35 protein-coding genes and 1 riboswitch are annotated in these 44,557 nt (G+C 72.1%); of the genes, 16 read left to right on the forward strand and 19 right to left on the reverse strand.

What is annotated here, in order from left to right; genetic code table 11:
- The 3 genes from ACSBPG_RS29835 to ACSBPG_RS29845 all read left to right on the forward strand — a co-directional run.
- Positions 1-229 (forward strand): NAD(P)(+) transhydrogenase (Re/Si-specific) subunit beta (locus tag ACSBPG_RS29835; protein ID WP_435540896.1); only part of this gene is annotated, 229 nt, incomplete at its 5' end.
- A 252-nt stretch (positions 230-481) separates the two neighbouring features.
- Positions 482-883 (forward strand): hypothetical protein, encoded by a 402-nt coding sequence (locus ACSBPG_RS29840; protein ID WP_435540897.1) that lies wholly within the window; start codon positions 482-484, stop codon positions 881-883.
- A 103-nt stretch (positions 884-986) separates the two neighbouring features.
- The gene (locus tag ACSBPG_RS29845) at positions 987-2,339 is read left to right on the forward strand and encodes a PepSY-associated TM helix domain-containing protein (protein WP_435540898.1); all 1,353 of its coding nucleotides are present in this window, start codon (positions 987-989) and stop codon (positions 2,337-2,339) included.
- A 47-nt stretch (positions 2,340-2,386) separates the two neighbouring features.
- On the opposite strand, the gene oxlT is transcribed toward ACSBPG_RS29845, so the two are convergent.
- The gene (gene oxlT / locus ACSBPG_RS29850) at positions 2,387-3,691 is read right to left on the reverse strand and encodes an oxalate/formate MFS antiporter (protein ID WP_435540899.1); all 1,305 of its coding nucleotides are present in this window, start codon (positions 3,689-3,691) and stop codon (positions 2,387-2,389) included.
- Positions 3,692-3,993: 302 nt separating this feature from the next.
- On the opposite strand from oxlT, the gene ACSBPG_RS29855 reads away from it, so the two are divergent.
- Entirely contained in the window at positions 3,994-4,680 is a 687-nt protein-coding gene (locus ACSBPG_RS29855; RefSeq protein WP_435540900.1) for a GntR family transcriptional regulator, read from the forward strand.
- A 33-nt stretch (positions 4,681-4,713) separates the two neighbouring features.
- Here ACSBPG_RS29855 and pyk read toward each other — a convergent pair whose 3' ends face one another.
- Positions 4,714-6,180 (reverse strand): pyruvate kinase, encoded by a 1,467-nt coding sequence (gene pyk, locus ACSBPG_RS29860; RefSeq protein ID WP_435540901.1) that lies wholly within the window; start codon positions 6,178-6,180, stop codon positions 4,714-4,716.
- Positions 6,181-6,389: 209 nt separating this feature from the next.
- Here pyk and ACSBPG_RS29865 point away from each other — a divergent pair, with 209 nt between their 5' ends.
- Positions 6,390-6,530, forward strand: coding sequence for a hypothetical protein (locus ACSBPG_RS29865; protein ID WP_435540902.1), 141 nt, complete (start codon positions 6,390-6,392; stop codon positions 6,528-6,530).
- 128 nt (positions 6,531-6,658) lie between these two features.
- On the opposite strand, the gene treY is transcribed toward ACSBPG_RS29865, so the two are convergent.
- The gene (gene treY, locus ACSBPG_RS29870; protein WP_435540903.1) at positions 6,659-9,457 is read right to left on the reverse strand and encodes a malto-oligosyltrehalose synthase; all 2,799 of its coding nucleotides are present in this window, start codon (positions 9,455-9,457) and stop codon (positions 6,659-6,661) included.
- Positions 9,458-9,697: 240 nt separating this feature from the next.
- Here treY and glgX point away from each other — a divergent pair, with 240 nt between their 5' ends.
- Positions 9,698-11,965: a glycogen debranching protein GlgX gene (gene glgX / locus ACSBPG_RS29875; protein WP_435540904.1), complete on the forward strand. Its 2,268-nt coding sequence runs from the start codon at positions 9,698-9,700 to the stop codon at positions 11,963-11,965.
- A complete protein-coding gene (locus tag ACSBPG_RS29880; RefSeq protein ID WP_435540905.1) occupies positions 11,962-12,645 on the forward strand; it encodes an HAD family hydrolase in 684 nt (227 codons plus the stop codon). Before glgX ends, ACSBPG_RS29880 begins: the two co-directional genes overlap by 4 nt.
- A gap of 21 nt (positions 12,646-12,666) precedes the next feature.
- Here ACSBPG_RS29880 and malQ read toward each other — a convergent pair whose 3' ends face one another.
- Positions 12,667-16,392, reverse strand: coding sequence for a 4-alpha-glucanotransferase (gene malQ, locus ACSBPG_RS29885; RefSeq protein WP_435540906.1), 3,726 nt, complete (start codon positions 16,390-16,392; stop codon positions 12,667-12,669).
- Between the two features lie 104 nt (positions 16,393-16,496).
- Entirely contained in the window at positions 16,497-17,159 is a 663-nt protein-coding gene (locus tag ACSBPG_RS29890; RefSeq protein ID WP_435540907.1) for a thiamine phosphate synthase, read from the reverse strand.
- Between the two features lie 250 nt (positions 17,160-17,409).
- On the opposite strand from ACSBPG_RS29890, the gene ACSBPG_RS29895 reads away from it, so the two are divergent.
- Together ACSBPG_RS29895 and ACSBPG_RS29900 are read left to right on the forward strand one after the other, a co-directional pair.
- Positions 17,410-17,877: a bacteriohemerythrin gene (locus ACSBPG_RS29895; protein WP_435540908.1), complete on the forward strand. Its 468-nt coding sequence runs from the start codon at positions 17,410-17,412 to the stop codon at positions 17,875-17,877.
- Positions 17,878-18,009: 132 nt separating this feature from the next.
- Entirely contained in the window at positions 18,010-18,207 is a 198-nt protein-coding gene (locus ACSBPG_RS29900; protein WP_435540909.1) for a hypothetical protein, read from the forward strand.
- 39 nt (positions 18,208-18,246) lie between these two features.
- Here ACSBPG_RS29900 and ACSBPG_RS29905 read toward each other — a convergent pair whose 3' ends face one another.
- The 6 genes from ACSBPG_RS29905 to ACSBPG_RS29930 all read right to left on the reverse strand — a co-directional run bounded on the left by ACSBPG_RS29905 (position 18,247) and on the right by ACSBPG_RS29930 (position 24,725).
- Positions 18,247-19,017 (reverse strand): thiazole synthase, encoded by a 771-nt coding sequence (locus tag ACSBPG_RS29905; protein ID WP_435540910.1) that lies wholly within the window; start codon positions 19,015-19,017, stop codon positions 18,247-18,249.
- Between the two features lie 10 nt (positions 19,018-19,027).
- Positions 19,028-19,237, reverse strand: coding sequence for a sulfur carrier protein ThiS (gene thiS, locus ACSBPG_RS29910; protein ID WP_435540911.1), 210 nt, complete (start codon positions 19,235-19,237; stop codon positions 19,028-19,030).
- Positions 19,234-20,406, reverse strand: coding sequence for a glycine oxidase ThiO (gene thiO / locus ACSBPG_RS29915; protein WP_435540912.1), 1,173 nt, complete (start codon positions 20,404-20,406; stop codon positions 19,234-19,236). Before thiO ends, thiS begins: the two co-directional genes overlap by 4 nt.
- The gene (gene thiC / locus ACSBPG_RS29920) at positions 20,403-22,229 is read right to left on the reverse strand and encodes a phosphomethylpyrimidine synthase ThiC (protein WP_435540913.1); all 1,827 of its coding nucleotides are present in this window, start codon (positions 22,227-22,229) and stop codon (positions 20,403-20,405) included. Before thiC ends, thiO begins: the two co-directional genes overlap by 4 nt.
- Before the next feature lie 101 nt (positions 22,230-22,330).
- Positions 22,331-22,443: riboswitch (TPP riboswitch) on the reverse strand.
- Between the two features lie 27 nt (positions 22,444-22,470).
- Positions 22,471-23,088 carry a DedA family protein gene (locus ACSBPG_RS29925; protein WP_435540914.1) on the reverse strand — a complete coding sequence of 206 codons (618 nt, stop codon included), beginning with the start codon at positions 23,086-23,088 and terminating at the stop codon, positions 22,471-22,473.
- Positions 23,089-23,201: 113 nt separating this feature from the next.
- The gene (locus ACSBPG_RS29930; protein ID WP_435540915.1) at positions 23,202-24,725 is read right to left on the reverse strand and encodes a methyl-accepting chemotaxis protein; all 1,524 of its coding nucleotides are present in this window, start codon (positions 24,723-24,725) and stop codon (positions 23,202-23,204) included.
- 478 nt (positions 24,726-25,203) lie between these two features.
- On the opposite strand from ACSBPG_RS29930, the gene ACSBPG_RS29935 reads away from it, so the two are divergent.
- Positions 25,204-27,456: a S8 family peptidase gene (locus ACSBPG_RS29935; protein ID WP_435540916.1), complete on the forward strand. Its 2,253-nt coding sequence runs from the start codon at positions 25,204-25,206 to the stop codon at positions 27,454-27,456.
- A gap of 155 nt (positions 27,457-27,611) precedes the next feature.
- Here ACSBPG_RS29935 and ACSBPG_RS29940 read toward each other — a convergent pair whose 3' ends face one another.
- From ACSBPG_RS29940 to ACSBPG_RS29955, 4 genes are all read right to left on the reverse strand, one after another.
- Entirely contained in the window at positions 27,612-28,382 is a 771-nt protein-coding gene (locus tag ACSBPG_RS29940) for a hypothetical protein (protein WP_435540917.1), read from the reverse strand.
- A 30-nt stretch (positions 28,383-28,412) separates the two neighbouring features.
- Positions 28,413-28,838: a DUF350 domain-containing protein gene (locus ACSBPG_RS29945; RefSeq protein WP_435540918.1), complete on the reverse strand. Its 426-nt coding sequence runs from the start codon at positions 28,836-28,838 to the stop codon at positions 28,413-28,415.
- A 20-nt stretch (positions 28,839-28,858) separates the two neighbouring features.
- A complete protein-coding gene (locus ACSBPG_RS29950; protein ID WP_435540919.1) occupies positions 28,859-30,490 on the reverse strand; it encodes a DUF2491 family protein in 1,632 nt (543 codons plus the stop codon).
- A gap of 412 nt (positions 30,491-30,902) precedes the next feature.
- Positions 30,903-31,283 carry a rhodanese-like domain-containing protein gene (locus tag ACSBPG_RS29955; RefSeq protein WP_435540930.1) on the reverse strand — a complete coding sequence of 127 codons (381 nt, stop codon included), beginning with the start codon at positions 31,281-31,283 and terminating at the stop codon, positions 30,903-30,905.
- 270 nt (positions 31,284-31,553) lie between these two features.
- Here ACSBPG_RS29955 and ACSBPG_RS29960 point away from each other — a divergent pair, with 270 nt between their 5' ends.
- From ACSBPG_RS29960 to ACSBPG_RS29985, 6 genes are all read left to right on the forward strand, one after another.
- Positions 31,554-32,483, forward strand: a complete 930-nt coding sequence (locus tag ACSBPG_RS29960) for a LysR family transcriptional regulator (protein WP_435540920.1) — start codon at positions 31,554-31,556, stop codon at positions 32,481-32,483.
- Positions 32,484-32,801: 318 nt separating this feature from the next.
- Positions 32,802-33,953 carry an ABC transporter substrate-binding protein gene (locus tag ACSBPG_RS29965; protein ID WP_435540921.1) on the forward strand — a complete coding sequence of 384 codons (1,152 nt, stop codon included), beginning with the start codon at positions 32,802-32,804 and terminating at the stop codon, positions 33,951-33,953.
- A 26-nt stretch (positions 33,954-33,979) separates the two neighbouring features.
- Positions 33,980-34,990: an ABC transporter ATP-binding protein gene (locus ACSBPG_RS29970; RefSeq protein ID WP_435540922.1), complete on the forward strand. Its 1,011-nt coding sequence runs from the start codon at positions 33,980-33,982 to the stop codon at positions 34,988-34,990.
- A complete protein-coding gene (locus tag ACSBPG_RS29975; protein ID WP_435540923.1) occupies positions 34,987-35,958 on the forward strand; it encodes an ABC transporter permease in 972 nt (323 codons plus the stop codon). The genes ACSBPG_RS29970 and ACSBPG_RS29975 overlap by 4 nt, the downstream gene beginning before the upstream one ends.
- Complete coding sequence (locus ACSBPG_RS29980) at positions 35,948-36,760, forward strand: ABC transporter permease (protein ID WP_435540924.1); 813 nt, start codon at positions 35,948-35,950, stop codon at positions 36,758-36,760. The genes ACSBPG_RS29975 and ACSBPG_RS29980 overlap by 11 nt, the downstream gene beginning before the upstream one ends.
- Positions 36,761-36,787: 27 nt before the next feature.
- Complete coding sequence (locus ACSBPG_RS29985) at positions 36,788-38,248, forward strand: gamma-aminobutyraldehyde dehydrogenase (RefSeq protein WP_435540925.1); 1,461 nt, start codon at positions 36,788-36,790, stop codon at positions 38,246-38,248.
- A 127-nt stretch (positions 38,249-38,375) separates the two neighbouring features.
- Here the strand turns inward: ACSBPG_RS29985 and coaD are convergent, their stop codons facing one another.
- The 4 genes from coaD to ACSBPG_RS30005 form a co-directional block, all read right to left on the reverse strand.
- Entirely contained in the window at positions 38,376-38,873 is a 498-nt protein-coding gene (gene coaD, locus ACSBPG_RS29990) for a pantetheine-phosphate adenylyltransferase (RefSeq protein WP_435540926.1), read from the reverse strand.
- Positions 38,870-39,709 (reverse strand): IclR family transcriptional regulator, encoded by an 840-nt coding sequence (locus tag ACSBPG_RS29995; protein WP_435540927.1) that lies wholly within the window; start codon positions 39,707-39,709, stop codon positions 38,870-38,872. Before ACSBPG_RS29995 ends, coaD begins: the two co-directional genes overlap by 4 nt.
- Positions 39,710-39,784: 75 nt before the next feature.
- A complete protein-coding gene (gene fdhF / locus ACSBPG_RS30000; protein WP_435540928.1) occupies positions 39,785-42,532 on the reverse strand; it encodes a formate dehydrogenase subunit alpha in 2,748 nt (915 codons plus the stop codon).
- On the reverse strand, positions 42,532-44,262 hold the full coding sequence (locus ACSBPG_RS30005) for an NADH-ubiquinone oxidoreductase-F iron-sulfur binding region domain-containing protein (RefSeq protein ID WP_435540929.1): 1,731 nt from the start codon (positions 44,260-44,262) through the stop codon (positions 42,532-42,534). The genes fdhF and ACSBPG_RS30005 overlap by 1 nt, the downstream gene beginning before the upstream one ends.
- Between the last annotated feature and the right edge of the window lie 295 nt (positions 44,263-44,557).

Below are 44,557 nucleotides of genomic sequence, written 5' to 3' on the forward strand. Positions count from 1 at the left end.
CAACGACGTCACCAACCCGGCGGCCAAGACCGACCCGGCGAGCCCGATCTACGGCATGCCGATCCTCGACGTGGAGAGGGCCAAGACGGTGTTCTTCATCAAGCGGTCCATGGGGTCGGGCTACGCCGGCGTGGAGAACGAGCTGTTCTTCCGCCCCAACACCATGATGCTCTTCGGCGACGCCAAGAAGATCACCGAGGAGGTCGTCAAGGCGACCGAGGCGGCCTGACGCGGCGTTCGCCTTCGTCCACCCTCTCCCCCTGGGCTTGCGGATCCACACATTTTGATGAATTCCGCTCAAGCCGCTGATCGAGCGAGGAAAAAAGCTCCCCTCCCCGCACGGGAGAGGGGAAAGCGACCGTCCCGTCGGCAAGATCGTCCTGAACGCCGGCGATCAGGCCGGGCGCATCCCGAGCGGATTCCCTTCGCCGCGCCGTTCCGCTAGCATCGCCGCCGGAACGCGCCTTCGCTGGGGAGCGGCATGGCACTGGAACGGTCGGGGCGGACGGCGCGGCGGCGGTGGATCACCGCCCTGTCCGCCTATGCGCTGGTCCTCCAGAGCCTGCTGTTCGGCGTGGCCGGGCCGAGCGTCGCCGTCGGCCACGCCGGTCTGACCGACCTCCTCCTCGCCGACCACGGCTCCATCTGCCACGCCGGCACCACCGGCGCACCCGAGGCGCCGGCGCCCGATCCGGCCGCCGACGCCCTGTGCAAGCTCGTCTGCGCCTTGCGCAGCATCGCCTCGCCGCCGGCGGTGCTGCCCGCCGTGGCGGCCGTTCCCGCGCCGTCTTGGAGCCCCGACCCTTCCGCAGCGCCGGCCGCTCCCTTCGTCGCACCGGCCGGCTCGCCGTTGCCGGTCGGCGCCCGCGGCCCCCCGGCCTGACCAGGACGACCCTTCCAGACCGATCGTCTTCCTTTCAGGCCGTGGCGGCCCCGCACCCGCTGGACCCGCGGCGTGCGGGGTGCGCCCGCACGGGATTCCGCCGATGACCGACATCGCCTCCCGGTCCGCCGCCGCAGCGGCCGACCGCTCCTCCGACCTCTACCGGGCCGTCTGGCGCTGGCACTTCTACGCCGGCCTGTTCACCCTGCCCTTCCTCGTCCTGCTCGCCGTGACCGGCGCCCTCTACCTGTTCCGCGACGAGATCGACGGGTTCGTGCACCGCGACGTCAAGGTGGTGGAGGCGCGCGACGCGGCGCGCCTGCCGCCGAGCGCGCTGGTCGGCGCCGCCCTCGCCGCCCATCCCGGCACGCTCGCCAAGTACCTGCCGCCCGCCGGGCCGGCGGTGTCGGCCGAGGTCGGCGTCCGCACGTCCGCCGGCGACCGGCTGTCGGTGTTCGTCGATCCCTACGACGGCCGGGTGCTCGGCACCATCGCCGACCGCGGCACCGTCATGTGGATCGTCCGGCAGGTGCACAGCCTCGCCTACTTCGGGCCGATCGCCAACGGCGTCATCGAGATCGTCGGCGGCTGGACCATCCTGCTCGTCGCCTCCGGACTCTATCTCTGGTGGCCGCGCGGGCGTGACGGCGGCGTGGTGACGGTGCGCGGCCGGCCGCGCCAACGGCGGTTCTGGCGCGACCTCCACGCGGTCACCGGCCTGTTCGCCGGCGCCTTCGTCCTGTTCCTGGCGGTCACCGGCATGCCGTGGTCCGTCTTCTGGGGAAGCTACGTGAACCAGTGGGCCAACGGCAGCAACTTCGGCTATCCCGCCGGCGTGCGGGTGAGCGTGCCGATGTCCGACGAGCACCTGGGCCACGGCGGGCCGACCACCTGGTCCCTGGAGCAGGCGCGGGTGCCGCAGTCGGTGGGCGGCGGCGGGCCGATCGGCCTCGACGAGGCGGTCGCCGTCTTCGACCGGCTCGGGCTCGCGGCGGGCTATGCGGTCACGCCGCCGGCCGGGCCCACCGGCGTCTACACCGGGCAGGTCTACCCCGACGACCTGTCGCGCCAGCGGGTCGTCCATCTCGACCAGTATTCCGGCGCGCCGCTCATCGACATGAGCTACGCCGACTATGGGCCGCTCGGCAAGGCGCTGGAATGGGGCATCAACGTACACATGGGTCAGGAGTTCGGCCTGGCGAACCAGCTGCTCATGCTGGCCGTGTGCCTGGCGATCGTGCTGCTGAGCATGTCCGCCGCCGTCATGTGGTGGAAGCGGCGGCCGCGCGGCAGCCTCGGCATGCCGCCGCTTCCCCGCGACCGGCGGACCATGCGCGGCGTGCTCGCCCTGCTCGCCGTCGGCGGCCTCGTCTTCCCCCTGGTCGGCGCCTCGCTGGTCGTGATGGCCGTCCTCGACCGCGCCCTCGCCCGCCGGCGTCCGCTCCGGGCCGCCTGACGAGCCGTCCCCCCTCCCCCGGCCGGGCCGGGGGAGGGGGGACGCCCTCAGTCCGCGGCGTACACCGGCGCCAGCGCCGGCGGCGGCGCGGCGGCGCCCGCGGCGTGGCGGGCCCGCAGCGGCTTGAGCACGAGCAGCGCCAGCAGCGCCGCGGCGAGGTTCACGGCGGCGGCGACGTAGAACACGCCCTGCCAGCTCCCCGTCTCCAGGACGATCAGGTTGGCGAACGGCACCAGCAGGGCCGCCGTCCCCTTGGCGGTGTAGAGCAGCCCGGCGTTGGTCGCCGCGAAGCGCGAGCCGAAGCTGTCGCCGCAGCAGGCCGGGAACAGGCTGTAGATCTCGCCCCAGGCGAAGAACACGAGGCCGGTGAGGACGACGAACAGCACGGGGTCGCGGCCGTAGAGCGCCAGCGCGACGATGCCCAGCGCCTCCAGCGCGAAGGCGACGAACATGGTGTTCTCGCGGCCGATGCGGTCGGACACCCAGCCGAAGAAGGGCCGCGTCACCCCGTTGAGGACGCGGTCGATGGACAGCGCGAAGGTCAGCGCCGGCAGGGTCAGGCCGAACAGGCTGACCGGGGTGTCCGTCAGCCCGTAGTCACCGGCGATCGGGCCGAGCTGGGCGGTGACCATCAGCCCGCCGGCGCCGACCATGACGAACATGGCGTACATCACCCAGAACACGGGCGTACGCACCATCTCCGCCGGGGCGTACTGGCGCCGTGCCGGTTCGGCCCCACCGGCGGCCCCACCGGCGGCCTCATGGGTCGGCGGCGTGACCAGCAGCCAGGCCAGCGCGAACACCACCAGCCCCTGCCCCAGCCCGAAGGCCAGGAAGGTCGCCTCGTACCCCGACTCGGCGATCATCGCCGCGATCGGCACCACGGTGAGCGCCGAGCCCGCGCCGAATCCGGCGGCCGTCAGCCCGGCCGCCAGGCCGCGGCGGTCGGGAAACCATTTCAGCGCGTTGCCGACGCAGGTGCCGTAGACGCCGCCGGCGCCGATGCCGCCGATCGCCGCGGCGAGGTACAGCAGCGGCAGCGAATCGGCGACGGCGTTGAGCGCCCAGGACAGCGCGCAGAGGACGCCGCCCACCAGGACGACGATCCGCGGCCCGTAGCGGTCGACGAACCAGCCCTCCACCGGCACCAGCCAGGTCTCGGTCACGACGAAGATGGTGAAGGCGACCTGGATCGCCGCGCGACCCCAGTCGTGCTTGTCGTCGATGGGTTCGACGAACAAGGTCCAGCCGTACTGAAGGTTGGCGATCATCGACATGCAGACGATGCCGACGGCCAGCTGCATCCAGCGCCCGCCGAACGGCGCCGGTCGATGGGTCTCTTCTTGGAACATTGTCTCCCCGAGGCGGTTTTCTTCAGTTTCTTCTTTTGCCCACGGGGCCGGAACACGCGGCGGCCGGCTCCCGGCCCGGCGGGCAGGCACACCGTTTGGTATACCAAACTTTGTACCTGCCGTTACGAAACACCGGCGCCGGCATCCGCTGCAAGTCAAAACAATCCGCTGAGCCAGCATCGGACGCCGCCGCGGCCGCCGGGAAAACTTCCCTGGACTTTCTGGCCCGGAATGTGCATCTGGTGTATGGAATTCAAGATTCGCCGGACCACGACCCGGCCGCATTAGGGAAATGGACGCCGATGAACGCGCCGTCGCTGAAAGTCCAGCCGCTCGATACCGGGACCACGTTCCGCAGTCAGGTCTACCACGCCTTGAAGCAGGCGATCACGGAGATGGACATCTACGACCATCCCGAGGAGATCCGGCTGGAAGAGCGCCAGCTCAGCGACCTGCTCGGCGTCAGCCGCACGCCGATCCGCGAGGCGCTGACCCTCCTGGAGCAGGAGGGCTTCATCCGCCTGCTGCCGCGGCGCGGCGTCTTCGTGGTGCGCAAGACCAAGACCGAGATCGTCGAGATGATCCAGGCCTGGGCGGCGCTGGAGAGCATGGCGGCGCGCCTCGCCGCCCAGCGGGCCTCCGACGCGGACATCCACGCGCTGTGGGAGCTGTTCCGCGACTTCGAGGGCAGCAGCCCGATGGAGCACGTCACCGAGTACTCCGACGCCAACATCGCCTTCCACAAGAGCATCATCCGCCTCAGCGGGTCGGAGCTCCTGACGGAGATGACGGACAACCTGTTCATCCACGTCCGCGCCATCCGCAAGCTGACCATCGGCCAGGAGAACCGCGCCGAACGCTCGATCCAGGAGCACCGGGCCATCATCAAGGCCCTGGAGAGCCGCAACGCCGAGGAGGCGGAACGGCTGGTCCGCGAGCACACCCTCGGCCTCGCCGCCCACGTCGAGAAGCACTGCGACTTCCTCTGACCGCCCGGCCCCGCCGCCCCGGGGCCGGGGCTGTCAGGCCCGCGCCAGCACGGCCCCCGACGCGTCCGCCCCGGTCACGCCGGGCTCGCGGATGGTGACCACGCGCATGCTGTTGGTGGTGCCCGGCGTGGCGAAGGGATAGCCGGCGGTCACCACCACCGACTCGCCGGGGATGCCGATGCGCTCGGCGAAGGCGACGTCGCTGGCCCGCTCCACCATCTCGCCGAAATCGTGGACCTCGTCGGTCCACACGGCGTGGACGCCCCAGGCGAGGGCCAGGCGCCGCGCCGTCTCGCGGTTGGCCGACAGCCCGAGGATCGGCACCGTCGGCCGCTCGCGCGCCGCCCGCAGTGCGGTCGAGCCGGTGCTGGTGAAGGTGACGATGGCCGCGGCCGAGATCGTCTCCGCCACCTGCCGGGCCGCCGCCGACATGGCGTCGGCGGTGGTCGGCTCGGGCCGCGGGTGCTCGGCGTCCATGATGGTGCGGTAGAGCGGGTCGCGCTCGACGCGGGAGACGATGCGGTTCATCATCGCCACCGTCTCGATGGGGTACTGGCCCGACGCGCTCTCCGCCGACAGCATCACCGCGTCGGCTCCGTCATAGACGGCGGTCGCCACGTCGGACGCCTCGGCGCGGGTCGGTGTCGGCTCCGAGATCATCGATTCCAGCATCTGCGTGGCGACGATCACCGGCCGGCCGAGCGAGCGGCTGATGCGGATCATGCGCTTCTGCAGGCCCGGCACGTCCTCCGGCGGCAGCTCGACGCCGAGGTCGCCGCGCGCCACCATGACGGCGTCGGACAGGCGGATGATCTCGGCCAGGTGCGGCAGCGCCGCCGGCTTCTCGATCTTGGTGATGATCTGGGCGCGGTCGCCGATCAGCTCGCGCGCCTCCAGGATGTCGTCGGGGCGCTGCACGAAGCTGAGGCCGATCCAGTCGACCCCCAGCTTCAGGCCGAAGGCCAGGTCGCTGCGGTCCTTCTCCGACAGGGCGCTGAGGCCGAGCGCCACGCCCGGCACGTTGACGCCCTTGCGGTCGGACAGCACGCCGCCGACCAGCACCTCGGTCTCGGCGAAGTCGGGCCCGAAGCGTTCCACCCGCAGGCGGATTCGGCCGTCGTTGAGCAGCAGGTCGACGCCCGCGGCGAGTGCGGCGAAGATCTCCGGGTGCGGCAGGCAGACGCGGCCGCCGTCGCCGGGCGTCGGGTCCAGGTCGAGCCGGAAGCGGTGGCCCTTCACCAGCTCCACCGGCCCGCCGGCGAAGGTGCCGACGCGCAGCTTCGGCCCCTGCAGGTCGAGCAGCACGCCGATCGGCCGCTTCACCACCTCCTCGACGTCGCGGATCGTGCGGTAGCGCTGCGCGTGCTCGGCCTGGGTGCCGTGGCTGGCGTTCAGGCGGAAGACGTCGACGCCGGCCTCGGCCAGCGCCAGGATGCGGTCGTGGGTCGAACTGGCCGGCCCGAGCGTCGCGACGATCTTGGTGCTGCGTCCACGCGGCATGGCCTGATCTCCATCGGTTCCGTCCGCCTCAAGGTGACGGGATCGTGGACGGCCGGCGACGCGCCGCCAAGTCAAGGCGGTTGAATTTCCGCAGGCCGGAATATCGGCCACGCCGCGTTGACCGCCGCCCCCTCCCGGCGCCCCATGGCGGGGTGCCCACCGCGCGGTGGTCGACCATGGGGCACACCATGGGGTACGGAGGAATTGCGATGCGTTCGGCGGGAACCACGCGGATCGTCGTCCGCATGCTGGTCTACGGCGGCCTCGCCGCGGCCGGCCAGATCCTCCTGGCGCTCAGCGGGCTGATCGACGCGGCGCCGCTGTGGCACGACTTCTGGTACACGTTCTAAGCAGGTTTTCCCGGATCGGGCCACACATGGCCCGGCCTGGGCAAACCTGCGGACTCTCTGGTTTTGCAGGTTTTCCGAGCCCGCCCAGAGGTCGGCGGAGTTCGGAAAACCTGCTTAGACGGCACCGGTCAGCCGTCCTCCGGCACGAGGACGGATACGGGCAGGCAGCCGAACAGCGCCTCGGCCCGAAGGCGGCCGTCCGACGCCTCCAGCACCCGTCCGGTGAAGAGGTCCCGCCACCGCGGCGCCGCCGGATCGTCGGGCATCGGCACGCCCGTCCGCAGCCAGCCCGGACCGCCTTCGCCGCGGGCGGGAAAGCGCGCCACGGCGACCACGACGGCCTGCCGGTCCCGCCGCCGGGCGAAGGCGCAGATCCGCTCGGCCTGCTCGCCCTCGGCGGGCAGCGGCTCATAGGTGCCCTCGGCGTACAGATCGGCCTGCCGGCGGCGATCGCGCAACACCGTCGCGATGACGGCGAGCTTGACGGCGCCGTCGCGCCAGCGCTCCAGCATCCCCGCCAGGGCGCCCGGCCGGTCGGCCGCGAGGCGGTCCTCCACCGCATCGAGCAGGCGGGCGCGGGCCTCGTAGTCCACGGGCCGGCGGTTGTCCGGATCGACCAGGCTGAGATCCCACAGTTCGGCCCCCTGGTAGATGTCCGGCACGCCCGGCACCGTCAGCTTCAGGACCGTCTGGACCAGGCTGTTGCGCACGCCGTGCCCGGCCACCCGCTCCTGGAACGGCAGGAACGCCTCCAGGAAGGCGTTGGGCCGGGTCACGTCGAGGGCGTCGCGCAGGAAGCCGAGGAACGCCTCCTCGTACTCCTGGTCCGGCGCCGCCCAGGTCGAGTGCACCTTCGCCTCGCGCAGCGACTTGATGAGGGCGCCTTCCATCCGGACCGTGAAGTCCTTCATGGGCACCGGCTCCGGCAGGCCGATGCCGGTCAGCTCGGCCGGCCACGCTCCGACCAGGAGCTGGTAGAGGAGGTACTCGTCGTTGCGGTCGGGCGCCGCCGTCCCCTCGACGTCGCCCCGGCGGGCGCGCAGGATGCGGCTCCACGTCCGCACCTGCCTCTCCCACTCCTCGGGCATCTCCGACAGGACGTTCAGGCGTGCCCGCGTGTCCTCGCCGCGCTTGGTGTCGTGGGTGGAGGTGCCGAGCATGGCGTTCGGCCAGCGGCGGGCCCGCTCGGCGTTGGCGTGGTGGAACGCGGCGAGGCTCACCCCGAAATGGTCGGGATGGCCGCCGACCTCGTTGAGCGACACCAGCCGGTTGTAGCGGTAGAACGCCGTGTCCTCCAGCCCCTTGGCCATCACCGGGCCGCTGTACTGCTGCACCTTCATGGCGAGCCGGACCACCGCCTGCCGGCTGAAGCCGCTGCGCGGCCGGCCGACCAGATCGGTCGTCAGCAGCGCGTGCAGGAAATCGAAGACGCTGGCGTCCGGGGCGTTCGGCGCCCGGCGGGCCTGCGCGACGGCCCAGTCGACGTCGCGGCGGTCGGCGGTGTCGGGCTCGCTGCCGTCGATGTAGGTCCGGTAGACGGGAAAGCTGGCCACGACCTCCTTCAGCCCCTGGTGCAGGATGTTCTTGGTGAAGTCGCGGGTCAGCGCGTTCGAGCGGGCGATGCGGGCGGCCTCGCGGGCGAGCACGTTGAGCTCGCTCGCCATCTCCTGCTCCATGATGCCGATCTTGCAATCGTGGACGATGTCGGCGAAGGGCCGGTCCTGCCCGGTCAGGTCGGCGTAGAGACGGGAGAACGCCTCCTCCCCGGCCGGATCGACCAGCAGCCCGCCGACGAGGTTGGCGAACTCGTAGCCGCTCGTGCCGTCGACCGCCCAGTCCTCGCGCAGCCGCTCGTGCCGGGCCAGGATCTTCTCGACGACGAGGTAGAAGGGGCGCGGCGCCTTCTCCCGCAGGCGCCGGAAATAGCCCTTGGGATCGAGCAGCCCGTCGACGTGGTCGAGCCGCAGGCCGTCGAGCGTCCCGTCGCCGAGCAGGTCGAACACCAGCCGGTGGGCATGGTCGAACAGCTCGGGCTGCTCCATGCGCAACCCGGCGAGGTCGTTGATGTTGAAGAACCGGCGGTAGTTGATGTCGTCCGCCGCCACCCGGAAGTAGGCGGCGCGCCAGTGCTGCCGCTCGATGAGGTCGTGCAACCGCCGGAAGCTCTCCGGCTGGCCGGGCCGGCCGTTGAGGGCCGCCACGGCGTCCTCGACCGCCCGGGCGACGGCGGGCTGCGCGCGCACCGCCTCCGCCAGCTCCGCCTTGAGGTCGGCGGCGCGGCGCGCGACGTTCGGACGGTGCGCGGGAAGATTGGCAAAGTCGTCCCCGAACCGTTCCAGCACGGGATCGCCGTCGCCGAGGATGCGGCCGTAGTCGAGCGGGCACACCGGCAGCTTGTGGCTGTCGTAGGCCCACACGGCGAAGCCGCCGGCCTCGGCGTCGAACCTGAGGAGGAGCTGGCCGGCGTGCAGAACCGCGCCGTACTGATCGCCCAGGAACGGCACCAGCACCTTGTCCTGCAGGTCCGGCCGGTCGGGCGCCCAGTCGATGTCGAAGTAGCCGGCGTACTCGGAATCCGGCCCCCATTCCAGGACGTCCAGCCAGAAGCGGTTGTCGGCCCCGCCCACGCCCATGTGGTTGGGCACGAAGTCGAGCACCTGCCCCAACCCTTCCCGCCGGAAGGCCCGGACCATGCCGTCGAAGGCGGTGCGGTCGCCGATCTCCGGGTTCAGGGCGTTGTGGTCGACGATGTCGTAGCCGTGGGTGCTGCCGGGCCTGGCGGCCAGATAGGGAGACGCGTAGACGTGGCTGACCCCGAGCCGGGCGAGGTACGGCGCCAGGCCCGCGGCCGCCGGGAAGCCGAAGTCCTTGTTGAACTGCAACCGGTAGGTCGCGCGCGGAACCGGTCCTTCGACGCCTTGGGACATGGTGGGCTCCTCGGTTCGGGGGTGCGCGGACGTGCGGCGCGGCCGGTCCGCCGGATGCGGAACCGCTGAACAACCCGCGCCGGCCCTCCGGGTTCCTCTCCCTTCGGATCACTGCCGAAACGAATGATGAAGCGTGCGGAACCGGAGGGCGGCGGTGCGGGTTGAACGCCCGCCGTGGGTGCGTCCGCGCCCCCGGTACCCTTGGCGCGTCACGACGACCGAAAAACCGGAGAGCGGAGCATGGCCTTCATCAACACGACGACGTCACGGATCAGCGAGGGCTCGCCGTTCCCTCTCGGCGCCACCTGGGACGGGTTGGGCGTGAACTTCGCCCTGTTCTCCGCCAACGCGACGAAGGTGGAGCTGTGCCTGTTCGACAGCGCCGGCGAAACGGAGCTCGAGCGCATCGAGCTGACGGAGTTCACCAACGAGATCTGGCACGCCTACCTGCCCGACGCCCGCCCCGGGACGGTGTACGCCTACCGCGTGCACGGACCGTACGATCCGGCGAACGGGCACCGGTTCAATCCCAACAAGCTGCTCCTCGACCCGTACGCCAAGGCGCTGATCGGGGAGCTCACGTGGAATCCTGCGCATTTCGGCTACGTGCTGGACTCGCCCGACCTCGACCTGTCCTTCGACGAGCGCGACAGCGCGCCCTTCATGCCGAAGTGCCGGGTGGTCGACCCGGCCTTCACCTGGGGCAAGGACGCCAAGCCGTCCGTGCCGTGGGAACGGACCATCTTCTACGAGACCCACGTGAAGGGCTTCACCCGGCTCCATCCCGCCGTCCCGCCGAACCTGCGCGGGACCTACGCCGGCCTCGCCGTCAAGGAGGTGGTGGACTACATCAAGAGCCTCGGCGTGACCTCGGTCGAGCTGCTGCCCGTCCACGCCTTCGTGCAGGATCAGCACCTGGTCGACAAGGGGCTGGCCAACTACTGGGGCTACAACTCGATCGGCTTCTTCGCCCCGGAACTGCGCTATTCGGCGACGGGCAAGCTCAACGAGTTCAAGGAGATGGTCGCCCATCTGCACGACGCCGGCCTCGAGGTCATCCTGGACGTGGTCTACAACCACACCGCCGAGGGCAACGAGCGCGGCCCGACCCTGTCGTTCAAGGGCATCGACAACGCCAGCTACTACCGGCTGATGCCGGACGAGAAGCGGTACTACATCAACGAGACCGGCACCGGCAACACGCTGAACCTCAGCCACCCCCGCGTCCTGCAGATGGTGACCGACAGCCTGCGCTACTGGATCACCGAGATGCACGTCGACGGATTCCGTTTCGACCTCGCAACCATCCTCGGTCGGGAACCCTACGGCTTCGACGAGGGCGGCGGCTTCCTCGACAGCTGCCTGCAGGACCCGCTCCTCTCGAGCGTCAAGCTGATCGCCGAGCCCTGGGACTGCGGCCCCGGCGGCTACCAGGTCGGCGGCTTCCCGCCGGGCTGGGCGGAATGGAACGACAAGTTCCGCGACACCGTCCGCGCCTTCTGGAAAGGCGAAGAGGGCAAGCTGCCGGAGCTGGGGACGCGCGTGACCGCGTCGGGCGACGTCTTCAACCGGCGCGGCCGCAAGCCCTGGGCATCGGTCAACTTCATCACCGCCCACGACGGCTTCACCCTCCACGACCTCGTCTCCTACAACGACAAGCACAACGAGGCCAACGGCGAGGGCAACAACGACGGCCATTCCCACAACCTGTCCTGGAACCACGGCGCCGAGGGGCCGACCGACGATCCGGAGATCAAGGCGCTGCGCTTCCGCCAGAAATGCAACCTTCTGGCGACGCTGCTGCTGTCCCAGGGCACGCCCATGCTGCTGGCGGGCGACGAGTTCGGCCACAGCCAGGGCGGCAACAACAACGCCTATTGCCAGGACAACGAGATCACCTGGCTGGACTGGGAGGCCATCGACGAGGACGGCCAGGCCCTGACGACGTTCGTGCGCAAGGTGATCGCGCTGCGCCAGGCGTTTCCCATCCTGCGCCGCGGCCGCTTCCTGACCGGCGCGTACAACGCCGACCTGGACGTCAAGGACGTCCGCTGGCTGACCCCGGACGCCACGGACATGGACCAGGAGCACTGGCACGATCCGCAGGCCCGCTGCCTGGGCATGCTGATGGACGGGCGGGCGCAGGCGAGCGGCATCAGGCGCCCGGGCATGGACGCCACCACCCTGCTGGTGGTGAACGCCCACACCGACGTGGTCCGCTTCACCCTGCCCGAGGTCGCCGGCGGCAGCATGTGGCGTTGCATGCTCGACACCAACCAGCCCCGGCGGGACGAGACGCCGCGGTTCGACACGGGGGATGCGTACGAGGTGACCGGGCGGTCGCTCCTGTTCTTCGGGCTCGAGCCCGACGATCGGCCGTCAGTCGCCCTGACCCGGGCGGCACGGGCCTTGAAGGCGGTGGCCGAGATCCCCATCCCGACGCCGCAGGAGCCCGCCACGGCGGACACGCCGACCGCCGGCGAACCGGCCGAGGAGGGCCGCTCATGATCGAGGGCGTGATCTTCGACGTCGACGGAACCCTCGTCGACAGCGTCGACCTGCACGCGGCCGCGTGGCAGGAGGCGTTCCGCCGCTATGGCCACGAGCTGCCCTTCGACACCGTGCGCGGCCAGATCGGCAAGGGCGGCGACCAGTTGATGCCGGTCTTCCTCGACCGGGACGAGCTGGCGCGCTACGGCGACGAGCTCGACGCCTTCCGCAGCGACCACTTCAAGAGGACCTGCATGGACCGGGTGCGGCCGTTCCCTCACGTCCGCGATCTCCTCGACCGCGTGCGCGGGGCGGGCCTGAAGGTGGTGCTGGCCTCGTCGGCGAAGGCCGACGAGCTTGCCGTCTACAAGCGCATCGCCGGCATCGAGGACCTCGTCGACGCCGAGACCTCGTCCGACGACGCGGAGCGGTCCAAGCCGTTCCCGGACATCTTCCGTGCGGCGCTCGACCGCGCCGGGCTGGCGCCGGAGGCCGCCGTGGTGGTGGGCGACACCCCCTACGACGCCCAGGCGGCGGGGCGGGCCGGCGTGCCGGCGATCGGCGTGCTGTGCGGCGGCTTCCCCGAGGAGGGCCTGCGCGCCGCGGGCTGCGTCGAGATCCACCGCGATCCCGAAGAGCTGTGGCGCCGCTTCGCGCAGAGCGTCATCGGCCGGACCGGCGGCCGCCCACCGGACTGACGCCGCCGGCTGTTCCACCGGCTATGCCACGGCCGGCGGCGGCTGGTCCGGCGCCGGCCGTACCGCCGGCAGCGGGCGGGCGGCCGCCATGATGCTGGCGAGCGCGCCGGCGAGGGGGTCGTCGGCCAGCTCCTCCAGGGTCAGCGACAGCTTGCGGCGCCAGTTCGGATACTCGTCGGTGCTCCCGGGCAGGTTGATCTGGTCGGGCTCGTCGGTCATGTCGTCGAGCTGGACCATGGCGATCGCCGAGGCGGTGCGGGCGAGATAGGCGTGGACCGCCTGCCCCAGCGCCGTGTCGTAGGGCGAGTCGCCGCCGAAGCTGGCCGCCAGCGGCAACCCGGCGTCGCGCAAGGCGTCGATCAGCCGCCCGCGCTCGTCGCGCCGTCGCTCGCGTTGCCGCTTGGCCTCGCCGGGATCGGGATAGAGGCCCGCCCGCTCCTTCTCGGCGATGTCGCGCCCCTGCCACCAGCCGCGCAGGGTGGCGAGATCGTGGCTGCCGGCGGTGGCCAGCGCCAGGTACGGGTAGTCGTCGGGGCCGACGAAGCCGCCGTCCTCGGTCCACTCGAAGAAGAGGACGCGGTAGCTGAGGATGCCCGCCTGCTCCATGCGCTCACGGAACCCGGCCGGCACCGTGCCCAGGTCCTCGCCGATGACGAGGCAGCGGTTCCGCCGGCTCTCCAGCGCGAGGATGCCGAGCAGATCCTCCATCGGATAGGTCACGTAGGCACCGTCGGCCGGCGCGCTCCCGGCCGGCACCCAGTACGTGTGCTGAAGCGCCATGGCGTGGTCGATCCGCAGGGCGCCGGCGTGGCGCATGTTGGCGCGCACCAGGGCGATGAAGGGCCGGTACGCGTCCTCGCGCAGCGCGTGCGGATGGAATGGCGGCAGGCCCCAGTCCTGGCCGGCCGGGTTGAACAGGTCGGGCGGCGCGCCGACGTGGGCGGCGGAGACCACCACATGGGGCGCCATCCAGGTCTCGGCGCCGGCTCCGGCAGCGCCCACGGCAAGGTCGCGGTAGAGGCCGATGGCCGCGCCGTGCGCCCGGAAGCGGCCGGCCGCCGCCGCGAGCTGACCGTCGGCGATCCACTGCAGCCAGGCGTAGAAGTCGACGCGGTCCCGGTGATCCGCCGCGAACGCGGCGACGGCCGGAGAGGCCGGGTCGTGGAGAGTGTCCGGCCAGCGGCGCCAATCCGAGACGCCCTCGGCGGCGAAGCGTTCGCGCAGCGCCTGGAACACGCAGAACCGCTCCAGCGCGGCACCGGCGGCACGGCGGAAATCCTCGAAGGCGGCCCGGCGCTCCGGCGCGGCGGCGGCGCGGAACTCGGCGAACAGCGCCTCCAGGATCGGCAGCTTGAGCCGGGTGACCGCCTCGTAATCGACCAGCGCGCAGTCCCGTGCGGCGCTCAGCGCCTCCTGGAACTCCGGCGTGGCGATGCGCGCGCGGACCGCCGCGCTCGTGGCCAGCTCGGGAACGGCGGTGGCGTCGATCGCGAGGGGGTGGAGGAACAGCCGGCTCGCCGGGGAGTAGGGGCTGGCCTGGTCCGGCAGGTCGAGGAAGAGGGCGTGCAGGGGATTGAGCCCGACCACCGCGGCACCGCGCGAGGCCGCGATCTCCACGAGGTTGGCCAGGTCGCCGAAGTCGCCCACCCCCCAATCGGAGGCCGAACGCAACGCGTAGAGCTGGGCCGCCATACCCCACAGCCGCCGTCCCGCTTCCAGCGCTTCGGGCAGATGGCAACGTCCGGGCACGGCGATGAGCGACGTCTCGCCCACCACCCCGTCGGCGCTGACGCGCAGCCCATGGTATCCCGGCGGCGGCGCCGGCAGATCGAGGCGCCGCACCTCCACCGGCCGGCCGTCGAGCGCCGCCTGGCGCAGCAGCGGCAAATCGGCCACCGTCGCCGTGCCCTCCCGCCTGTCCCCGTCCTCGGTCCGCAGCGTCCAACGCAGGGTCCCGGTGCCCGCCGCCAGGGTGACCGGCACGCCGAAGGGCGGACGGTCGACCCGCCGAACCACCACCGGCGGCAGGGCGCGCGACAGCTCGTCCCGCTCGATCGCGGCGAGGTGGGCCTCGGCCGCATCGTCGTCGGCGGCCTCCACCCCCATGGCGCGCAGCACCGTCCGGATGGTGCCGCGCGTCATCGTCACGGTGCGGCCGGCCGCGTCGGTGTAGGCCGTCTCGATCCCCATCCGCTCGGCCAGACGTTCGAGCGGGCGCGGCGCCGGCGCCCCTTCCAGCAGGCGGAGCACGCCGTCGAGCGGGATCGCCAGCCAGTCCGGCCGGTTCGCCAGCTCGTACCCCAGCTCGTACAGGGCCTTCTCCAGCATGAAGAGGGTCAGCAGGCCGTCGGCCGCGGCCGGGTCCTCGGGCACGCCGGGGCAGCCGGCGATGGCCTCGCGGTATCCGGCGAGAAAGGCCCGCGTGGCCTCCTCCTCCCAGCGGGCCATCCACGCCTCGCCCGCGCCGCCGGCACCGTCCGCCAGGCCGCGACGGGCCGTCGCCGCGGCGTAGGCGATGGAGCGCAGCATGCCGGCCACGTCGCGCAACGGGCAGTGCTTGGCCCGCCGCTCCGCCATCGGCCGCATCGGCTCGCCTTCGAAATCGATGAGGAAGACGTCGTCGTCGGTCACCAGGGTCTGCCCGAGGTGGAAGTCGCCGTGCAGCCGCATGCGTCGAAGCTCGACGCCGCGCGGCGCCAGGGCGTCGATCCGCGCGAGGATCGCGGCTTCGCCGTCGATCAGGCCACGGGCACGCGCGGCGACCGCGGGATCGAGGCCGGGCAGAGCGTCGCGCAGGGCGGCCACCGCCGTGCCGGCCATCCGCCGCACGGCCTCCGTCCACCCCTCCAGAACCGCGTCGTCCACCGGCTCGGCCCGGAACGCCGGGTCCTCGGTCGGCACGGCAAGCGCGTGATGCAGGGCGGCCGTGCGGTTCCCCAGCCGGTTCATCAGCGCCAGCAGCCCGTCGTCCGCGGCCGGCGCGTCTCCCGCGGCGGCGTCGAGGGCGGCGCGCAGCCGGCCGGTCACATGGGCCCAGCCGTCCTCGGCGTCGGGGACCAGCTCCTGGAGGACGAACAGGGTGGTGGCGGCCTCGGCGCCGGGTTGCTCGACCCAGCCCAGCAGCCGCGGCGTGTTGGCGAAGCGCGCCACCTCCGTGAGGAAGCGGGTGACCTCGACCTCGGGATGGACACCGGGCTCCAGCTTGCGGAACGCCTTGAGGATGGCGCGGTCGCCGACGCGCACGGAGGTGTTCGACTGCTCCGCCCCGGCACGATGAAGAGGAGCGGCACCGAGAGCCGGGGCCTGATCGGCCAGGGCGGCGGTGCGGGCGAAGCGCAGACCCGCCGTCGCGGCGCCCGTGTTCAGCCGCTCCAGCAGAGCCTGGATGAAGCCGTCGTCCCCCATGGCGTCGCGCAGCGCACCGGCCCAGGGCCGTGCCGACGCACCGCCGATGAGGAAGCGGTCGTCCGCCCTGTCCGCCCCGTGCGGATCGAGGACGAGCGGCAGCAGATAGAGCTGGGGCTGCCGCCCCGGCGGCTCGGCCCGCACGGTGCAGACATAGGCGCTGCCGGCGGGGAGCGGCAATTCCACGGCGTCCACGACGCGGACGTCCGGCAGGCCGGCGCTCTTGGCCGCATACCAGCGGCAGGCCGCGAGGTGGCGCGGCAGAACGGACTCCTCCAGGTGGCGGAGGGCTTCGCCCCCCAGCGGCGCGACCACGGCGTTTGGACGGGCGGGCGAAGACACGGCGGCTCTCCGTTGTGGGTAGGCGGAGCCTCAACATCCGACCGGACGCTTCCTCTCGCTCGGGTCCCGGTGATTCGCGACGGCGGAGCGACCGGCGGCGTCGCTCATCCCGACGAGGACCCTGTCGGGACGCCGCGGGGGCTGGCGATCTCATCGCCCCAGGCCGCCAGCAGGCGCGTCACCGCCGCCGCGGGATCGCGCCCCCGCATCGCCTCCCCCATGACCGCGATGCCGGCGGCGCCGGCGCCCAGCACCGCCGCGGCGTTTCCGGCGCCGATCCCGCCCAGCGCCACCACCGGCAGCGGCGCCCCGGCCGCCAGCGCGCGCAGCCCGGCGAGGCCGAGCGCCGGCCCGTAGCCCGGCTTGCTGGATGTGGCGAAGACCGGCGACAGGGTCGCGTAGTCGGCACCGCCGCGCGCCGCCGCGGCCAGGCCGGCGGCGTCGTGGGCGGACACCCCGACCAGCGCGTCCGGCCCCAGCAGCGCCCGCGCCCGTCCGACGTCGCCGCCGTCCGGCAGGTGGACGCCGGCGGCCCCGGCGGCCTGGGCCACCTGGGGATCGCCGTGCACGGTGACCAGACTCCCCCACCGCTCCGCCCGCGCCACCAGCGCGCGGGCCAGGTCCAGCCGCGCCGCCGCCGGCAGGTCCTTATCGCGCAGCGACAGCCAGCGCAGCCCGCCGGCGAACAGCCGGTCGGCCAGGTCGGGCAGGGGCAGGCCGGCCTGGCGGCGGTCGGTGATGGCGAGGAGGGCTGGGTGCGGGATCATGGGATCTGGAATTCCGTATACGAAACACATAGAAAAAATATTGTATACGTCACCTTGAGGGTGCGGAAATGGTTGACGTTCCCAACAAAACAATGACAGCATCAAGAACACACGCTGAGTATTCCAATATTCATTGCAGGCATGACAAGGGGTGTCGCGGGCAACGCGCCGTCGGTCTGCGGTTCGACCGCAAGGATGGGGCGTGAAGAAGCAAGAAGACGGCACCACCTGGGCAACGGGAGGGGACGACATGAAACACCCGACGTCGCGTCTCGTCTGGAGCGGCCAGCACACGACGGGGATCGCCGTCTGCGACGGCGAACACCAGGTGATGTTCATGCTGTACAACGACTTCTCGCGGGCCATGGAATCCCGGGTCTCGGCGGCGTACGCCGCCCGCGTCTTCGACACCCTGGCGTCGCACGTCCGCACCCACTTCACCCGCGAGGATCGCCTGCTCGCCCACCACGGCATGGTCCTGCCGCCGCACCGGCTGATCGCCCGCCGCGACTTCCGGCGGATCGCCGAGACCATCGACCTCTGCCTGCGCAGCGGCGGCAACCGCCAAGCCGCCCTCGTCCAGCTGCGCGACTGGATCGACGAGCACGTGGCGGCCGACGCCGCCCTGTTCGCCGGGTTTCCCGCGCCATCCGCCGTCCGCCCGACGGCGCGGACGGCGTCTTCCGCGACCCTGGCCGTCAGCCCGGCCGGCACCTGACCGAAGCGCATATCCACGAACCATTTGCCTTGCCAACGAAATTGGAACGGCCCACACTTCCCGCCATGGACAAAGGCCGGCTCGCGAGACCGGCCGACGACGTCGGTCAACGACCCGGCGGGGGAGGAGCCCATGCATTGGCCCGCGGTTTCCATGAGCGCCGCGCACCGGCGCTCCAGCCGGGCGCAGCGGCCGTCCGGCGGTCTCGGCCGGACGATCCTGCGCCTTCACGCCTACGGGCTGGCGGCGGCGGTCGGTCAGGCGCTGCTGGTCGAGGCCGGCGCCCTGGACGCCTGGCCGCTCGCCGACGTCCTCTGGTACACCTTCTGAGCCAAGCGCGCTGAACCGACCGCCGCCGCCGGGCGGCGTTCAGGTGCCGATCAGGCCCAGCTGCGGGCTGGACGGCTCGGCGTGGGTGCGCTTCGGCATCCGCCCGGCGAGCCGCGCCGTACGGCCGGCGGCCACCGCGTCGCGCATGGCGGCGGCCATGGCGGCGGGGTTCCAGGCCTTGGCCACGGCGGTGTTCAGCAGCACGGCGGCGCAGCCCAGCTCCATCGCCAGCGCGGCGTCCGACGCCGTGCCGATGCCGGCGTCCAGCACCACCGGCACCGGGCTGCGGGCGCAGATCGTCTCGATGGCGTGGGGGTTGCGGATGCCGAGGCCGGAGCCGATCGGCGCGCCCAGCGGCATCACCGCCGCCGCACCCAGGTCGGCCAGCTTGCGGCAGGTGACGGGGTCGTCGTTGCAGTAGGGCAGCACGACGAAGCCGTCGGCCACCAGCTCCTCGGCGGCGCGCAGGAGCTGCTCGACGTCGGGGTACAGGGTCTCGCGGTCGCCGATCACCTCCAGCTTGATCCATTCCGTCCCCAGCGCCTCGCGGGCGAGCCGGGCGGTCAGCACGGCGTCGCGGGCGGTGGCGCAGCCGGCCGTGTTGGGCAGCAGGTGGACCCGCCCGCCCAGCAGGTCGAGCAGGCTCTCGGCCTCGCCCTCCAGGCTGATGCGGCGGATCGAGACGGTGACCAGCTCCGCCCCGCCGGCGGCGAGCGCGTCGAGCATGGTCTGCTGGTTGGGATAGCCGGCGGTGCCGAGGAACAGGCGCGAGCGCAGGCTCCGGCCGGCGATGGTCAGGGTGTCGTCCATGGGGGTCTCCTCAGCCGCCCTGCAGGGCGTGCACGAATTCCAGGTCGTCGCCGTCGCGCACCGGCGTGTCCGCCCACAGGCGGGCCGGCACGACGCGGGCGTTGAGGGCGGCGGCGACGCCGCGCCGGCCGGGGTCGATGCCGTGGGCGCGGGCGACGGCGGCCAGGGTGGCGTCGGCCGGCAGCGGCGCCGGCCGGCCGTTGACGCGGATGCCGCTCATGCCGCCCTCCCGTGTCGCGGTCCGGCGAAGCGGTCGAGGCCGAAGGGGCGGATCGCCGCCTCCACCTCCCCCGTCAGCACGTGACGGGCCACCGCGTCGGCGGTGACGGGGGCGAGCAGGATGCCGTTGCGGTGATGGCCGGTCGCCAGCACCAGGTTCTCCACCGGGGTCGGCCCCAGCACCGGCGCGTCGTCGCGGCTGCCGGGGCGGAAGCCCACCCACATCTCGTCGATGGGCAGCTCCTCGACCCCCGGAACGGCGCGCCACACCCCTTCCAGCAGCGCGTACACGCCGCCGGCGGTCAGCCGCTCGTCGAAGCCGCGCTCCTCCACCGTGGCGCCGACGATCAGGCGCCCGTCGCGGCGCGGCACCAGGTAGGTGTTCGACGTCCACACCACGTGGCGCAGCAGCGGGGCCGCCGGGTCCATGCGCAGCGCCAGCATCTGCCCCTTGACCGGGCGCACCGGCGGCAGCGCCTCGGCCGGCACGCCGGGGATGCGGCGCGACCAGGCGCCGGCCGCCAGCACCACCCGGTCGGCGGGATGGCGCGCGCCGTCGACGACGACGCCGGTGGCGCGGCCGCCGGCGACCGTCACCTCCGCCACCGCGCGCCCCTCGTGCAGGGTGCCGCCGGCGCGGCGGAACGCGGTCACCAGCGCCGCCGCCACCTTGCGGTTGTCCACCTGCCCGTCCTCGGGGCTGAACAGCGCGCCGCCCAGGCCCGGCCGCAGGTGCGGCTCCCGCCGCAGCGTCTCGGCCCCGCTCAGCCACTCCAGGGTCAGGCCGAGGCTGCGGCCGAAGGCGTGGTGGTGGCGCAGGCGGGCCATGTCGTCGGCGGTCTGGGCGATCACCAGGGTGCCCTCGCCCCGCAGGTCGACCGCCTGCCCGGAGGCCGCCTCCAGCTCCGCCGCGAAGGCCGGCCACAGGGACTGGCTCAGGCGGCAGAGCGGCAGCAGCGCCTGCTCGCCCGGTTCGGCCTCGACGTTGGCGGCCAGCATGCCGGCCGCCGCCCACGTCGCCCCCCGGCCGGCCGTGCCGGCGTCGAAGACGTCGACCCGGCAGCCGGCGCCGGCCAGCCGCCAGCCGACGGCGAGTCCGACGATGCCGCCGCCGATCACGGCGACGCTCGGCCGCCCGGAGGCGGCGCCGGGTCCGTCGCCGCGGCTCATGGCGTGCCCCCGTCGGCGGCCGGCAGGTAGATCTCGCCGCCCTTGGCGCGGAAGGTCTCGGACATGGCGGCCATGCCCTGCTCGGCCGACTCGCGCACCTCCTGCGAGATCTTCATGGAGCAGAACTTCGGCCCGCACATCGAGCAGAAGTGCGCCACCTTGGCGCCTTCCGCCGGCAGGGACTGGTCGTGGTAGTCCTGCGCCGTCTCCGGGTCGAGCGACAGGTTGAACTGGTCGCGCCAGCGGAACTCGAAGCGCGCCCGCGACAGGGCGTCGTCGCGCTCCTGGGCGGCCGGCAGGCCCTTGGCGAGGTCGGCGGCGTGCGCGGCGATCTTGTAGGTGACCACCCCCACCTTGACGTCGTTGCGGTCGGGCAGGCCGAGGTGCTCCTTGGGCGTGACGTAGCAGAGCATGGCGGTGCCGTACCAGCCGATCATGGCGGCGCCGATGCCGCTGGTGATGTGGTCGTAGCCCGGTGCGATGTCGGTGGTGAGCGGCCCCAGCGTGTAGAACGGCGCCTCGCCGCACAGCGCGAGCTGCTTCTCCATGTTGACCTTGATCTTGTGCATCGGCACGTGGCCGGGGCCTTCGATCATCACCTGGACGTCGTGCTTCCAGGCGACCTTGGTCAGCTCGCCCAGGGTCTCCAGCTCGGCGAACTGGGCCGCGTCGTTGGCGTCGGCGATCGAGCCCGGGCGCAGCCCGTCGCCCAGCGAGAAGGCGACGTCGTACGCCTTCATGATCGCGCAGATCTCCTCGAAATGCGTGTAGAGGAAGTTCTCCCGGTGGTGGGCCAGGCACCACTTGGCGAGGATCGAGCCGCCGCGCGAGACGATGCCGGTGACCCGGCGGGCGGTGAGCGGGATGTGGGCGAGGCGGACGCCGGCGTGGATGGTGAAATAGTCCACGCCCTGCTCGCACTGCTCGATCAGGGTGTCGCGGAAGATCTCCCAGCTCAGGTCCTCGGCCTTTCCGTTCACCTTCTCCAGCGCCTGGTAGATCGGCACGGTGCCGATGGGCACGGGCGAATTGCGGATGATCCACTCGCGGATCGTGTGGATGTTGCGGCCCGTCGACAGGTCCATCACCGTGTCGGCGCCCCAGCGGATGCCCCACACCAGCTTGTCCACCTCGTCCGCCACCGAGGAGAGGACCGCGGAGTTGCCGATGTTGGCGTTGATCTTGGTGAGGAAGTTGCGGCCGATGATCATCGGCTCGGACTCGGGGTGGTTGACGTTGGCCGGCAGGATGGCGCGGCCGCGGGCGATCTCGTCGCGCACGAACTCCGGCGTCACGTGGTCGGGGATGCTGGCCCCGAAGCTCTCGCCGTCGCGCCGCGCCGCCTCCGCCGCGCGGGCACGGCCCAGGTTCTCGCGGACGGCGACGTACTCCATCTCCGGCGTGACGATGCCGGCACGGGCGTAGTGGAGCTGGGTGACGACCCGGCCCGGCCGGGCGCGCAACGGCCGGCGGCCGGCCCGGTCGAACAGCGGCACCGGGCTCTCCTCGCCGGTCTTCAGGCCGTTGTCCTCGGGCCGCACGGCGCGGCCGTCGTAGGCCTCGACGTCGCCGCGGCCCGCGATCCAGGCGCTGCGCAGCGCCGGCAGTCCCTGGCGGATGTCGGCGGCGTGGGCCGGGTCGCTGTAGGGACCGGAGGTGTCGTAGACGCGCACCGGCGGTTCGCCGCAGCCGGGCTCCAGGTCGATCTCGCGCATGGCGACGCGCAGCTCGGGAAAGCGGCTGCCGGCCACGTGGATCTTGCGCGAGGCCGGCAGCGGGCCGGTGGTGACGCGGAAGCGGTCGGGAGAAAGGGTATCGGGCATCGGCTGGATCTCCATCGAACGGGGCGTGGAGATCCGGGTGCTGGACGAAGCGGGGGAATGGGTGGACGGGCAGCCGTCGTGTGCGTCGTGGTGCACGGGCGCTGCGGTCCGCGTTCCTGTCCCTACGCCGGTACGACCCGGATCAGGTTCGAAGGGTTCACGCGCACAGACAGCGTTATCTCAGCCCCTTGCCGGGGCTCCCCTTGGAAGCGCGGTCAGTTTGGCACACGGATTAGGCGAGTCAATCGCTTTCTGCCGGCTCCGGCTCGGCGCGGAAGGTGACGACCCGGTAGAGATACCAGAGGACCAGGGCGCCGACGGCGACGTTGGACACCGGGTTGACCCAGCTCTGCACCGCCTCGTACTGCCCTTCCAGCAGGTAGCCGGCGCCCGCCAGCAGCGCCGTCCACACCGCGGTGCCGGCGGTGGTGTAGATCAGGAACAGCCCCTGCCCCATCTCGGCGACGCCGGCCGGCACCGAGATCAGGGTGCGCACCGCCGGCACCAGCCGGCCGACGAAGACCGCCCCGCCGCAGTGGCGGTGGAACCAGTCGCGCGCCTGGTCGACCTCGTCGGGCGACAGGGTGAGCCAGCGCCCGTGCCGCGCCGCCAGCCGGCGCACCCGGGCGTAGCCCAGCCAGCGCCCGACCCAGTACCACAGCCACGCCCCCAGCACCGAGCCGACGGTTCCGGCGGCGATGACGAGCGCGATGTTGAGCTGCCCCTGCGCCGCGGTGAAGCCGGCCAGCGGCATGATCAGCTCCGACGGGATGGGCGGGAAGACGTTCTCCAGCAGCATCAGCAGGACGATGCCGGCGTAGCCGGTCTGCTCCACCGCTTGCGTGATCCAGTCGAACATGGGAGCCCTTTCCTGCGAACCTCCGGCCCGGCCGACGGCCGGACCTCCGAGGAGGAAACAGACGGGCCCGTCCCTGGTTCACCGCGTTCCGCCTCCCGCACCCCGAAGACCGCTCAGGGTATCCGTTCCGACCGCTTGATGTCCGCCGTCACCGTACGGATGGTGTCCGACACGCCCTCGACGTCCAGGACGACCCGACCGACGCTCTGCGAGATCTCCCGGGTCGCCGCGTCCTGCTGCGCCACGGCGGAGGCGATGCTCGCGGAGATCGCCTGAACGTCGGTGATGATCGTGCCGATGCTGCGGATCGCCTCGACGGCGTTGCGGGCCTCCAGCTGCACGGCCGAGATCTGCGCCGTGATGTCTTCGGTCGCGCGCGCGGTCTGGCCGGCCAGGCTCTTGACCTCGCCCGCCACCACGGCGAAGCCCTTGCCGGCCTCGCCGGCCCGCGCCGCCTCGATGGTGGCGTTGAGCGCCAGCAGGTTGGTCTGCGAGGCGATGTCGTTGATCAGCTTCACCACGGCGCTGATGCGGTCGGCCGCGTTGACCAGCTCCTGGACGGCCTGGTTGGTGCGCGCGGCCTCGTTGGACGCCTGGGAGGACGCGTCGGCGGCCTTGGCGGCGCGGCCGCTGATCTCGTTGATCGACGCCGCGAGCTCCTCCGTCGCGGCGGCCACCGTCTGGACGTTGGAGGTGGCGCGGTCGGCCGCCGACGCGACGTTGGTGTTGAGCGATTCCGTGAGCGCGACGATGGCCTTGCCGCGCGCGGCCTCGGCCTCCTGCTGGCGCAGCTCCGCCGTCTTCTCCGCATGGATGTCGATCAGCGAGCCGCACGCGCGCAACGCCCGGCCGGCCGAGTCGCGGGCGACGCCGCCGATCGCACGGAACCACCGGTAGCTGCCGTCCCGGGTCTTCAGGCGATAGGCCACGTCGTAGCCGGTGCGGCCGCTGCGGTCGTTGAGACAGGCGCCGAACGCGTCGAAGGTGGGCTGCGCGTCGTCGGGGTGGAGCCGGTCCGACCAGGAGTGGACGACGTCGGGAAAATCGTCCAGGCCGCGGAAGCCCGCCAGCCGCCGGAACTCCTGCGACCAGCGCCATTGGCTCTTCGGGTGCATCGGGTCGCCGTCATGGAACTGGGCGTCCCACAGCCCGACCCCGGCGTGCTGGTCGAGCAGAGCCGTCCGCTCCGCCTGAACCCGCTCGGCGTGGACGTCGATGAGGGCGCCGCACGCGCGCAGCGGGCGGCCCTGGGCGTCGCGGGCGACGCCGCCGATGGCGCGGAACCACCGGTACTGGCCGTCCCGCATCTTCAAGCGGTAGAGCACGTCGTAGCCGGTGCGGCCGCTGCGGTCGTTGAGGCAGGCGCCGAAGGCGTCGAAGGTCGGCTGGGCGTCGTCGGGATGGAGCCGGTCGGACCAGGAGTTGACCTTGTCGGGGAAGCCGGCGGTGTCGCCATGCTCGAACCCCACCAGGCGGCGGAACTCGTCCGACCAGCGCCAGCGGCTCTGGAGGTGCATCGGATCGCCTCCGTGCAGCACGGCGTCCCACAGGCCGACCCCGGCGTACCGTCCGAGAAGCGCCATCTCCTCGCCGCTTTCCGCCCCGGCGTTGCCGCGTCTGGCGAAGCCACCGAACATAGTCCCATCCCTTTTATTCGTGCTCGAACAGTCCGCCGCGGCATCGCCGGCCGCGACCGGGCCGCGGACGATCGACCGTGTGCAAGCGATGCGCCATCTCCACCGAAAGTCGGAGGACATCGCGCCGCCCTGGCGGTCCGGCGGCCATTTTCCTGGAGTTGCGGGCCGGGACGGGCAGCCGGGCGCTCGCCCTGCCGCCCCGCCCATCCGACGGCACCGGGCACGGGTCGGCCGCCGCGGGCGGTTCGCATACGCGCGGATCCCCAATCTGCATCGCAATTCGTACACGCAGAGCGAGGATGCCGCGGGCCGCCGCGCGGGTGCGGGGCGACGCCCGTGGGGCCCCCGAGAGCGCATCGTGGCGGGAAGCATGCGGCCCGGCGCCGGAGTCGCGGCGTCTCGTCCGTAGATCCGTGGACGGGTGGCGCAGCGACGCCGCGGAACCGCTGCCCCGGGACCGACGCTGACGGGGGGAAGCATGCGGATCGGAGCGATGGTGGCGGCGCTGCTGGCGTCGGCCTTGGGGTGTCTGCCGGCGTCGGCGCAGGGGGTGCCGTCGCGGTCCTTTTCCGAGGACGCGGAATACCGGCGCTCGCTGATCGCCGACCTGGTCGGCGCCGGGGCCGCGCACGCCCGGGGCTGGACGGGCGCCGGGGTGACGGTCGCCGTGTTCGACAGCGGCATCTCCGGCTGGTCGTCGGAGCTGCGCGGCAATCTGGTGACCGGCTACGACGCGCTGACCGGGCGGCTGATGCTGAACAGCTACGACGTGGGCTGGCACGGCACCTTCGTCGCCGCGCTGATCGCCGCCGCCCGCAACGGCTACGGCATCGAGGGGATCGCCTACGACGCCGACCTCATGCCGATCCGCATCGCCAACGCCGACGGCTCGATCACCCTGTCCGACGCTCAGCTCGCCTCCGGCATCCGCTACGCCACCGGCCGCGCCGGCGTCTTCAACAATTCCTGGAGCAGCACCGCCACCATCGCCGACACCAGCCAGGCGGAGCTGGAGGCGAGCCTGGGCGCGTCCATCGCCGCCTGGCGCAGCGCCGTCGCCACCGGCACCATCGTCGTCTGGGCGGCCGGCAACGAGGGCGCCGCCGAGCCCGGCGTGCTGGGTTCGCTGCCCACCTACTGGGCCGACCTGCAGGCGGGATGGGTGGTCGCCGTCTCGGTGGATTCCTCCGGGGTGATCTCCTCCTACTCCAACCACTGCGGCTCGGCCGCCGCCTGGTGCCTCGCCGCCCCCGGCGAGGACGTCGTGTCGGTCTACGGCAACGGCCTGGCGACCGCCTCGGGCACCAGCTTCTCCGCCCCGGTCGTCTCCGCGGCGGCGGCGCTGCTGCAGCAGATGTGGCCCCACCTCTCCAACGCCCAGGTGCTGGACATCATGTTCACCACCGCCGACAAGACCGGCATCTACGCCGACACCGCCACCTACGGACAGGGGCTGCTCGACGTCGACGCGGCCACCAGCCCGGTGGGCGCCACCACGGTCGCCACCGGCGGCACGGTGGCCGGCGGGCGGACCGCGGCGTCGGCCTCGCTGGTCGCCTCGTCCGCCGCCTTCGGGCGGTCGCTGTCGCGCCTCCTGGGCGGCACCGAGGTGATGGTGCTCGACTCCTACGACCGTGACTTCTACGCCAGCGGCGATGCGTTCGTGGCGACGGCCGGCGCGACCTACGACGCCTTCCACGGCGTCCAGGGGTTCGGACGCCCGTTCCAGACCGTCGAAGCCGGCCGCGTGCGCTTCTCGGTGGCGCCGGCGGCGAGCGGCGACGACGCGTCGGCGGGCCGCTTCGTCGCCCGCATCGCCCTCGACGACGCCGCCACCAGCGGCTTCGCCTTCACCCACGGCGTCAGCAGCGCCCTCCTGATGGCCGGCACCGCCGGCGTCACCGCCGAACGGGCCATGCTGGCCGACCCGCGCACCCTGCAGTCGCCCTTCGTGTCGCTCGGCTTCGGCCTCGACCCGACGACCCGCGACAGCTGGGGAGCGGCCTACACCACGGCGGTGGCGCCGTCCCTGGCGCTCACCGTCGCCGGCTTCGGCACCTCGGTGGCCGACCGTCCGGCGGAATGGTCGCACGCCAGCGCCTACGCCAGCACCTCGGAGAGCATGACCGCCGGCGCGCTGGCGCGCCTCAGCGTCGGCACCCCGGCACGGCGGCTGGCGGTCGACGTCGGCATGGTGCAGGAGAACGGCACGCTCCTCGGCGCCGCCTCGGACGGCGCATTGCGCCTGGCCGACGGCGCCAGCACGGGCTTCATCGGCGTCTCGGCCGACGTCGCGCTCGGCGCCGGCTGGACCCTGTTCGCCGGTGCCGAGGCCGGACGCACCCGCGCCGAGGCGGTGGCCGGCAGCCTGGTCACCGACGTCGGGACGCTGGTCTCCACCTCCTACCGTCTCGGCGTCGCCAAGGACGGCCTTCTCGGCGACGGCGACCGCGCCGTCCTGACGGTCAGCCAGCCGCTGCGCATCGAATCGGGAACGGTGGCGCTGTCGGTGCCGGTCGGCCGCAACCTGGACGGCAGCGTCGTGCGCCTGGCGACCGGCGGCGACGTCGCGGCCGACGGCCGGGAGCTGGACCTGCAGGTGGGATACGCGGTGCCGGTGACGGGGCGGGCCGCGGTGACGCTGTCGGGGCTGGTGCGCTTCTCCCCCGACAACGTCGCCGGCGCCGCCCCGGAGACGGTCGCCATGGCCCGCTACCGCCTGACCTTCTGATGCGGCGGGCATCGCCTCCACCCTCCCCATGCTGATGCATGGGTCCCCTCCCTCCCCTGCTCTCGGCGGACCGAAGGTCCGCCGGTCGCGGCGGCGCAAACCTCCGGTTAGCGCGAGAGCGAAGCGGGGGAAAGTCGGGGTGGGGGCAAGGCCGTTCAGCGCTTGGAGCGCAGCGCCGCCAGCCGGTCGGACAGGCTGGCCGGAACCGGCCCCTTGCCCGCCGCGGCGTCGAGGGCGGCCTTGATGTTGGGGTCCTCCTCCTCCGGCTTGCTCGGCTTGAGCAGGCGCGCCTTGGCGCCGGCGGCGTCGGCCGCGGCGAGGTCGCGGGCGGCGGCGTCCTGCATGGCCTTCAGCGCGGTGTTGAGGCTGGAGGTGGCGCCGCTGAGGCCCGCCGCCTGGCGCGCCGCCTCGGCCCGCTGCTCCGCCATGTCGCGCTGCTGGGCGGCGCGGGAGAGGTCGCGCTGCGCCCGCTCCAGGCCGCTGCGCGCGGTCTTGAGCTTGGCGCCGGCCTCGGCGTAGGTCTTCTCCAGCATCTCCAGGAACTCCTGGGCGTCGCGGGCGTCCTGCTCCTCGCGTTCGACGTCGGGGGCCATCTGCTCCAGCATGCCGACCAGGGTGGCCAGGCTCTTCTCCAGCTCCGCCTTGCGGGCCGGCTCGGCCGCCGCCTCCATCTGCCCCTGCAGGGCCTCGGCCGCGGCCATGCGCTGCTGCGACAGCGTGGCGATGGCGTCGGCCTCGCGGCGCTCCTTGTCGTAGGCGGCGCGCGCCTCGGCGACCTGCAGGCCGAGCTCGTCGAGCTTCTGCTCCATGGTCATGAGCTCGGCCTCCGTGGCCGACTTGGGATCCCAGCGGACCAGCGCCTCGACGGCCGACTGCACGGCCTGATCGGTCTTCACCCCGATCAGATTGCGGATGAACGTGATCATGGTGGTTGTCCTCCGGTGGCGGGCGGCGGGTCAGCCTGCCATGGCGCCCGCGTTGAGCAGGCCGACCGCGACGTGCAGCCCGGCCAGGGTGATGCCGGCCGCGACGTTCCCGCCCTCGATCATCGTCCGGAGGTCGCGGAACAGCCAGCTGGCCAGAAGGAAGGTGACGATCTGCAGGAGGAGCGCGACGCTGCCCCAGACGACGATGTCGAGCAGCACCAGGCTGGTCGCCAGGGTCGCCGCCAGCGGGATGGCCAGCCCGACGAGGGTGCCGCCCAGCACGACGCCGGCGGCGCTGTTGCCCTTCGCCAGCAGGGCGCGCTCGTGCAGCGGCGTCACCCAGACATAGACCGCCACGCCGGCGACGTAGAGGGCGACGGTCGCCCCGAAATGCAGGAACAGCAGGGGAAGCCCGGCACCGAGGCTTTCCAGGATCTGCGTCGTACTGGTTTCCATGGGCTCCATCCGGGCTCAGCTTACGACAGGGACAGGGTCGCGGGGTTGACGTCGATGCCGGCGCGGACCTCGACCCAGGCCTCGCCGGCGTCCTCGACCGCGGCGACGAGGATGTACTCCAGCGCCGGCGCCGGGTCGGCGGCACCGGTGGGGGCGGCGTACAGCATGGCCGACAGCTGGCGGCGGCGGCTGCCGCGGTGGTCGGTGACCGTCTCGGCGAAGACCGCCGGCGGGACGCGGCCGTCGCCCGGCGACCAGCGGCGGTCGTAGAGCTTGCCGTCCCTGGTCTGGAACTGCGGCCAGCCGATCATGCCCTCGCGCTCGTCGAGCCAGAAGGCCCACTCGTCCTGGTCGGCGGGCTGCACCTCGTCGAGCAGCGAGAACCAGCGGCACTCGTCCGGCGTGCCGTCGGCCGCGAGGTGGAGCTGGAAGAAGCCGGCGCCGCCCTGCAGGTAGAGGCGGTGCAGCTCGGTTCCGCCGTCCGCCAGGCGCCCCACCGCCTCGACGCTGACCAGGGCGTTGCCGCCGCCCCCGCCGGGCGGCGTGACCTTGCTGGCCGGCCCGGCCAGCAGGAAGGGCGTGGGGTCGAGGGTGAAGGTCATGCCGACGCGGAACAGCGACGGCTCGTAGCGCTCGCCGGACAGCTTGCGCTGCAGGATGCCGGCCGCCGTGCCCAGGGGGGACTGCGCCATGGGGGTGCTTCTCCGAGATGCCGTGCCGCTGCGGCGGATCGCCCAGACCGCCAGGGCGGCCGCGCCGACCAGCAGGATGATGACGAAGACGCTCTGGCCGCCGCCACCGTCGGCGTCGGCGTCGGCGTCGGCGGCGGCGGGCGTGTCCGGCGTCGCCGCCTGCGCCACCGAGACCGGCACGCCCGGCGGCAGGTAGCCCGGGTCGCGCGGCCGGCCCTCGTCGGCGGCGAGGCGCGCGTCGAGCGTGTCGAGCCGGGCGCGCAGGTCGGCGTCGTCCTGGGCCCGCCGCTCCGCCTCGGCCCGCCATTCCTGGTACCCGGGGTCGTTCTGGTGGTTGTGGAACCAGTCGGCGTAGCCGGGGCGGCCGAGATGGTCGAGCAGGAACCAGAGGAAGAGGCCGTCCCACACCCCGAATCGCGGTGCCGACCGGTAGGCCCAGCCCGGCGCCCGCCAGTCGCCGTACCAGCCGCCGGGCGCCGGCGGCAGACCGCCCTGGCGGCGCTGGCCCCAGCTCCAGCCGTCGCCCCAGCCGCCCCTGCCGTCGTTGCGGGCGCCGCCCTGCGGGGCGGTCACGGTGGGGGTGCGCGACCGCTGCTGCGCCGCGCGGTACTGGTCGAGCGCCTCGCCGCTGCTGCGCCGGCTGACCGACCGGTCGCCGCCGGACAGGATGCCGCCGAAGCCGCCGCCGGACGCGCCGGGCGCCGGACGCGCGTAGCCGCCGCTGGTCGACGGCGTGCGCGACGGCGCGGAGGGGCGCGCGAAGGAGGGCGTACGCCCCGCCGGCCGGCTGTAGCCGCCGCTGGACATCCGTGCGCGGGCGCGCGCCTCGGCCCCGTCGGCGTGCAGCGCCACCACCGCGGCCGCGGCCGCGGCCGGGAGGACGACCGAAGCCGGAACCGGGACCGGGAGTGCCAGGAAGAGGCTCAGCAGGGCCGCGGCGAACCGGCGTGAGGCGGGCATGGATCGGGCTCGGACGTTGTGTGCCCCGAAGGGCGGTGGCATGCCGATGCCGCGCCGACTGTACCACCGCACGGCGCGTGCGCAATGCCGTGGACGAAAAATGCCGTGCACGAAAAAAAGCCGCGCTGCGGGGCAGCGCGGCGTGAAGTGGGAGGACGCGCATCAGCGACCACTCGGATGCCCAGTCAGACCCAGGAGCAAACGATCTCCGATGCCCGGGAAGCATCGCCCGTTCCGTATCTGGTCGCAAGTATACCAAATTCCATTTCCACCCTGCGGAAAGTGCGTGGCGCTGAACGATGCCTCGCCGCAGGCGGAACCGCGCGAACGGCACGCACAGTCGGGCAAGGTACCGGGCTCCGGCACCCTTTCGAGTGGCAGGCCGTGGACCGGGTGACCAACGACGCGGGGATCAGGCCGGCTCCGTCTCAAGCCCCGCTGCCGCGGCGTCCTGGAATCCGCCGAGGTTGTACACCCGCTCGTAGCCCATGTCCTTCAGCGCCTGGCCCGCCAAAGCGGAGCGGCCTCCGGATGCGCAGTAGAGGATGATGGGACGCTCTTTTTGGAACTCGGCGTCGTGATACGGGGTGTCGGCGTCGGCCCGGAATTCGATCATCCCCCGGGACACGTTGATCGCACCCTTGAGCTTTCCCGTCTTGGCCACCTCGGTCCCGTCCCGGACATCGACGGCCAGAGCGTTGTCGTCCGCCATGAGGGCACGGGCCTCGTCTGGCGAAATTCGCGGGACCGCCGCGTTCGCGGCCTCCAACATCTGCTTTACCGACGTCGGCATGATGATCACCCTGCTTTCGGTTGTCCGGCGAGCGCCGCAGGAGGACTCAGCGATTCGCACGTCGGGACTTGCAAGCCGCAAATCCGGCATCGGCTTTTGCATCCGGTCGCAGCCCCCCGTGGTTAGTCCATTTGGACGGGCGCGGCGTGGCATCCCGTGGCAGGATGGCTCTGCGAGGTCCGGCAGAATTGGATGGTTCATGATCGAGCAGCGCGATGCCACCGGCGCAACCCGCCCGCCGTCTCCCGGCACCGCGGCGCGGGTGGCCCCGTGAACATCACGCTGCGCCAGATCCGCTACTTCGTGGCGGTCGCCGGCACCCTGTCGGTGTCGGCCGCGGCGCGCGACCTCGGCATCTCCCAGTCGGCGGTGACCACGGCGCTGCAGCAGTTGGAGGACGAGATCGGGGCGCGGCTGTTGCTGCGCACGCCGCGCGGCGTGACGCTGACCCAGGAGGGCCACCAGTTCCTGCGCCACGCCCAGCGCATCATGGGGGCGGTGACCGACGCCGGCCACGCGGTGCGCGCCCACGCCCACACCATCGGCGGCACCCTGACGCTCGGCGTCACCAGCATGGTCGCCGGCTACTACCTCGCCGACCTGCTGGCCCGCTACCGCCGCATCTACCCGCAGGTCACGGTGAAGGTGGTCGAGGACCAGCGCCGCTTCATCGAGCACCTGCTGATCAACGGCGAGGTCGACGTGGCGATCCTCATCTGCTCGGCGCTGGAGAACCACGACGCGCTGGCCAGCGAGGTGCTGCTGCGCTCGCCCTGCCGGGTCTGGCTGCCGGCCAACCACCCGCTGCTGGTGCAGGAGCAGGTCTCGCAGCAGGACCTCGCCGGGGCGCCGATCATCCTGCTGACCGCCGACGACATGCACGAGCTGATCACCCGCCATTGGCGGCGCCTCGGCCTGCACCTCGACGTCGTGCTCAACACCTCCTCGGTCGAGGCGGTGCGCAGCCTGGTCGGCACCGGCCTCGGCATCGCCGTGCTGCCCGACATGGCCTACCGTCCCTGGTCGCTGGAAGGCGACCGCATCGAGGTGCGCCCGCTGACCGAGGCCCTGCCCACCGTCGACGTCGGCCTGACCTGGCGCAAGGGCAGCTCCGTCACCGACACCGCCCGCTTCTTCATCGAGCTGGCCCGCGAGCACGCCCGCGCCCGCGCCAAGAGCACCGCGCGCAGCCACGGGTAGGTCGGTGGGAGTGCGGATCGAAAACACCAGGATTGAAAGAATGAAAGATTCAGAGTTCTTCCAATCTTCGGATTGTTCATCCGCACGGCGCCCGTCGGACCGACGCGCGGCACAGACATCGTTTTTTTCAATGGACTGACGCAATCCCGTGCCCTCCCCTGACCCTCGCCGGCCGGCGATGGGGTCCTCACGGGCAGAATCGCCATTCGATATCTGAAAAACTTATGAGCGCCCGCTGAATTTCATATTTTCCCACGATGCTGGGCCGTTCGTACACTTCCCGAAAGACCGCACGTCACGAAGGGGGAGAGGTACGTCATGCACACGTCCGCCGTCTCGGCCACCGCCCTGGTCCTGGCCCTGTCCACCGCCGCCGCCGCGGCCCCCCTGGAAACGGTCGGCGCGCCCGAGGGGCAGGTCGACATCGTCGCCTGGCCCGGCTACATCGAGCGCGGCGACACCGACAAGAGCTACGACTGGGTCACCGGCTTCGAGGCGGAGACCGGCTGCAAGGTCAACGTCAAGACCGCCGGCACCTCGGACGAGATGGTGGCGCTGATGAACGAGGGCGGCTTCGACCTCGTCACCGCGTCGGGCGACGCCAGCCTGCGCCTGATCGCCGGCAAGAAGGTGCAGGAGGTCAACACCGCCCTGATCCCGAGCTGGAAGACGGTGGACGAGCGCCTGCAGAACGCCCCGTGGCACACCGTCGCCGGCAAGCACTACGGCACCCCCTACCAGTGGGGCCCCAACGTGCTGGCCTACAACACCAAGGCCTTCGGCGACAAGGCGCCGGAGTCCTGGAAGGTCGTGTTCGAGGAGATGACGCTGCCCGACGGCACGTCCAACGCCGGCCGCGTCCAGGCCTTCGACGGGCCGATCTACATCGCCGACGCCGCCCTCTACCTCATGAGCACCAGGCCCGAGCTCGGCATCAAGGACCCGTACGAGCTGAACGAGGACCAGTACAAGGCGGCGCTCGACCTGCTGCGCCAGCAGCGCAAGCTGGTCAACCGCTACTGGCACGACGCCTTCGTGCAGATCGACGACTTCACCAACGAGGGTGTCGTCGCCTCCTCCACCTGGCCGTTCCAGGTCAACCTGCTGAAGTCCAAGGAGCAGCCCATCGCCAGCGTGATCCCCAAGGAGGGGGCCACGGGCTGGGCCGACACCACCATGATGCACGCCGACGCCGCCCACCCCAACTGCGCCTACCTGTGGATGGAGCACAGCCTGAAGCCCAAGGTGCAGGGCGACCTGGCGGCCTGGTTCGGCTCGGTGCCGGCGGTGCCGGCAGCCTGCCAGGGCAACGAGCTGCTCGGCGCCGAGGGCTGCAAGACCAACGGCTTCGACCAGTTCGACCGCATCCGCTTCTGGCGCACGCCGGTGTCGAAGTGCGAGAGCCAGGGGACCTGCGTGCCCTACTACCGCTGGGTCAGCGACTACATCGCGGTGCTCGGCGGCCGCTGAACCGGACGGGAAGGCGAGGTGCCGGCATGGCCGCGGAAGTCCGCTTCGACCGCGTGAGCTGCGTCTTCGGCGCGACCGTCGCGGTCGACGACGTCAGCTTCGACATCGCGGAGGGGGAGTTCTTCACCCTCCTCGGCCCGTCGGGCTCGGGCAAGACCACCTGCCTGCGCATGGTGGCGGGCTTCCAGTACCCGACGCGCGGCCACGTCTACATCCACGGCAAGGACGACACCCGCCTGCCGCCGTTCGAGCGCGACGTCAACACCGTGTTCCAGGACTACGCCCTGTTCCCGCACATGTCGGTGCGGGACAACGTCGCCTACGGGCTGCTGGTGCGCGGCGTGCCCAGGGCCGAGCGGCACCGCCGCGCCGACGAGATGCTGGAACTGGTGCGCCTCGCCGGCTTCGGCGGCCGCCGGCCGGCCGAGCTGTCGGGCGGCCAGCGCCAGCGGGTGGCGCTGGCGCGCGCCCTCATCAACCACCCCCGCGTCCTCCTGCTCGACGAGCCGCTGGGCGCGCTGGACCAGAAGCTGCGCGAGGAGATGCAGGCGGAGCTGAAGCAGTTGCAGCGCCGCGTCGGCATCACCTTCCTCTTCGTCACCCACGACCAGACCGAGGCGCTCTCCATGTCCGACCGGCTGGCGGTGTTCGACCGCGGCCGGGTAGCGCAGATCGGCACGCCGGCCGACATCTACGACCGGCCGCGCACCGCGTTCGTCGCGGAGTTCGTCGGCACCTCCAACATCCTGCGCGGCGCCGGGGCGCGCCGCCTGTTCGGGACCGACGCCGCGGTGTCGCTGCGGCCCGAACGGATCGGCCTGGCCGCCGAGGGCGCCGGCGCCGGGCACCCGGCGCGGGTCGTCGACGTCCAGTTCCTCGGCGCCGCCACCCGCTACCGGGTAGCGCTGGAGGGCGGCGCCCCGCTCCTGCTGACCGTCACCACGCCCAACCGGGCCGGGCCCGACGGCGCCGCGGTGGCGCCGGGTGCGGCGGTGCGGGTGAGCTGGCCCGACGGCGCCTGGCAGGTGCTGGCATGACGGCCGCCCCGCTGGCGCCCGCGGTCCCCGCCGCCTCCGCGGTGCCGCGGCCGGCCGGCGGCCCGGGCCGCCGGCTGTCGGCGTGGCTCTACGGGCGCGGCCGGCTCGTCCTGCTGCTGCTCCTGCTGCCGCCGCTGCTGTGGCTCGGCATCGTCTACGTCGGCTCGCTGTTCGCCCTGCTGCTCAACAGCTTCTTCGCCGTCGACGAGTTCAGCGGCGTGGTGGCGCCGGAGCTGACGCTCGCCACCTGGGCCCAGCTCTTCACGCTCGCCAACCTCGACATCGTGCTGCGCACGGTGGCGATGGCCGCGGCGGTGACCGTGGCGGCCGCCGCCCTCGGCTTCCCGCTCGCCTACTACATGGCCCGCTACGCCGGCGGGCGCACCAAGGCGGTGCTCTACCTCGCGGTGATGCTGCCGCTGTGGTCGAGCTATCTGGTGCGGGTCTACGCCTGGAAGCTGATCCTCGCCAAGGAGGGGATCATAAGCTGGGCGTTCGCGCACCTCGGCCTGTCCTGGCTGCTCGACGCCGTCCTCGCCATCCCCGTGGTGGGCGGCTCCTCGCTGTCGGTGTCCTACCTCGGCATGTTCCTGGTGTTCCTCTACATCTGGCTGCCCTTCATGATCCTGCCGATCCAGGCGGCGCTGGAGCGGGTGCCGAGGAGCCTGCTGGAGGCCTCGGCCGATCTCGGCGCGCCGCCGGGCGTCACCTTGCGCCGCGTCGTGCTGCCGCTGGCGTTTCCAGGCGTCGTCGCCGGATCGATCTTCACCTTCTCCCTGACGCTCGGCGACTACATCATCCCCGGCATCATCGGCTCGTCGCGCCTCTTCATCGGCCAGGCCGTCTACCTGCACCAGGGGGTCGCCGGCAACGTGCCGCTGGCCGCCGCCTTCTCGGTGGTGCCCATCGCCATCATGGCCGCCTACCTGACCGTCGCCAAACGGCTGGGGGCCTTCCATGCGCTCTGACGCCCCCCGGGCCGGCTGGGGCCTCAAGCTGGCGGCGTCGGCCGCCGTGCTGTTCCTGCACGTGCCGATGGCCTTCATCGTCCTCTACGCCTTCACCACCGAGGACAAGTCCTACGTCTTCCCGCCGCCGGGCCTGACGCTCGACTGGTTCGCCGTGGCCTGGCGGCGGCAGGACGTGTGGGACGCCTTCGCCCTGTCGCTCCAGGTGGCGGCGCTGGCGACCGCGGTGGCGCTGGTGCTCGGCACGCTCGCCGCCGCCGCGGTCGGCCGCTCCCGCTTCTTCGGGCGCGAGGCGGTGTCGCTCCTGGTGATCCTGCCCATCGCCCTGCCCGGCGTGGTCACCGGCATCGCGCTGCGCTCCGCCTACGGGCTGGCCGACATCCCCTTCGGCCTGTGGACCATCGTCGTCGGCCACGCCACCTTCTGCGTGGTCGTCGTCTACAACAACGCGCTGGCGCGCTTTCGCCGCACCTCCGCCTCGCTGATCGAGGCGTCCATGGACCTCGGCGCCGACGGCTTCCAGACCTTCCGCTACGTCGTCCTGCCCAACCTGGCGACGGCGCTGCTGGCCGGCGGCATGCTGGCCTTCGCGCTGTCCTTCGACGAGGTCATCGTCACCACCTTCACCGCCGGCCAGCAGACCACCCTGCCGATCTGGATGCTGAGCGAGCTGGTGCGCCCGCGCCAGCGCCCGGTGACCAACGTCGTCGCGGTGGTCGTCATCGCCGTCACCCTCCTGCCGATCCTCACCGCCTATTGGCTGACCCGCGGCACCGAGACGGTCGCGGGCACCGGAAAGTAACGCACCGCAAGGGAGGTTCCCGCCACCATGTCCGCCGCTCCCGACACCGAGACCGCCCCCGCCTGCCCGACCCGGCTGTTCATCGGCGGCGACTTCGTCGCCGGCCAGGGCGCCGAGGAGAAGATCCTCAACCCCGCCACCGGCGAGACCATCGTCACCGTCGCCGAGGCCTCGCACGAGCAGGTGGACGCCGCCGTGGCCGCCGCCGATGCGGCGTTCGAGGGCTGGTCGCGCACCACGCCCCAGGAGCGCTCGCTGCTGCTGCTCAAGCTGGCCGACCGCATCGAGGCCGACGCCGAGACCATCGCCCGGCTGGAGAGCCGCAACTGCGGCAAGCCGTTCGCCCGCGTGCTCGCCGACGAGATCCCGGCCATCGCCGACTGCTTCCGCTTCTTCGCCGGCGCCGCCCGCTGCCTGAGCGGCAGCGCCGCCAAGGAGTACCTGCCCGGCTTCACCAGCATGATCCGCCGCGACCCGGTCGGCGTCGTCGGCTCGATCGCGCCGTGGAACTACCCGCTGATGATGGCGGCGTGGAAGTCGGCGCCGGCGCTGGCCGCCGGCAACACGGTGGTGCTGAAGCCGTCGGAGCAGACGCCGCTGACCTCGCTGCACCTGGCGGAGCTGGCCGCCGACCTGTTCCCGCCCGGCGTCTTCAACGTGGTGGCCGGGCGCGGCGACAGCGTCGGCGCGCCGCTGGTGGAGCATCCCAAGGTCCGCATGGTGTCGCTGACCGGCGACATCGCCACCGGCCAGAAGATCCTCCAGGCGGCCTCGCGCACCCTGAAGCGCACCCACCTGGAGCTCGGCGGCAAGGCGCCGGTCATCGTCTTCGACGACGCCGACCTCGCCGCCGTGGTCGAGGGGGTGCGCACCTTCGGCTACTACAACGCCGGCCAGGACTGCACCGCCGCCTGCCGCATCTACGCCGGCCCGAAGATCTACGAATCGCTGGTGGCCGACCTCGCCGCCGCGGTGTCGACGCTGGTGGTCGGCGGGCCCGACCAGGACGGGGTGGAGCTGGGGCCGCTGATCTCCGAGCGCCAGCGCTCCCGCGTCGCCAGCTTCGTCGAGCGCGCCCAGGCCCAGCCGCACATCGCGGTGGCGACCGGCGGCACCAAGATGGCGGGCGGCGGCTTCTTCTACGCCCCCACCGTGATCGCCGGGGCGCTGCAGAGCGACGAGATCGTGCGCCGCGAGGTGTTCGGCCCGGTCGTCTCGGTGACCCGCTTCGGCGACGTCGACGAGGCCGTCGCCTGGGCCAACGACAGCGACTACGGCCTCGCCTCCTCGGTGTGGACCCGCGACGTCGGCCGCGCCATGGCGACGGCGGCGCGGCTGCAGTACGGCTGCACCTGGATCAACACCCACTTCATGCTGTGCAACGAGATGCCCCACGGCGGCATGAAGATGTCCGGCTACGGCAAGGACATGAGCGTGTACGGCCTGGAGGACTACACGGTGGTCCGCCACGTCATGGCGAAGCTGTAGAGGCGGTGGGAAAGGGGCCGCGGCGGTCCCCCCTCCCGGCCTCCCCCCACTGCGCGGGGGGAGGAGAGAAGCCCTCCCCCGCGCAGTGGGGGAGGGTTTGGGTGGGGGACCGCCGCGGCCCCTCCCGTCACACGTACCGCGAGCGCAGCCGGTGGGCGACGGCGGCGGGCACGAAGCGGGAGACGTCGCCGCCCATCGCCGCCACCTCCTTGACCAGGCGCGAGGCGATGAACTGGTGGCCGTCGGAGGTCATCAGGAAGACCGTCTCGATGGAGCGGTCGAGATGGCCGTTCATCCCGGCCATCTGGAACTCGGACTCGAAGTCCGACACCGCCCGCAGGCCGCGCACGATCACCGAGGCGCCGCGGGTGCGGGCGAAGTCGACGAGCAGCCCCTCGAACGGGCACACCTCCACGGCCGTACGCTCCAGGCGCAGCGCGGCGACCTCGTGGCGGAGCATCTCCACCCGCTCGTCGAGGGAGAAGAGCGGCCCCTTGCCGGCGTTGCGATGGACCGCCACCACCAGGCGGTCGACGAGACGCGACGCGCGCACGACGATGTCGAGATGGCCCAAGGTGACCGGGTCGAAGGTCCCGGCGTAGACCGCGGTCCCGCCCCGGCTCATGCCGGGAGCCGGCCGCCCAGCTCCATGGTCACCGCGGCGGCGGTGCGCCGCGCCATCTCGCCGAGCTGGTCGACGCGGCCCTCGCCGATGCGGCGATTGGAGCCGGACACCGACAGGGCGCCGATGATCCGCGCGTTCTCGTCGTAGACCGGCGCGGCGACGCAGCGCACCCCGGCGACCCGCTCCTCCTGGTCGACGGCGAAGCCGCGCACCCGGGTCTGCGCCAGGTCGGCGTGCAGGGCCGGCAGGGACGACAGGGTGGTGCGGGTGAACTGGCGCATGCCGCGCTGGTTCAGGATGCTCTGCACCTGCCCCTCGGTCATGCCGGCCAGCAGCACCTTGCCGACCGCCGTGCAGTGCAGGAGCGCCCGGTCGCCCATGGGGGCGGGCGGGTTCACCACCCGCGGCCCGCCGACGCGGGCGAGGTAGAGGGCCTCGCCGTTGTCCTCGACGGCGAGGTTCACCAGCTCGCAGCTCTCCTCCATCAGGCGGCGCATGCGCGGCTTGGCCAGCTCCACCAGATTGCGGGTCTTCACGAAGTTGGCGCCGGTGACGTAGGCCTGCACGCCGATGGACCAGGCCCGGGCGCCCTGGTCGAAGCGGACGTAACGCTCCTGCTGCAGGGTGGTGAGCAGCCGGTGCGTGGTCGACGGGGACAGCGCCGCCTCCCCCGCCAGTTCCGACAGGGTCATCGCCCGCTCCGAGCGGCCGAGGATGGTCATCAGGTTGAGCGCCCGCGTCAGCGATTGCACCACCTGTCCCTTGGCCGAACGGTCGGCCGGCCCCTCCGGGGGCGCCGGCCGCTTGGCGGCCTTGCTCGTCGTCAGCGTTTCCATGTCCCTAACCCTCGTTCCGACCCGGGGCGTCTTGTCGTGGCGCCCTCGGGTGCTTCGTGCGTCTTCAGGCCTCTCTCAGGCCGCCCGCTCGATGCGGGCGGCGCAGAACTTGAACTCCGGAATCTTGCCGTACGGGTCGAGCTGCGGGTTCGTCAGAACGTTCGCAGCCGCCTCGGCGTAGCAAAAGGGCACGAAGATCAGTCCCGCGGGCACCGCCGAATCCGGCCGCGCCTTCAGCTCGATCTCGCCGCGCCGCGTGCTCACCTTGATCGCCCCGCCCGGCTCGATGCCGGCCCGGCGCAGGTCGGCGGGCGACAGGTAGGCCACCGCCTCCGGCTCCAGGTCGTCGAGCACCTGGGCACGCCGGGTCATCGAGCCGGTGTGCCAGTGCTCGAGCTGGCGGCCGGTGGTCATGACCATCGGGTACTCGGCGTCGGGTTCCTCGGCCGGCGGGACGATCGCCGCCGGCACCAGGCGGCCGCGGCCGCTCTGCGTCGGGAAGCCGTCGCCGAAGACGATCTCCTGGCCGGGCGACTCCTCGTCGACGCAGGGATAGGTGACCGATTCCTCGCGCTCCAGCCGCGCCCAGGTGATGCCGTTGAGCGACGGCATCGCCCCCTTCATCTCGGCGAACACCTCGCTGGGATGCTGGTAGGTCCAGGCGAGGCCGAGGCGGCGCGCGATCTCCTGGATGATCCACCAGTCCGGGCGGGCATCGCCCGGCATCGGCACGGCGGCGCGGCCGAGCTGGACCTGCCGGTTGGTGTTGGTGACGGTGCCGTCCTTCTCCGGCCAGGCCGAGGCCGGCAGCACCACGTCGGCGTACTTGGCGGTCTCGGTCAGGAAGATGTCCTGCACCACCAGGTGCTCCAGCGACGCCAGCGCCTCGCGGGCGTGCTGCACGTCGGGGTCGGACATGGCCGGGTTCTCGCCCTCGACGAACATGCCCTTCACCTCGCCGGCGTGGATGGCGTTCATCACCTCCACCACCGTCAGGCCGCGCTGGGTGTCCAGCTTGGTCTTCCAGAAGTCCTCGTAGAAGGCGTGGACCTCCGGATTGTCGACCGGCCGGTAGTCCGGGTACATCATCGGGATCAGGCCGGCGTCGCTGGCGCCCTGCACGTTGTTCTGGCCGCGCAGGGGATGCAGGCCGGTGCCGGGGCGGCCGACCTGGCCGGTGGTCAGCGCCATGGCGATCAGGCAGCGCACGTTGTCGGTGCCGTGCACGTGCTGCGACACGCCCATGCCCCAGAAGATGATCGAGGCGCGCGAGCGGGCGTAGAGGTGGGCGACCTCGCGGAGCTGGGCGGCGGGGATGCCGCACGCGTCCTCCATCGCCTCCGGCGTGAAGTCGACGATGTGGTCCTTGAGGCGCTGGAAGTCCTCGGTGTTGGCTTCGACGTACTGCCGGTCGTACAGCCCCTCGGTGATGATCACGTTGAGGATGGCGTTCAGCATGGCCACGTCGCGGCCCGGCTTGAACTGCATCATGTGCGTGGCGAAGCGCTTCATGGCGGTGCCGCGCGGATCCATGACGATCAGCTTGGCGCCGCGCTCCACCGCGTTCTTGAAGAAGGTGGCGGCGACGGGGTGGTTCTCCGTCGGGTTGGAGCCGATGACGATGATCACCTCGGCGTCGAGCGCGGCGTTGAACGGCGCCGTCACGGCGCCCGAGCCGATGCCCTCGATCAGCGCCGCCACCGAGGAGGCGTGGCACAGGCGCGTGCAATGGTCGACGTTGTTGGAGCCGAAGCCGGTGCGCACCAGCTTCTGGAACAGGTAGGCCTCCTCGTTCGATCCCTTGGCCGAGCCGAAGCCGGCGAGCGCCCGGCCGCCGTCCCGGTCGCGGATGCGCTTGAGGCCGCCCGCCGCCCTGTCCAGTGCCTCCTCCCAGGTCGCTTCGCGGAAGTGGCTGAAGGGGTTCAGCGGGTCGACGTCGACGTCGTGCTTGGACACGCCGTCGCGGCGGATCAGCGGCTTGGTCAGGCGGTGCTTGTGGTGGATGTAGTCGAAGCCGAAGCGGCCCTTGACGCACAGGCGCTGGTGGTTGGCCGGGCCGTCGCGGCCGGTCACCGCCACCACTTGGTCGTCCTTGATGTTGTAGGTGAGCTGGCACCCCACCCCGCAATAGGGGCAGACGCTGTCGACCGTGCGGTCGGGCTTGCCCTTGTGGGTGCCGGCCTCGTCGACCATGGTCTTGGGCATGAGCGCGCCGGTCGGGCAGGCCTGCACGCACTCGCCGCAGGCGACGCAGGTGCTGTCGCCCATGGGGTCGTCGAAGTCGAAGACGATCTTCTCGTGATGGCCGCGCAGCGCCATGCCGATGACGTCGTTGACCTGGACCTCGCGGCAGGCACGGACGCACAGGTTGCACTGGATGCAGGCGTCGAGCTGCACCGCCATGGCGGGGTGGCTGAAGTCCTTGGGCGGCGCCGCGCGCCTGGGGAAGCGGCTCTCGGCTACGCCGACCTTGTCGGCCCAGGTCCAGAACTTGGAATCGGGGTCGTGCGCGGTGGCGCGCTCGGGCTGGTCGCCGACCAGCAGCTCGAACACCATCTTGCGCGCCGCCTTGGCGCTCTCGCTGGCGGTCTTCACGCGCATGCCCGGCGTCGGCTTGCGGATGCACGACGCCGCCAGCACGCGCTCGCCCTCGATCTCCACCATGCAGGCGCGGCAGTTGCCGTCGGCGCGGTAGTCGGGGGCGGTGGAGTAGCAGAGATGGGGGATCTCGGTGCCCAGCCGCGTGGCGACCTGCCAGATCGACTCGCCGGGCCGTGCCTCGACGGTGTTGCCGTCCAGCTCGAAGGTGACGGTTTCGCTCATCACTGGACCTCCCCGCCCTGGCCGGCCAGCGCCAGGTCGTCACGGAAATGCTTCAGGGCGCTCTTCAGCGGGTTCATGGCGGCCTGTCCCAGGCCGCAGATCGAGGCGCTGCCCATGACCTTGGCCAGGTCGTTCAGCAGACCCTCGTTCCACGCCGGCTCGCCCAGCAGCTTCAGGGTCTTCTCCGTGCCGACGCGGCACGGCGTGCATTGGCCGCAGCTCTCGTCCTCGAAGAAGGCGATCAGGTTCCTGACCACCATGCGCATGTCGTCCTGGTCGGACAGCACGACCACCGCGGCCGAGCCGATGAAGCAGCCGTGCTGCTCCAGCGTGCCGAAGTCCAGCGGGATGTCGTCCATGGCCGCCGGCAGGATGCCGCCCGACGCGCCGCCCGGCAGGTAGCCCTTGAAGGTGTGGCCCTCCGCCATGCCGCCGCAGTACTCGTCGATCAGCTCGCGGATGGTGATGCCGGCCGGGGCCAGCTTGACGCCGGGCTGCTTGACGTGACCGGAGACGGAGAAGCTGCGCAGCCCCTTACGCCCGTTGCGGCCGAAGCTGCCCCACCACTCGCCGCCCTTCTCGACGATGTCGCGGACCCAGAACAGCGTCTCGACGTTGTTGATCAGGGTCGGCCGCCCGAACAGGCCGACCACCGACGGGAACGGCGGCTTGTGGCGCGGCAGGCCGCGCTTGCCCTCGATGCTCTCCAGCATCGCCGATTCCTCGCCGCAGATGTAGGCGCCGGCACCACGGCGCAGGTGGATGGTGGTGTGCGGAGCCAGTCCAGCCGCCGTCACCCGGGCGATCTCCCGGTGCAGGATCTCATGGCACTGCGGGTACTCGTCGCGCAGGTAGATATAGACGTCCGGCGCCTCCACCGCCCAGGCGCCGATCAGCATGCCTTCCAGGAAGCGGTGCGGGTCGGTCTCCAGATAGTGGCGGTCCTTGAAGGTGCCGGGCTCGCCCTCGTCGCCGTTGACCGCCATCAGGCGGGGCCCCGGCTCGGCGCGGACGAACTTCCATTTGCGCCCGGTCGGGAAGCCGGCGCCGCCGAGGCCGCGCAGGTTGGAGTCCTCCAGCCTGGCGATGATCTCCTCGACCGTCCGCGTGCCGTTGAGGCAGGCCTCCAGCAGCGCGTAGCCGCCGCCGTCGCGGTAGGCCTCGAAGCCGGTGTGGTCGGGGATGTGCGGATGGTGCTCGTCGGCCGCGACGGCCGCGGCCACGGACTCGACGGTGGCGTGCTCGTGCAGGGCGTGGCCGATGGCGACCGCCGGCGCGTTGTGGCAGGCGCCCATGCAGGGCGCGCGGACCACCCGCACGCCGGAGCCCAGCGCCTCCGGCAGCGCCTCGAGCAGCCCGTCGCTGCCGGCCATGCAGCAGGAGAGGCTGTCGCAGACCCGCACGGTCAGGGGAGCGGGCGCCGCCTCGCCGTCCATGACGATGTCGAAATGGGCGTAGAAGGAGGCGACCTCGTAGACCTCCACCAGCGCCAGGCGCATGTCGTTGGCGAGCGCCGTCAGATGGCGCGCGTGCAGGCAGCCGAAATGGTCCTGCAGAAGGTGCAGGTGCTCGATCAGCAGGTCGGGCTGGCGCGAGCGGTCGCCCAGCAGCTCCCGCACCTCGGCCAGGGCGGCGGGATCGACCTGCCGGCCCTTGGGTTGGATGCGGGTGTTGCGCCGTCCCGAGCCGGGATGAATGGCGCGCGTCTTGTCCGGGATGGCCGTGTCCATGGGCGCCTTCCCCCTCTCCTCTTTATGTGCTGCGTGACGGCCGTTGCCGCCCTTCTTGATGATGCCCCCGTCCCAGGGTTCTGCAAGTGACCATCGCGCCGTTGGTGGCGCATCCGGTGACGGGAGTCGGAACCGTATCGTTGTCGCGGCCCTCCCCCGTCGGCCGGGGGAGGGGTACCGTCACGTCACTCGGCGGCCATCAGCCGCTGTTCGCCCACCGCGCCGGAGGCGCGGATCTCGTCGACGGCGGTGTCGTCGAAGCCCAGCACCTGGCGCAGGATCTCGTCGGTGTGTT

Origin of the sequence: Azospirillum sp. ST 5-10, assembly GCF_051225715.1 — a bacterium.
Classification (GTDB): domain Bacteria; phylum Pseudomonadota; class Alphaproteobacteria; order Azospirillales; family Azospirillaceae; genus Azospirillum.

Excerpts from the sequence above, each read along its gene's own strand:
- ACSBPG_RS29865 (WP_435540902.1), top strand. The coding sequence starts at position 6,390 with ATGCGTTCGGCGGGAACCACGCGGATCGTCGTCCGCATGCTGGTCTAC.
- ACSBPG_RS29965 (WP_435540921.1), top strand. The coding sequence starts at position 32,802 with ATGCACACGTCCGCCGTCTCGGCCACCGCCCTGGTCCTGGCCCTGTCC.
- glgX (WP_435540904.1), top strand. The coding sequence starts at position 9,698 with ATGGCCTTCATCAACACGACGACGTCACGGATCAGCGAGGGCTCGCCG.
- ACSBPG_RS29985 (WP_435540925.1), top strand. The coding sequence starts at position 36,788 with ATGTCCGCCGCTCCCGACACCGAGACCGCCCCCGCCTGCCCGACCCGG.
- ACSBPG_RS29890 (WP_435540907.1), bottom strand. The coding sequence starts at position 17,159 with ATGATCCCGCACCCAGCCCTCCTCGCCATCACCGACCGCCGCCAGGCC.
- ACSBPG_RS29935 (WP_435540916.1), top strand. The coding sequence starts at position 25,204 with ATGCGGATCGGAGCGATGGTGGCGGCGCTGCTGGCGTCGGCCTTGGGG.
- ACSBPG_RS29950 (WP_435540919.1), bottom strand. The coding sequence starts at position 30,490 with ATGCCCGCCTCACGCCGGTTCGCCGCGGCCCTGCTGAGCCTCTTCCTG.
- thiC (WP_435540913.1), bottom strand. The coding sequence starts at position 22,229 with ATGCCCGATACCCTTTCTCCCGACCGCTTCCGCGTCACCACCGGCCCG.
- thiS (WP_435540911.1), bottom strand. The coding sequence starts at position 19,237 with ATGAGCGGCATCCGCGTCAACGGCCGGCCGGCGCCGCTGCCGGCCGAC.
- ACSBPG_RS29855 (WP_435540900.1), top strand. The coding sequence starts at position 3,994 with ATGAACGCGCCGTCGCTGAAAGTCCAGCCGCTCGATACCGGGACCACG.
- ACSBPG_RS29845 (WP_435540898.1), top strand. The coding sequence starts at position 987 with ATGACCGACATCGCCTCCCGGTCCGCCGCCGCAGCGGCCGACCGCTCC.
- ACSBPG_RS29930 (WP_435540915.1), bottom strand. The coding sequence starts at position 24,725 with ATGTTCGGTGGCTTCGCCAGACGCGGCAACGCCGGGGCGGAAAGCGGC.
- ACSBPG_RS29975 (WP_435540923.1), top strand. The coding sequence starts at position 34,987 with ATGACGGCCGCCCCGCTGGCGCCCGCGGTCCCCGCCGCCTCCGCGGTG.
- ACSBPG_RS29895 (WP_435540908.1), top strand. The coding sequence starts at position 17,410 with ATGAAACACCCGACGTCGCGTCTCGTCTGGAGCGGCCAGCACACGACG.
- ACSBPG_RS29905 (WP_435540910.1), bottom strand. The coding sequence starts at position 19,017 with ATGGACGACACCCTGACCATCGCCGGCCGGAGCCTGCGCTCGCGCCTG.
- coaD (WP_435540926.1), bottom strand. The coding sequence starts at position 38,873 with ATGAGCCGGGGCGGGACCGCGGTCTACGCCGGGACCTTCGACCCGGTC.
- fdhF (WP_435540928.1), bottom strand. The coding sequence starts at position 42,532 with ATGAGCGAAACCGTCACCTTCGAGCTGGACGGCAACACCGTCGAGGCA.
- ACSBPG_RS29970 (WP_435540922.1), top strand. The coding sequence starts at position 33,980 with ATGGCCGCGGAAGTCCGCTTCGACCGCGTGAGCTGCGTCTTCGGCGCG.
- ACSBPG_RS29925 (WP_435540914.1), bottom strand. The coding sequence starts at position 23,088 with ATGTTCGACTGGATCACGCAAGCGGTGGAGCAGACCGGCTACGCCGGC.
- ACSBPG_RS29940 (WP_435540917.1), bottom strand. The coding sequence starts at position 28,382 with ATGATCACGTTCATCCGCAATCTGATCGGGGTGAAGACCGATCAGGCC.
- treY (WP_435540903.1), bottom strand. The coding sequence starts at position 9,457 with ATGTCCCAAGGCGTCGAAGGACCGGTTCCGCGCGCGACCTACCGGTTG.
- oxlT (WP_435540899.1), bottom strand. The coding sequence starts at position 3,691 with ATGTTCCAAGAAGAGACCCATCGACCGGCGCCGTTCGGCGGGCGCTGG.
- ACSBPG_RS29880 (WP_435540905.1), top strand. The coding sequence starts at position 11,962 with ATGATCGAGGGCGTGATCTTCGACGTCGACGGAACCCTCGTCGACAGC.
- ACSBPG_RS29840 (WP_435540897.1), top strand. The coding sequence starts at position 482 with ATGGCACTGGAACGGTCGGGGCGGACGGCGCGGCGGCGGTGGATCACC.
- ACSBPG_RS29945 (WP_435540918.1), bottom strand. The coding sequence starts at position 28,838 with ATGGAAACCAGTACGACGCAGATCCTGGAAAGCCTCGGTGCCGGGCTT.
- ACSBPG_RS29980 (WP_435540924.1), top strand. The coding sequence starts at position 35,948 with ATGCGCTCTGACGCCCCCCGGGCCGGCTGGGGCCTCAAGCTGGCGGCG.
- ACSBPG_RS29900 (WP_435540909.1), top strand. The coding sequence starts at position 18,010 with ATGCATTGGCCCGCGGTTTCCATGAGCGCCGCGCACCGGCGCTCCAGC.
- pyk (WP_435540901.1), bottom strand. The coding sequence starts at position 6,180 with ATGCCGCGTGGACGCAGCACCAAGATCGTCGCGACGCTCGGGCCGGCC.
- ACSBPG_RS29955 (WP_435540930.1), bottom strand. The coding sequence starts at position 31,283 with ATGCCGACGTCGGTAAAGCAGATGTTGGAGGCCGCGAACGCGGCGGTC.
- ACSBPG_RS29995 (WP_435540927.1), bottom strand. The coding sequence starts at position 39,709 with ATGGAAACGCTGACGACGAGCAAGGCCGCCAAGCGGCCGGCGCCCCCG.
- thiO (WP_435540912.1), bottom strand. The coding sequence starts at position 20,406 with ATGAGCCGCGGCGACGGACCCGGCGCCGCCTCCGGGCGGCCGAGCGTC.
- ACSBPG_RS30005 (WP_435540929.1), bottom strand. The coding sequence starts at position 44,262 with ATGGACACGGCCATCCCGGACAAGACGCGCGCCATTCATCCCGGCTCG.